The sequence below is a fragment of the Mycobacterium colombiense genome (genome assembly GCF_003284975.1).
In the GTDB taxonomy this organism is placed as follows: Bacteria; Actinomycetota; Actinomycetes; order Mycobacteriales; family Mycobacteriaceae; genus Mycobacterium; species Mycobacterium europaeum_A.
In genome coordinates this window covers 1-57671 of the sequence record NZ_QMEU01000020.1, presented here as the reverse complement: position 1 = coordinate 57671, position 57671 = coordinate 1, and the positions used below count along the sequence as shown (strand labels likewise).

General features: G+C 66.8%; 37 protein-coding genes and 1 tRNA gene (1 of these 38 running past the window's edge). 23 read left to right on the top strand and 15 right to left on the bottom strand.

Features of this window, described 5'->3' with window-relative positions; genetic code table 11:
• The 4 genes from DQP58_RS09855 to DQP58_RS09840 all read left to right on the top strand — a co-directional run.
• Positions 1-94, top strand: partial view of a pseudouridine synthase gene (locus DQP58_RS09855; RefSeq protein ID WP_066872262.1) — the final stretch only. Its footprint begins 650 nt before the window's first position; the window shows 94 of its 744 coding nt (coding positions 651-744); its start codon lies off the left edge, out of view; the stop codon is at positions 92-94.
• A gap of 5 nt (positions 95-99) precedes the next feature.
• Entirely contained in the window at positions 100-762 is a 663-nt protein-coding gene (gene cmk, locus DQP58_RS09850) for a (d)CMP kinase (protein ID WP_112708220.1), read from the top strand.
• Complete coding sequence (gene der / locus DQP58_RS09845) at positions 759-2159, top strand: ribosome biogenesis GTPase Der (protein ID WP_112708219.1); 1401 nt, start codon at positions 759-761, stop codon at positions 2157-2159. The genes cmk and der overlap by 4 nt, the downstream gene beginning before the upstream one ends.
• 174 nt (positions 2160-2333) lie before the next feature.
• Positions 2334-2407, top strand: a tRNA-Pro gene (locus tag DQP58_RS09840).
• On the opposite strand, the gene DQP58_RS09835 is transcribed toward DQP58_RS09840, so the two are convergent.
• A complete protein-coding gene (locus DQP58_RS09835; protein WP_240629703.1) occupies positions 2399-3448 on the bottom strand; it encodes a fatty acid desaturase in 1050 nt (349 codons plus the stop codon). The genes DQP58_RS09840 and DQP58_RS09835 overlap by 9 nt on opposite strands.
• 733 nt (positions 3449-4181) lie before the next feature.
• On the opposite strand from DQP58_RS09835, the gene DQP58_RS09830 reads away from it, so the two are divergent.
• The 5 genes from DQP58_RS09830 (at position 4182) to DQP58_RS09810 (ending at position 9518) form a co-directional block, all read left to right on the top strand.
• On the top strand, positions 4182-5510 hold the full coding sequence (locus tag DQP58_RS09830; protein ID WP_346427270.1) for a glycosyltransferase: 1329 nt from the start codon (positions 4182-4184) through the stop codon (positions 5508-5510).
• Between the two features lie 41 nt (positions 5511-5551).
• Positions 5552-5704 carry a hypothetical protein gene (locus DQP58_RS09825; protein ID WP_430915812.1) on the top strand — a complete coding sequence of 51 codons (153 nt, stop codon included), beginning with the start codon at positions 5552-5554 and terminating at the stop codon, positions 5702-5704.
• A 96-nt stretch (positions 5705-5800) separates the two neighbouring features.
• Positions 5801-6601 (top strand): alpha/beta fold hydrolase, encoded by an 801-nt coding sequence (locus DQP58_RS09820; RefSeq protein ID WP_112708217.1) that lies wholly within the window; start codon positions 5801-5803, stop codon positions 6599-6601.
• Positions 6592-7770 (top strand): PP2C family protein-serine/threonine phosphatase, encoded by a 1179-nt coding sequence (locus tag DQP58_RS09815; protein WP_112708216.1) that lies wholly within the window; start codon positions 6592-6594, stop codon positions 7768-7770. The genes DQP58_RS09820 and DQP58_RS09815 overlap by 10 nt, the downstream gene beginning before the upstream one ends.
• 491 nt (positions 7771-8261) lie before the next feature.
• Entirely contained in the window at positions 8262-9518 is a 1257-nt protein-coding gene (locus DQP58_RS09810; RefSeq protein WP_112708215.1) for a fatty acid desaturase family protein, read from the top strand.
• Positions 9519-9575: 57 nt separating this feature from the next.
• Here the strand turns inward: DQP58_RS09810 and DQP58_RS09805 are convergent, their stop codons facing one another.
• Entirely contained in the window at positions 9576-9788 is a 213-nt protein-coding gene (locus DQP58_RS09805; protein ID WP_133259354.1) for a hypothetical protein, read from the bottom strand.
• A gap of 250 nt (positions 9789-10038) precedes the next feature.
• Between DQP58_RS09805 and DQP58_RS09800 the strand changes: the two genes are divergently transcribed.
• Both DQP58_RS09800 and DQP58_RS09795 read left to right on the top strand, forming a co-directional pair.
• Positions 10039-10746 (top strand): GAF and ANTAR domain-containing protein, encoded by a 708-nt coding sequence (locus DQP58_RS09800; protein WP_112708213.1) that lies wholly within the window; start codon positions 10039-10041, stop codon positions 10744-10746.
• Between the two features lie 40 nt (positions 10747-10786).
• A complete protein-coding gene (locus DQP58_RS09795; protein WP_112708212.1) occupies positions 10787-11545 on the top strand; it encodes a GAF and ANTAR domain-containing protein in 759 nt (252 codons plus the stop codon).
• Between the two features lie 5 nt (positions 11546-11550).
• Here the strand turns inward: DQP58_RS09795 and DQP58_RS09790 are convergent, their stop codons facing one another.
• From DQP58_RS09790 to DQP58_RS09770, 5 genes are all read right to left on the bottom strand, one after another.
• Positions 11551-12354, bottom strand: coding sequence for a GAF and ANTAR domain-containing protein (locus tag DQP58_RS09790; protein WP_112708211.1), 804 nt, complete (start codon positions 12352-12354; stop codon positions 11551-11553).
• A 58-nt stretch (positions 12355-12412) separates the two neighbouring features.
• Positions 12413-14047: a fatty acyl-AMP ligase gene (locus DQP58_RS09785; protein ID WP_112708210.1), complete on the bottom strand. Its 1635-nt coding sequence runs from the start codon at positions 14045-14047 to the stop codon at positions 12413-12415.
• Between the two features lie 619 nt (positions 14048-14666).
• Positions 14667-14840: a CsbD family protein gene (locus tag DQP58_RS09780; RefSeq protein ID WP_112708209.1), complete on the bottom strand. Its 174-nt coding sequence runs from the start codon at positions 14838-14840 to the stop codon at positions 14667-14669.
• 81 nt (positions 14841-14921) lie between these two features.
• Entirely contained in the window at positions 14922-15368 is a 447-nt protein-coding gene (locus DQP58_RS09775; RefSeq protein WP_240629701.1) for a hypothetical protein, read from the bottom strand.
• Positions 15369-15589: 221 nt separating this feature from the next.
• Entirely contained in the window at positions 15590-16477 is an 888-nt protein-coding gene (locus DQP58_RS09770; RefSeq protein WP_205869387.1) for a slipin family protein, read from the bottom strand.
• A gap of 570 nt (positions 16478-17047) precedes the next feature.
• Here DQP58_RS09770 and DQP58_RS09765 point away from each other — a divergent pair.
• From DQP58_RS09765 to DQP58_RS27605, 6 genes are all read left to right on the top strand, one after another.
• Entirely contained in the window at positions 17048-17857 is an 810-nt protein-coding gene (locus DQP58_RS09765) for a GAF and ANTAR domain-containing protein (RefSeq protein WP_112708208.1), read from the top strand.
• A gap of 191 nt (positions 17858-18048) precedes the next feature.
• Positions 18049-18831, top strand: coding sequence for a hypothetical protein (locus DQP58_RS09760; RefSeq protein WP_133259353.1), 783 nt, complete (start codon positions 18049-18051; stop codon positions 18829-18831).
• Between the two features lie 641 nt (positions 18832-19472).
• Complete coding sequence (locus DQP58_RS09755; RefSeq protein ID WP_112708206.1) at positions 19473-19652, top strand: DUF6131 family protein; 180 nt, start codon at positions 19473-19475, stop codon at positions 19650-19652.
• Positions 19653-19921: 269 nt separating this feature from the next.
• Complete coding sequence (locus DQP58_RS09750) at positions 19922-21217, top strand: fatty acid desaturase family protein (RefSeq protein WP_112708205.1); 1296 nt, start codon at positions 19922-19924, stop codon at positions 21215-21217.
• 133 nt (positions 21218-21350) lie between these two features.
• Positions 21351-22211 carry an alpha/beta fold hydrolase gene (locus DQP58_RS09745; RefSeq protein ID WP_112708234.1) on the top strand — a complete coding sequence of 287 codons (861 nt, stop codon included), beginning with the start codon at positions 21351-21353 and terminating at the stop codon, positions 22209-22211.
• Positions 22212-22461: 250 nt separating this feature from the next.
• On the top strand, positions 22462-23055 hold the full coding sequence (locus DQP58_RS27605; RefSeq protein ID WP_430915807.1) for an STAS domain-containing protein: 594 nt from the start codon (positions 22462-22464) through the stop codon (positions 23053-23055).
• 203 nt (positions 23056-23258) lie between these two features.
• Here the strand turns inward: DQP58_RS27605 and DQP58_RS09735 are convergent, their stop codons facing one another.
• A complete protein-coding gene (locus DQP58_RS09735; protein ID WP_112708203.1) occupies positions 23259-23462 on the bottom strand; it encodes a cold-shock protein in 204 nt (67 codons plus the stop codon).
• Between the two features lie 859 nt (positions 23463-24321).
• On the opposite strand from DQP58_RS09735, the gene DQP58_RS09730 reads away from it, so the two are divergent.
• A complete protein-coding gene (locus tag DQP58_RS09730; protein ID WP_112708233.1) occupies positions 24322-24786 on the top strand; it encodes a DUF5994 family protein in 465 nt (154 codons plus the stop codon).
• 112 nt (positions 24787-24898) lie between these two features.
• Here DQP58_RS09730 and DQP58_RS09725 read toward each other — a convergent pair whose 3' ends face one another.
• A complete protein-coding gene (locus tag DQP58_RS09725; protein WP_112708202.1) occupies positions 24899-25369 on the bottom strand; it encodes a DUF5994 family protein in 471 nt (156 codons plus the stop codon).
• Between the two features lie 709 nt (positions 25370-26078).
• On the opposite strand from DQP58_RS09725, the gene DQP58_RS09720 reads away from it, so the two are divergent.
• Together DQP58_RS09720 and DQP58_RS09715 are read left to right on the top strand one after the other, a co-directional pair.
• Positions 26079-26753 (top strand): DUF5994 family protein, encoded by a 675-nt coding sequence (locus DQP58_RS09720; RefSeq protein WP_240629699.1) that lies wholly within the window; start codon positions 26079-26081, stop codon positions 26751-26753.
• Positions 26753-28273, top strand: coding sequence for a wax ester/triacylglycerol synthase domain-containing protein (locus DQP58_RS09715; protein WP_112708201.1), 1521 nt, complete (start codon positions 26753-26755; stop codon positions 28271-28273). Before DQP58_RS09720 ends, DQP58_RS09715 begins: the two co-directional genes overlap by 1 nt.
• Before the next feature lie 303 nt (positions 28274-28576).
• Here the strand turns inward: DQP58_RS09715 and DQP58_RS09705 are convergent, their stop codons facing one another.
• From DQP58_RS09705 to DQP58_RS09690, 4 genes are all read right to left on the bottom strand, one after another.
• Positions 28577-29245 (bottom strand): DUF2510 domain-containing protein, encoded by a 669-nt coding sequence (locus DQP58_RS09705; protein ID WP_112708200.1) that lies wholly within the window; start codon positions 29243-29245, stop codon positions 28577-28579.
• A 97-nt stretch (positions 29246-29342) separates the two neighbouring features.
• Positions 29343-29477: a hypothetical protein gene (locus DQP58_RS27390; RefSeq protein WP_276310502.1), complete on the bottom strand. Its 135-nt coding sequence runs from the start codon at positions 29475-29477 to the stop codon at positions 29343-29345.
• Positions 29478-29776: 299 nt separating this feature from the next.
• The gene (locus DQP58_RS09695) at positions 29777-30211 is read right to left on the bottom strand and encodes a DUF4383 domain-containing protein (RefSeq protein ID WP_112708199.1); all 435 of its coding nucleotides are present in this window, start codon (positions 30209-30211) and stop codon (positions 29777-29779) included.
• An 88-nt stretch (positions 30212-30299) separates the two neighbouring features.
• Complete coding sequence (locus tag DQP58_RS09690) at positions 30300-31856, bottom strand: succinic semialdehyde dehydrogenase (protein WP_112708198.1); 1557 nt, start codon at positions 31854-31856, stop codon at positions 30300-30302.
• Between the two features lie 178 nt (positions 31857-32034).
• Between DQP58_RS09690 and DQP58_RS09685 the strand changes: the two genes are divergently transcribed.
• A complete protein-coding gene (locus DQP58_RS09685; protein WP_112708197.1) occupies positions 32035-32415 on the top strand; it encodes a hypothetical protein in 381 nt (126 codons plus the stop codon).
• A gap of 120 nt (positions 32416-32535) precedes the next feature.
• Here the strand turns inward: DQP58_RS09685 and DQP58_RS09680 are convergent, their stop codons facing one another.
• Entirely contained in the window at positions 32536-33339 is an 804-nt protein-coding gene (locus DQP58_RS09680; RefSeq protein ID WP_205869385.1) for a transglutaminase-like domain-containing protein, read from the bottom strand.
• Positions 33340-33427: 88 nt separating this feature from the next.
• Positions 33428-34222 carry a GAP family protein gene (locus DQP58_RS09675; protein WP_112708195.1) on the bottom strand — a complete coding sequence of 265 codons (795 nt, stop codon included), beginning with the start codon at positions 34220-34222 and terminating at the stop codon, positions 33428-33430.
• A gap of 1202 nt (positions 34223-35424) precedes the next feature.
• Between DQP58_RS09675 and DQP58_RS09670 the strand changes: the two genes are divergently transcribed.
• Together DQP58_RS09670 and DQP58_RS09665 are read left to right on the top strand one after the other, a co-directional pair.
• Positions 35425-35652 carry an MbtH family protein gene (locus DQP58_RS09670; protein WP_112708194.1) on the top strand — a complete coding sequence of 76 codons (228 nt, stop codon included), beginning with the start codon at positions 35425-35427 and terminating at the stop codon, positions 35650-35652.
• Positions 35653-35705: 53 nt separating this feature from the next.
• Positions 35706-57671, top strand: a 21966-nt coding sequence (locus DQP58_RS09665) for a non-ribosomal peptide synthase/polyketide synthase (RefSeq protein WP_112708232.1), incomplete at its 3' end; no start/stop codon positions are given.

The following is a 57671-nucleotide window of genomic DNA, read 5'->3' as shown; positions in this document are numbered from 1 at the left end:
CGGGCCGGTCTCGCTGGGAAAGCAGCGACCGGGCACCTTCCGGGCGTTGGCTCATCACGAGATCGGCCAGCTGTACAAGGCGGTGGGCCTGTGAGTGGAATGGTCGTTGCCATCGACGGCCCGGCGGGCACCGGAAAGTCATCGGTGTCAAGGGGATTGGCGCAAGCGCTCGGCGCGCGCTACCTCGACACCGGGGCGATGTACCGGATGGTGACGCTGGCCGTGCTGCGCGCGGGCATCGACCCGGGCGACGCCGACGCGGTCGGCGGGATCGGGTCGACGGCGCAGCTGTCGGTGGACGGCGATCGGTGTTTGCTTGCCGGAGAGGACGTTTCCACCGAGATTCGCGGCGATGCCGTCACCGGCGCCGTGTCGGCGGTGTCGGCGGTGCCCGCGGTGCGCGCCAGGCTCGTCGAGCTGCAGCGCGAGATGGCCGCTCGGCCGGGCGATGTCGTGGTCGAAGGGCGCGACATCGGCACCGTCGTCCTGCCCGACGCGCCCGTCAAGATCTTCCTGACCGCGTCGGCCGAGACCCGGGCGCGGCGGCGCAACGACCAGAACGTGGCGGCTGGGCTGGCCGACGACTACGAGGCGGTGCTCGCCGATGTCCGCCGCCGCGACCATCTGGATTCGACCCGGGCGGTGTCGCCGCTGCGCGCGGCGCCCGACGCACTCGTCGTCGACACCAGCGAGATGACCGAGGCCCAGGTGATCTCGCACCTGCGGGACCTGGTCAAGCAGCGAAGCGGAGCGGTGCGGTGACCCAAGACGGCACGTGGAGCGACGAAAGCGACTGGGAATCCGTCGATTTCGGCCTGGACGAACAGGAGGAGGCCGGCCCGGCGCCCGTGGTGGCGGTGGTCGGCCGACCCAACGTCGGCAAGTCGACACTGGTCAACCGGATCCTGGGCCGACGCGAAGCGGTGGTGCAGGACGTCCCGGGCGTCACCCGCGACCGGGTGTCCTACGACGCGCTGTGGACCGGGCGCCGGTTCATCGTGCAGGACACCGGGGGATGGGAGCCCGACGCCAAGGGGCTGCAGCAGCTGGTGGCCGACCAGGCCTCGGTGGCGATGCGCACCGCCGACGCGGTGATCCTGGTGGTCGACGCCGTCGTCGGCGCCACCACGGCCGACGAGGCCGCCGCCCGGATCCTGCTGCGGTCGGGCAAGCCGGTCTTTTTGGCAGCCAACAAGGTTGACAGCGATAAGGTCGAGGCGGACGCCGCGATGCTGTGGTCGCTGGGGCTCGGTGAGCCGCACGCAATCAGCGCTATACACGGCCGCGGCGTGGCGGATCTGCTCGACGCGGTGCTGGCCGCGCTGCCCGAGGTGTCCGAGGTGGCGCCCACCTCCGGCGGTCCGCGGCGGGTGGCGCTGGTCGGCAAGCCCAACGTGGGCAAGAGCTCGCTGCTGAACAAGCTGGCCGGGGACCAGCGCTCGGTCGTGCACGACGTCGCCGGAACGACGGTGGACCCGGTGGACTCGCTGATCGAGCTGGGCGAGCGGGTGTGGCGGTTCGTCGACACCGCGGGCTTGCGGCGCAAGGTCGGCCAGGCCAGCGGGCACGAGTTCTATGCCTCGGTGCGCACCCACTCGGCCATCGACGCGGCCGAGGTGGTGATCGTGCTGATCGACGGGTCGGATCCGCTGACCGAGCAGGACCAGCGGGTGCTGTCGATGGTCATCGAGGCCGGCCGCGCCCTGGTGCTGGCCTTCAACAAGTGGGACCTGGTCGACGAGGACCGCCGCGAGATGCTGGAGCGCGAGATCGACCGTGAACTGGTGCAGCTGCGGTGGGCGCCGCGGGTCAACATCTCCGCCAAGACCGGCCGGGCCCTGCAGAAGCTGGTGCCCGCGATGGAGACCGCGCTCGCTTCGTGGGATGCGCGGATTCCGACCGGCCCGCTCAATTCCTGGCTCAAAGAGGTGGTGGCGGCCACCCCGCCGCCGGTGCGTGGCGGCAAGCAGCCGCGCATCCTGTTCGCCACCCAGGCCACCGCCCGGCCGCCGACGTTCGTGCTGTTCACCACCGGGTTTCTAGAGGCCGGATACCGGCGCTTTCTGGAGCGCCGGCTGCGCGAGGCCTTCGGGTTCGAGGGGTCGCCGATCCGGATCAACGTGCGGGTGCGCGAGAAGCGGGGAGCGCGGCGGCGCTGAGCCGACAGCCCTGACGTGGTGGAGCCCGCCCAGGTCATCAGACGACTTCACGCAACTCGCCCGGGCGCCCGCAAGTGAACAATGCCGGTCCACGGCGCATCGGAGGTCACCTGGCGGACCCGTCGACCGGTTACGGTAGGCTTTCGACCTGCTGCCGGTGCAAGCACCGGAGCGCGGGCTGTGGCGCAGTTTGGTAGCGCACTTGACTGGGGGTCAAGTGGTCGCAGGTTCAAATCCTGTCAGCCCGACTCAGAAACCAGCAGTTCAGCGGTGGCCTCGCCGCCTGACGACGGGAATGTCGACGCACACCGGCCGCTCTTGACGCGCGGGGCGTGATGCCGTTGGCGGATGGCGTCGATTGCTGTCTTGAGACCGCGGCGGCCGGTGGCCGGATCCGTGCCTAGGAAGCCGGGCTCGAGTCGGCGAAACATCCGCTCGCTGCGGGGTCTCCGGTGCGTTGTCGGCGTCGTCGCGCAGATACGTGTCCGGCAGCAAAAGCTTGGCGATGGTGCGCCTCGTTTTCGCGTACTGCGATAGGAATGAACCTGTGGCGTAGGGCAAGTCGTACTTGTCGCAGACTTCGCGCACTCGCACTGAAACCTCCTGCAGCCGGTTACTGGGCAGATCGGGTTATAGATGGTGTTGATCTGGTGGCGGAGGTTGCTGCTCAGGAAGTGCAGCGCGGGGCCGGCCTCGAAGTTGGCGCTGCCCAGCATCTGGCGCAGGTACCACTGTCCCCTGGTTTCGCCGATCATGTCGGTCTTGGTGAATTTCTCTGCGCCATCGGGGAAATGGCCGCCGAAGATCACCGCGTTGGCGCAGATGTTGCGAATCACGTTGGCCACGGCGTTGGCCTTCAGCGTGGACGTGTAGGTCGCGGCCGGCGACAGCAAGGTCAGCGCCGGGAACGCGACGTAGTCCTTGAGCACCCGCCTGCCGGCCTTGCTGGAGAACTTGCGTGTCGGCTTGAGGGTGATGTCGCGGTCCGGTCCCGGCTTCAAGACTTTTTTCGAAATCGACGGTCTGCAAACCGATTCCCCACTCGAACCCGATCGCCAGGACGGCTGGTCGCGCGTGACTCGCAGGATGAAGTAACCCACGTCGTCGTCCATGCTGAGGATGTTGGTGTACTCGCGGTGCGCGATGTTGTGGGCGGAAATCCAGTGCTTCGACGCCGCGCTCATGTCCCGCTCCCACGTCGAGGAGTGGATCTCGGGATCGTTCATCCAGTTCCACTGCCCATGCATGACGTTGTGGCCGATCTCCATGTTCTCGATGATCTTGGTCATGGCAAGGGTCACGGTTCCGGCCCACCCGCCCGGCGTTTCGAGCTGCCGGCCAGCATGATCCGGCCGGTCACATCGAAAACACGTTGCGCACTAATGGTTCGGCGGATGTAGCGGGCGTCACGCTCGCCAAGGGAATCTTCGATGTCCAGCGGGACACCGTCCGACTCTGCGGCCAGATTTCCGAGGTCTGTCTCGATCAGTGGGCGAAGGTTGGGACGTCAATGATCGCCATAACTCCCTCTCATTCGTACGGTGTAGCGGATCGCCGTACCCGCGACCGAGATTTCGGTGGTCGTCTGGGCGGCAACGTGAAATTCAGTGGCTCGGGGCAAGCGGTGCGGGGCAGGGCAAGCGGTGCGGGGCAGGGCAAGCGTGCGGGGCACGGTTCATTCGGCCGGCGGAAAGCTGTTGTATGGGACTCATTCTCGAACAACCCTTACCCGAAGCCGGCGTTCGCCCAGGCTCGATTATTGCCGGCAGTTCTCAGCGTTTCGGCGGCCGAGTGACGGGTAGCCCGTGTGTTAGGCAGAAGGTGGGCCCCGGGGTAGCCGTGCTGCTTAGCCCCCGGGAGTCATGAAGCGGCTTCCGGGGGCGTTTCAGCCCCAGGGTTTTCACCGGCGTCATCAAGCGTTGAGAGGTGTATCGTCAAACTCATCAGCAAACCCAGCTAGTCCGGGATGAGTTAGCAATTTGAGCTGACCGCGCCGAGCAACCGCTCACGCCGGACACGCCGGTGTCAACCGCAGTTGGGATCGCTTTGAGCGCCTTGGCTCCCCTTCATAGACAAACGGGTCCCGTTGTGGATCAAGCAATTTCCGATGCCCCGAGTTTCGGCATTCTGGGAGCGTATCCACCGACACGATCCGGGTCGGCGCGGTTCGGCGCCGCGCTGGCCTCTGCGTTGACCGCTTATGGCGCCGACGTCGGCGTCGTGCGAGTGTCCGACGGGACGCCGTCCGCGAGCACCCGCGTCGTGGCTGAGCTGCTCGCTGACTCACCGCTGTCCGTCGCGGCCTGCGCTGACGTGTTGAACCAGAGCGACGTTGCGGTCATCCAACATCAGCACGGAGTCTACGGAGTCGTCGACGAAGACGCCGTGCTCGACATCGTCGAGAGACTGCGCGTGCCGTCGATCGTGATCGCTCATACGATCCGCAAAAGCCCGACACGACAACAGCGTTGTGCCTTCGAGGCCATTGTCGCGCGGGCCGACCGGCTGGTCGTGATGTCCGAGGTGGCCGGCGAGAGGTTGCGCTGCGGCTTCGATATCGATCGCCGCAAAGTCGCCGTCATCCCGCACGGAGCGAGCGTGCCGACGACCGCGTCCATCCGGGGCGGTCGACCGACCCTGTTGACGTGGGGCCTGCTGCGCCCCGGCATGGGTATCGAGCGGGTGATCGACGCGATGGGCTCGCTGAGTGGTCTGCCCGGCCGGCCGCGGTACCTGATTGCTGGCCCGACGCATCCGAGCGTGCTCGCCACCGCTGGTGAGGCGTACCGCGATGCCCTGATCGCACAGGCGCTGCGATGCGGCGTCGCTGATTCGGTGTTCTTCGATGCGGGCTACCGCAACGGCCCGATGTTGACCGCCCTCGTCCAGGCCGCGGCCGTCGTCGTCTTGCCGTACGACTCGGCCGATGAGGTCACGTCGGGGGCCCTGGTCGATGCTGTCGCGAGCGGCCGGCCCGTTGTGGCCACCGCGTTCCCACACGCCGTCGAATTGCTCGGAAGTGGCGCTGGAATAGTCGTCGCGCATGACGGGCCGGATGCGCTGGTGGCCGCCCTGCGTCGTGTGCTGACCGAGCCGCGTTTCGCCGGTGCGATGGCGGCTGAGGCCCGCCGATTGGCACCGGGATGGCCTGGCCGCTGGTCGCCGGCGCGTATCTGGCGCTGGCCCGTCGAGTGGTTGCGCAGCGACGGGTATGGGCATGACCACAACGCGCCAGCCCCGATATTCGACCGTCTGCTGTGGCTAAGGAATAGCCTGACGCGGCAGTGCCTTTCGTTGTCAGCAATGACGACCGCCGGCGTTTGGCCGGCGATTTTGGAGGTTCAACCATGACAGTTACCGTGACTCTGCGAGACGGAGCAATCGTGCGGTATATGCGGTTCGGCGACGCCTACCGCAAGCACAGCGATGGCACGCTCGACATCGTTCGCAATGGCGTTAAGCGACCGCACACGTATGCGCGCGACGAGTGGTCCGACGTTGCCGGCGACGAAAAAAGTTGGAAGAAGATCCGTTTCTGGGATTGATCCCACCGGGAGTGGTCTTGCGGGTCCTCGCCAGCAGCGGGGAGCACCATCTAGCGCCCGGCGGGTCGCACGACGGGGGCGGCTTACAGTGGAAGCGTGGACGTCTACGCCAGGAACAACATCAAGATCGTTGGCGCCCCAGACGGGCCACTTATCCTGCTCGCGCATGGATTCGGCTGCGATCAGCAGCTGTGGCGTCGGGTCGTCGACCGGCTGCAGCGGGACTTTCGCCTGCTGCTCATTGACCACGTCGGCTGCGGGGCGTCGGATCCGGCGTGCTGGGACGCGCAGAAGTACTCGTCGCTGACCGGGTACGCTGAGGATATCGTCGACATCGTTCGTGGGCTTGATCTGCGCGATGTCGTGTTCGTTGGGCATTCCGTGGCGGCGATGATCGGCACGCTGGCGGTCATCGTCGAGCCCGATCGGTTCGCCAAGCTGGTGATGCTGACGCCGTCGCCGTGCTACATCGATGACGACGGCTATCGCGGCGGTTTCTCGCGTTCCGATATCGACGAACTCCTTGATTCCTTGGAGCTCAATTACCTGGGCTGGTCCCACATGATGGCACCCGTCATCATGGGGACCCCGGATCGCCCCGAGCTGCAGGACGAACTGGTCGAGACCTTCTGCCGCAATGATCCCGAGCATGCTCGCGTATTCGCCCGCGCCACATTCCTTTCCGACAACCGCGACGACCTTGCACGGATCCCGGTTCCCACGTTGGTGGTTGAGTGTGTCACGGATGCGATCGCACCGCGCGAGGTCGGCGCCTATGTCCATGAACATGTCCCGGACAGTCGACTGGTCACTCTCGAGGCCTCTGGCCATTGCCCCCAGGTGAGTGCCCCGGACGCCACCGCATCCGCCATTTCGGCTTTCGTCCGATGGGCGTGAGCGACCCCAGCCTGGGGGACTTCTGGGAGAACAGTCCTTGTGGCCACCTCATCGCCCGGCCCGATGGTCGAATCGTCCGGATCAACGACACCATGATCCGCTGGTTGGGCTATCAGCGGAATGCTTTAGAAGGCAGACTATTCAGTGATCTGTTCACCGCCGGGGGTCGGATCCACTACGAGACCCATTTCGAGCCGCTGCTCCACATGAGCGGTGAGCTCAACGGTGTCACGGTTGACCTCGTGGCGGCCGACGGGGCACGTCTGCCCATGTTTCTCACGGCCAACGTCAAGACGGGTCCGCACGGGCGGCCGGAATTGCTGCGAATCAGCGCGGTTGACGCGGCAGACCGCCGGTCCTACGAACGCGAGCTTTTGGAACAGCGGCGGCGGGCCGAGGCCGAGCACGACCGGGTACGGGTGTTTGCCGACACGCTACGGCGCTCGCTCCTGCCGCCAGTGCTGTCCCCGCCGGACGGGTTGGACGCGGCGGACTACTACCACACCGCGTCCGATGACGACGTGGGCGGCGACTTCTACGATCTCTTTCCACTGTCCCGCACCAGGTGGGGTTTCTTCCTCGGTGACGTCGTGGGCAAAGGGGTCGAGGCGGCGGTGGTCACCGGACTGACCAGGTATGTGCTGCGCTCCGCAGCTGTATCCGACGACGACCCGGTTCACGTGCTGCACAATCTCCACGCCGTGCTCGGCCAGAAGCTCGGCACCCGGAACGAGAGCTTCTGCACCGTGATCTATGGCAACCTGACCAGGCGGGGCAATGGCTTTGACGTTTATCTCGGCAGTGGCGGCCATCTACCTCCGGTGCAGCTGCGCGCCGACGGCGCTGCCCACTACGTAGATAGCATCGGCGGTCACGCCGTCGGCCTCGTCACAGAACCGCGCTTCGTGGCTACCAGGTTCCATCTCGGGCCCGGCGACACGCTGATGCTCTACACCGACGGACTGACCGAGGCCAGTACCGGTGTCGGTCGCGAACGATTCGACGATCGAGGCGCCCTGCTGCGCTTCGCAACATCCCACGCGCCCGCGACGGCGCCCGCCATCGTCGATGCTGTCCACGCGTTGCTCGACGACCTCGGTTCCGGCGTCGAGGACGACGTGGCTGTGCTGGCGGTTGGCGTGCCCCCCTCCGCCGGCGAGGCCGAGTAACTCACTGCCGCCCGGCCATCTCAATTCGTACACCGCAGCCATGCGTGGCGCGGGGGATCTGCCGGCTGAGTTAGCCTTGGCGTCGCCGACGCGCCAGCGTGTTGCGTGAGTGTGCCCCGAACGCCTACGGTCAGGGCCACGGCGTCGAGCCCCTAAGGCAGGTGTATTCAAGCAGAAGGCTCAACGCCCTCCGGATCGCTAGGGTCCGAGCAGGCTGCCGTATGTTCCGACTCCGGACGAGGGCAACGACGGTAACTGCGCAGTAGTGCAGCCGTATTCGCGGCCGACGAGAAGTGACTTGTCGCCCGATGCCGCAGCCCTGCTGATCGAGAATTATCCGGCTTACCTGACTTTGCGCCTAACGTCGTGCCTCCCGTGCGACTGACACACACAGATCGGACATACTTCTCATGCTGCGGTTCGCAAACTCCCCCTGGCTGCGTGTGGTCGTACATACGCCGCTCAGCGCCCCCGGATCTCACTGATTTTCAATGGCTATCACCGATGTACCTGAATACGCCCACCTGAGCGAGGACGACCTCGAGGCGTTCGCGGCCGACCTGGACGCGATCCGCTGCGATATTGAGGGTTCGCGCGGCGCCAAGGATCGGGCATACATCGTGCGCGCGATCGCTTTTCAGCGTGGTCTCGAGATTGCAGCGCGGTTGGTCATTGCCACGAGCAGAGGCAAGCGCGGGTGGGCCGTCGGGACGGCGGTGCTGGCCGCGGCCAAGTGCATCGAGAATATGGAGCTCGGCCACAACATCAGCCACGGTCAATGGGATTGGATGAACGACCCCGAAATCCACTCCAGCACGTGGGAGTGGGACATGGCCGGTCTTTCGTCGCAGTGGCAGCACTCCCACAACTACCGGCACCACGTCTTCGCGAACGTCGTCGGCGTCGACGACGACCTCGGGTTCGGCATCATGCGCGTCACTCGGGATGAAAAATGGCAGCGGGGCGCCTTGGTGCAACCATTGCGTGCGGTGCTGCTGGCCCTCTTGTTCGAGTGGGGCGTGGCACTGCACTGCCTGTACTCGGTGCAGGAACTCGAGAAGACGGCTGCGGGTAAATCGGGCCACGCCAAAGCCCTGGGCCGCAAGATTGCTCGCCAGGCCGGCAAAGACTATGTCGTGTTCCCTGCGCTGAGTCGCCGGCGGTGGCGCCGCACCCTGGGGGCCAACGTGGCGGCCAACGGGCTGCGCAACGTATGGGCGTATCTGGTCATCGTCTGCGGTCACTTCACCGATGGCGCGGAGAAGTTCACCGAGGCCGTGCTGCAGGACGAGACGAAGGCCGAATGGTATCTGCGGCAGATGCTGGGTGCCGCAAACTTCCACGCCGGGCCGGTCATGGCGTTCATGAGTGGGAATCTTTGCTACCAGATCGAACATCATCTGTTCCCCGATCTGCCGAGCAACCGGTATCCCGAAGTCGCCGCGCGGGTGCGCGCATTGTGCGTCACCTACGACCTGCCTTATACGACCGGTCCGTTGGCCCGTCAGTACCTGCTCACCATGCGCACCATCTGCAAATTAGCGTTGCCGGACCGGTTTCTGTCCGCCTCCTCTGATGACGCGCCAGAAACGGCCTCGGAGAACAGGTTTCGGGTCGCGGGGGAACCGGTGACGCGATCGTCAGCGAGTGGCGATGTCAAGCGGCGGGGATTGTCAACAGCGATACTCGCCCGCGGCAACGCACAGGGGCGCCGCAGTCGCGGGCCGTTCACCGCGCAGGCCTCCTAATCAGAGTGCAACGAGATGGATTTCGTCCGTCCACGCGGACGATTCGCCATCGCCCCGTTACTCCCGTACCTGGCGATTGACCAGACCGACGACGTACCGCGAATCGATCTCTTCGCCGCCGTCGCCGTAGTAGACGCGGTGGGGCCCGCTGGCGGTGTCGTCGGCGGTGTGCGTGACTTTGATCCACCTGCCCGACGTCGGATCCTGGAGCATGTCGCCCTCCCGGATCTCCGACAGCGGCACCTTCTCTATGGCATGTTCAGAACTCATGGCTCTTCCGGACTGTCGTGGTAAAGAGCGTGTGTCCACCCTCCGGGGATCGTCCCGACGATCACCTTGAGGATTACCCCAGTCAACCGCACGGGTCGATGAGGGATTCAACCCGGCCACCCCGACCCGTTGGCCACCACGGCTGCGTCGCGCTCGTAAAAACCCCCAACTAGTGAAAGGCTGGGGGGATGATCTCCCCGACGAGCCACGCGGTCACCACCGCGGCCGCCCGGCCCCTGTTCGGCTAAGTGTGGCAATCCACGAGCAACTCCGCGCGGCTGTCGACGGCCGGCGCGGGACAGAGGCCGCCGACCGTTTGTGCGAGGCTTGCGTGGTTCTGCTCGACGTGGATGCGGCCGCAATCTCGATAATCTTCGACGGCGCGAGCACCGGAACACTGGGAGCCAGCGGCGAGCCAGCCCGCAGGTACGACGAACTTCAGTTCATCCTCGGAGAGGGCCCCTGCCTGGATTCGGTCGCCTTGCGGATCCCAGTCCTGGTCGTCGACCTCGCCGACCCCGAGGAGGCGCGCTGGCCCGTCTATGGCCCCGCCATGCTCTCCCACCAGATCAGGGGCGTTTACGCCATACCCGTCGTGGTCGCCGGGGAATTTGTCGGCGCGCTCGACCTCTTTAGCGCGCGGCCGGGTCCGTTGCCGGGGGACGAACTGACCGGTGCTGTCGCCGCCGCGGAGCTCGCGGGGATTCCGCTGCTGGATCTCTTGGACGCCGACCTGCAGGCTGCCGTTGCAGACCCGAACAGCGATGCCTGGGCCGAACTGCACGCATTGGGTCGTGCCGAGGTCAGCCAGGCCACCGGAATGCTTGTCGCTCAACTCGAGGTGGAGCCGGCCGAGGCGCTGATCCGGTTGCGGGGCCATGCCTACGCCACCGGCCGCAGCGCGACCGACGTCGCCCGCGACATCCTTGATGGCCGTCTGCGACTCGAGGCGGACTGAGGCGTCTTGACGGAAGCCAAGAGTCAGGAAGGAGGACAGCGTGACCGAGACCCCTCGCGAAACCCGCGTGCTGGACGCCGTTGTGTCGATCGTCGACAGTCTGCTTGACGACTTCGACGTGGTTGACCTGTTGACCGGGCTGACTGAGCGATGTACGGATCTGCTCGACATCGAAGCCGCGGGATTCCTGCTCGCCGACCCGTTGAACAAGCTTCGCCTGTTGGCCGCCACCTCGGAGGAGGCCCGCGAGCTGGAGCTGTTCCAGCTACAAGCCGACGAAGGCCCATGCGTGGACTGCTACAGCAGCGGCCAACCGGTCTCCGTCGCCGACATCCACGGGGCGCTCGAGCGGTGGCCACGGTTCGTTCCGGCCGCGGTCGACGCCGGCTTCGCATCGGTCCACGCGGTTCCGATGCGCGCCGCCGGCATTGTGTTGGGCGCGCTCGGCTTGTTCGGCACCCGCCGCGGCAAGCTCAACAACGCCGATCTACTCGTCGGTCAAACCCTCACGCACATAGCGTGCGTGGCGATCCTCCAAGAGCACCCGCCGACACCGTCGACCGTCATGCCGCAACTGCGATCGGCGCTGACCGGCCGCGTGGTCATCGAGCAGGCCAAGGGTTTGGTCCGTCAACTGCTGGATGTGTCGGTGGAGGATGCCTTCAGGCTGTTGCGGATTTATGCGCGAGCCAACGGCGAACATCTGACCGACGTTGCACGCAAATTGATGAGCGACCGTTACTCGCGGGTGCTTATCGTGGCGGAGTTGGACGAACTGCGCGCCGGCCACGATAAGTAACGCGTTCAGCGACGCCGTGCTCGGGCGCGCCGTGTGGCCTCCTCGACCAACCGCTCGGCGACGGTGTGCAGTTTGACGTTTTCGGTTTGGCTGAGCTGGGCCAGGCGTTCAAACGCCTCCTTCGCGCCCGCACCCGATCGGCTACGTATGATGCCGATCGCCTGATCGATCACCGATCGGCTGTCCAAGGCCCGCTGCAATCGCAGTGTCCGTTCGTGCGCAATGGCCAGCAACTGGGCGTTGTACACCGAGACGGCGGCGGGCTGGGCGAACTGCGACCCTAGCTGCACCGCGTGCTCGGTGAACGCGTCGCGGGCTGCCGCGTAGGCGTTGATCGAACCGATTACCTGGTCGCCCACGATCAGCGGCAGCGCCAACGCGGAGTGCATGCGCATGCGGGCCACCCGGCCACCGAAGTGCGGCCAACGGATGTCGCTGCCCAGTGATCCGCTCACGGTAGGGCGCTGAGATTCCATGCAGGTGATGCAGGGGCCTTCGTGCAGTTCGGTGTATTGCACGGTGTCGATGTCGTGAACGAGCACCGCTGTCGCCGCCCAGGTGTGGACGCTGGAGATGCCGTGCGCCGGATCGATCAATGAGACGCCGACGCCGTCGGCGCCCGGAATCGCTTGCGCGGCGAATTCCGCCACATCCCGGAGTAGGTCGATCACCCCGCGGCCACCGGCCACAATCCCGGCCACTCCGCGTAGCCCCGCGTACAGCTCGGCCTCGTCCGCCTCCAGCTGGCTGGGGGAGAGTTCTGGCACTGCGGGCGTCCCGCGGTTGGGTTGGGGGTCGAAGTCCGCCAACGTCCCTCCTCGCGTCCACCCTCGACCACCAACGTACTCTCTGCCGGGCTCCCGAAATTCAGCCGACGAGTGCCAATGTGTGGGCGCGCCGCAGCTTGCCGGACGGCGTCTTGGGAATCGTTCCGGGCTCGAGCACCAGCACATTGCGCGGCCGGACGTCGACCTCGGCAACCACCTCGTGTGCCACCTGTTGTTCGATGCGGCGCACTTCGGCCGTGTTCTGCCAGTCGTTGGACTCCACGGCGATCGCGAACGTCTCGCGCGAATGTCCCGCTTCCAGGCGCACCGCCACGGCCCCACCTGGCCGTACGCCGGAAACTCGCGCGGCGGCGCGTTCGATATCGGTCGGGTAGATGTTTCGCCCGGCCATGATGATCACGTCCTTGACTCGCCCGCAGACGACGACGTGACCGGTCTCGGTGAGGTAACCCAGATCGCCTGTGTCATACCAACCCTGCTCGTCCTGTGCCGAGACGAAACCGGCCATCGTCTCGTAACCCAGGGTCACCGGCGCGCCGCGCACCTCGATGACGCCGACTGCGCGGGCGGGCAGAATGTTGCCGTCTTCGTCGATGATGCGCGCCTCCAGTCCCTGAAGTACGCGCCCGAGCGTGGCCAGTCGCCGGGTTTTACCCTTGGTCGCCGGAACGGCCCGGTGCAGTACGGCAAGCAGGTCGGCGTCGACCTCATCGATCACCAGGCCCGCGCCGCACTCAGAGAACGACACCGCCACGGTCGTCTCGGCCATGCCGTATGCCGGCAGAATCGCCTCGGGATGCAACCCGAACGGCTTGCCCGCGTCACAGAAGTCTTCGACGTCGGCGGGTTCGACCTGCTCGGCGCCCGACAGCGCCCATCGCAGGGTGGACAGGTCGAATTGGCCGGGCTCGGCCAGCTTGCGTAGGCGTTTGGCGAGCAGCGTGTAGGCGAAGTTGGGCGCCGCGGTCATGGTGCCCTTGTACTTGTCGATGAGCCGGGCCCACAGCAGCGTGTCGCGCAAAAAGTCCATCGGTGTGACCTTGACGAGTTCTGCCCCGAAATACATTGGCACGGTTAAGAACCCAGTCATGCCCATGTCATGGAAGAGGGGCAGCCAGCTCACGATCACGTCGGTCTCGATGTCGACCTGCGCGCCGGTGAACATCGCCTCGGCGTTCGAAACTATATTGCCGTGGGTGATTCGCACCGCCTTCGGTGCCCCGGTAGAACCCGACGTCAGCTGAAGAAGCGCGACGTCGTCGTCGTCGGTCTCGACGGGGTCGATCGGGCGGCTGCCGAGCAGTTGTTCGATGGTGAGCACCTGCATGCCCAACTCGGACAGCACCGAGGCCGCGGCCATGAACGGGTCCGAGATGACGACCGTCTTGGCGCCGATCATCTTGATGACGGCGGTGGTCTCCTCGGCCCAGCGCGCGAGATCGGTGCGCGGTGTGGGCTGGTGGAGCATCGTGAGGCTGGCGCCGCGCATCCAGATACCCTGGCTGGTCGGCGCGATTTCGGCGGGAGCACCGGCCAGCACCGGCACGGCATCGCCGCGGCCGACGCCTCCGCTGGCCAAGCCACCCGCAATGCGACGGGCCCGCTCGTGCACCTCGCCCCAGGTGTGCCGGACGGGGCAGTTCGGCTCCCCGGTGACCAGACCCTGCGAACTGGACTGGGCGGCGAAAAACATGGTTTCGGTGAACTTGCTCAAAATCCCCCCTTTGGTGCCGGCACTGCGGTTGAGCCCCAGTGCCAGTGGCGGAGTTCAACGGCGAACACCAGGACGCGTCGGTCGCCGAAGGCGTGGGCAGAAGCCGCGAAGCTCGCATCGAAGTTGCGGGGGCGGGCACCATTGGTGTCGTTGCGCTACGGCCGCCCGCCCGGGACCGAGGCTGACGATGACTATGGCGGGGTGGTTGCCCCTTTTCACGCACAAAACGGATCAACCGTCACTCGGCCGAAGTGGCGGTTCGAGCGTTTCAGACGCCTCGACCTTACGTTTTGAATGGCAATCAGGCAGTCAGGCGCGCCGACATTGCCGAGAGGTGCGGTCACCCTTGCAGCGCTGAGCACGCGACTCCGTCAACTGTCAGTCCAACAGCACAACCCGATAACTGTCGGCGATGCAGGGATTGCAGACACGTCACAGGCGGGGACCAGATAGATCGCCACCGGTCGTTCCGGGAGGCTGGGGAGTCAACCGCATTACACCATATACCGGAAGGTCGGACTTGATCGCTGAACTCGGGATGAGCCGTGGGGTTTATCGATGCGCCTGGGGGGCCGTCGTAGCGTTCGGCGGGCGATCTGGCCGGGAGCGGTTTGCCCGATCAGTGTTTGAAAGCGTCTTTGACCTTGGCCCCTGCTTGTTTCATATTGCCCTTCATCTGATCGGCGCGCCCCTCGGTACGCAGGCGGGTGTTCCCGGTCGCGCGGCCGAAAATCTTTTTGGTGGCGCCCTTTGCCCCTTCGAGCTTATGGGCGATCTTGTTACCGATGCTCATGCTTCTCACCTATTTCGTTGCGATTCTTAGTTCAGGAGCCCAGAGTTGGCTAGGTTCGTCCGCGTTGCCTGGACTTGGCGCCTACCAGCGTCCGCTACCAGCGCGCGGGTAGGTCGGTAGGCGACCGTACGGCCGGCGACCCAGGAGACCCCACTTATTCCTCGGTCGGATCCCGGCCGCTTCCGAATTCACGGTGGCGCCACCTGTCACACCGGGCTGGTGGTCGAAGTCAAGGTCTCTGTGCAAAAAGTCCGCTTCGCGCTGGGACCTTTGCAGTTCACGTCGGGCGTCACGTCCACGTGCCGCGGTACGTCGCGCACCGGCCAGCAACACGCTCATGCCCAACATCGCCAGCGCACCAATCGCGATCCCGAAGAGGAACAGGGTGCCGGTCGAACCCGTGACGTGATAGCCCATTACTGAGAAGCTCTCGCTCAGCGCATGCGTGGCTCCGGCATTGTTGAGAACGCCGGCGAACCCCACGATGACGGCGAAGAGTAAAACAACTAATCCGACAATGACAATCATCTCGAGGTCTCCAATTTTGCGGTGCTAGAAGTTCATTACACGCCAGAATCCAGGCTGTGTCAACACTGTTGACGTCAGACGTGGGCCTACAATCTGTCCGGATCTTCATGTGTGGTGGCCCTGTGGTCGCCTCGGACGTACCCCGCCCATGATGGCGAATATTGCGCAGCCTGCTCGTCCTGTGTGAGGTGACGGTGGTTCCGGTCGGAAAGGGCGCCCGGTCATGGGGTTTCGGCGGGCCCGGGCTCGGGAACTGCGCCGTTCGTCGGCCGAGGTCCGGTTCGCGTTGACGTGTCGGCCCCAATTGTGGTGCTGACCGGATGGGGTGGGGACGCGGAGGCCGCATTTTCTCTGGCAAGGAAGGCGCCCAGTTCACCGATCGCACTCATCAGAGGTGCCGGGAAAACAATGGTCGTGTTCTTCTCCACCCCGAGCTCGACGAGCGTCTGCAGGTTGCGCAGTTGCAACGCCAGCGGGTGCGCCATCATCGTGTCCGACGCCTCGCCCAACGCGGCTGCGGCCATCGATTCGCCCTCTGCCGCAATAATTTTGGCCCGCTTCTCGCGCTCGGCCTCGGCTTGCCGAGCCATCGCGCGTTTCATGCTGTCGGGCAGCTGGATGTCTTTGAGCTCAACCAGGGTCACTTCGACACCCCATTCAAGTGTTGCGATGTCGAGGATCTTTCGGATATCGGCGTTGATCGTGTCGGTCTCCGACAGCGCCTGGTCGAGGGTGTGTTGGCCGACGACCTTACGCAGGGTGGTCTGCGCGATCTGGTTGATTGCGGCGTGGACGTTTTCGATGGCGATCACCGATTTCACGGCATCGAGAACCCGGAAGTAAGCGACCGCCGAAATGTCGACGCTGACATTGTCGCGGGTGATGATGCCCTGGGACTGGATCGGCATCGTCACTATTCGCAGCGACACCTTCATCAGTCGGTCGATGACCGGGATGATGACGGCCAGCCCGGGGTCTTTGACAGCCACCACCTTGCCGAGGCGGAACAACACTCCCTTCTCGTATTGGGTCACCACTCTCACCGACAATGACAACAGGATCACAGCGACAACGAGCAGTACCACCACCAGGATGATCAGAGCTTTCATGGCATGTCCTTCATAGATATTGAGGAATTTGGCATTCGGGCCTCGTCGCAAACGAAGCCGGTGTCAGGCGTGAGTTAGCTCGCGAAGCGGCCGGCTGGATCGGGGACGCCCGCAAGTGGGCACGCTGAGGGGGATCGAGTGATGGGGTCACGGGGGACCTGAGGCGCATTGATCATCGGTGTGTGGGGGTTCGGAGCCGATGCTCCTTGGGTTAGGCGGCGGACAGCCGAACTCATCCCGGACCAGCTGAAATTCTCAGCACCCTTGACGCTACACCTGTTTGACCGCTCCTATTGACCAGCAGATTGACTCAAACGTCGCGCAGCGAGGGTTTTCTGACGCGGACACGGCATGCAGCAACGCCGTCGAGCCCATCGTCTGGCCGCCGACACCGGAATCCAGTGACGGTGTCTGATTTTCGAATGCGCACCGGCCCGGCGCTCTCACAGTCCGTCTCACCGGTACGGCGCTACTATTAGTCTGACAACCGTCTCTCAACGGTTGGTCCGCGGCCGGGGTGCAAAACTTCGGTGTGGATGTGCAGTTCCGGCAAGATAATTGGGCGCAGCTATGACGGAGTTCACGGGGGGCGTCAGCGGTTTGCCGTTGGCGTCGTTGAGCGTGCAGCAGGCTAGCGCTGATGCTGCCGATTTGCGGGCCGGGATCGACGACCTGGCGGGCTTGGTGGCGGGCAGTCTGGGTTTGCCTGAGTTGCTCGCTGAGGTGTCGACGTTCGCGGTGCACGCGATACCGGGTGCCGACGGTGCCGGGGTGACCTTATTGGAGGTCGACCGGGTGGACAACATGGTGGAAGCGTTGGCGGCCAGCGCTCCGTTTGTCGCCAAGATCGACGAGATTCAATACGTGACCCTCAAGGAGGGGCCCTGCATCACGGCAGCTTTGGAGCGGCGCACGGTGCGGTCTGGGTCATTGGGTGGGGAGAAGATGTGGCCGCGCTTCGGTCCCCGGGTGGGGCGTTTGGGGGTGCACAGTGCGCTGTCGCTGCCACTGCTGGTCTCGGATCAAGTGATTGGAGCTATCAACGTCTATGCCCACGACAAAGATGTCTTCGATGAGCATGCCGCAGAGCTGGGCGAGCTGTTCGCCAAGCCCGCGGCGGTGGCGGTGCACAACGCACAGACCCTCGCGCACGCGCTGACGCTGACCACCCAGTTGCGGATGGCGCTGTCGACGCGCCCGGTGATTGATCAGGCGATCGGCCTGATTCGGGGACGCACCGGGCGCAGTGCTGAGGAGGCGTTCACTCAGTTGCGCACGATCAGCCAAGTCGAACACCGCAAACTGGGCGAAGTGGCCCAACATATCGTCGATGAAGCCGTTCGCCGCGCTCGCGCCCGCGCCCGGCGCGATCCAACCTGACGCTGAACCGGGATCGGTCTACGCCCGACCCATTGCAGCACGAAGTGGCGCGCGTAGGTTGGAGGGCGGGGAAGCAGTGGAGGCGACGGGTCCCGGCTCGCGTCCGAGGCTCCCCACCCTGCAGGCGACTTGCCTGTTCGGCCCGGCAGGTTCGATCCGCGCTCCGGAGCGCTCAGCGGAACCATCCCGTGATGAAAATCGATGCGGCCCTGGCCGCTGATTTGGACATCCTCACCGCCGGCTTAGATCAACCCGGCGCCAATGTGCTGCACACCCTGCATCAATCGGGTGTCGACGCCCGAGCGGCGGTGCCCACCTATCTGGGCCTGCGCGTTACCGTTGATGACAGCGATCCGCCGTTCACGTTCACCATCCTCGAGGACGGCGCCGTGACCGACGATGTTCGCTCATCCCTTCGGCTGAGGCTGCCCGGCGCCGGTGGCGGCCGGTCATCGCTGTCCGTTTCCGTCATCCTCTACGCTGCGACGCCGGGAGCATGTGTCGACCTCACCGCGGACGTGGCGTGGTTAACCGGCCGCCCGCCCAGCGACTTCGTTCTCGATCAGCACCTGCCCGGCCCAGACAGGCCGGACGACGCCGGGACGTATCTGCGGACAGTGTCGGTCATCAATCAGGCCATCGGCGTCCTCATCGGACGCGGCTATACCCCGGAGCAAGCTGATCGAGAACTGGACACTCGGGGCGAACGATCGAGTGCCGAGCGACACGTCATCGCGCAGTCCATCCTCGACACGCTCGCCGCGGGGGGCCCGGCGAACGCGGCAACCGCCGACGATGATCTGGTTTCCTTGTCCCGCAGTGTAATTGCGAGCTGGAGGCCGATACCGCTGGCGGCCGGGATCGGTTCGTCGATGCCGTCGTGGCGCCAGCTGTGGAAGGGGACCGGTGTGTGTCCAGGTGCGAGAGTGCGTGCGAGACGGACGTCGTCGGGTAGACCTGCCCTGCCGGGATAGGTGCCCCGTTCGGTGACCACACGGTCTAATCGCGATGAGGTGCTCACCAGTGGTACTGCGCTTGATACACCCACCGCCCACACTCGATTGGGCGCTTCGGCACCACCCCGAGCTATCGGGAATCGGTATGAGTCAAACGTGCAGTGGTGGGCGTGGTCTGGCCCGCACCGGGGCTCGCGCAAAACGCCGCCGACTCCTGACCATCTGGTTGCACCCCTGATAACCACGGCGCTGGCGTCGGCGCTCGACGGTCAACTAGCCGCGGATCGCCGAGGGGGGTAACGTTGTTGTTGCTGAGTCCTTCAGCCAGTCCGGAGAGAGTTTAGCTGTACGCCGCCGAACTCGATGAGCTTCAGCTCGCGCCGTACATTCCCGATATCTGACTGAGCAGTCGAGACGACATGCATTACAGTCATCTCCTCGTTAGCCGGGACTCGGATGACCACTAACTCCACTTTGCGTTCACCCTGTTTCGTGCCCGCCGGCTTGTCGAGCGCATTACCGGGGACTGCACGACACCACTGTGTCCCCCCGGTTTGCAGGGTGCTTCAAATCAGCTGGGGGCCAAGCTAAATGACCGCCTTCACGCACTGACTCGGGAATTCTCCCCAAAACATCTCTCCAGAAATTAGGTAAACATCATGATCACTCTCGGAATCGTTCTCATCGTCCTGGGGCTGCTCCTGCCCGCCCTCGTCCCCACGTTCGCCTACGCCCATATTTGCTTGGTTGTCGGGGTCATCCTCCTTGTCGTCGGACTGTTACTCGCAGTGGTGGGACGGATGGGACACGCCGTCGGCGGCCGCCGCCACTACTACTGACCCGCCAGGTACATCCCGTGGCTACCGGCTTGGCCGGCCGAAGCTGCGGTCCGGCCCAAGCGACCGCTCATCGCCGCCAGCCGGCGGCCTCACGCGCTGAGTCCGCCACCCCAGAAGGAACCGCATAACCGTGGACGGTCTGCGACTGAACTTCGTAGCCCAGCATCGGCCCAATCAAGCCATCGAGAGTAGTGGCCTCGGTAGCGCGATCACGCGTTTGCTGGTGGCTTTTAACGCTTGGAACCCAATAAGCCCCGAAGGGAAAAGCATTGGCAATTACCGACATTCCGGCCTTCGCGCACCTGACCGACGTCGACATCGAAAATCTGACCGTCGAGCTTGACTCGATCCGACTGGAAATCGAGGATTCCCTGGGCGAGCGCGACGCTCGGTACATCCGCCGTACTATCGCGGCACAACGCGCCCTCGATGTCTTCGGCCGGCTCATGCTGACCGGTAGCTCGAAACGCTGGGCCTGGTGGGGAGGAACCGTGACACTCGGCCTGGCCAAGATCATCGAGAACATGGAAATCGGCCATAATGTCATGCACGGTCAGTGGAATTGGATGAACGATCCCGAGATCCATTCCTCGACATGGGAATGGGACATGAGTGCGGTTTCCAAACACTGGCGCTTCACCCATAACTTCCAGCACCACAAGTACACCAACATCGTCGGGATGGATGACGACGTCGGCTACACCGTGCTTCGAGTTACCCGTGACCAGCCCTGGGAACCTTTCAACATCGGCAACCTGCTGTTCAACGCCATCCTCGCGCTCGGATTCGAATGGGGAATTGGCTTGCAGCCCATCGAGTTCGGCAAGGCCTTCAAGGACGGCCCAGACCGTGCAATCGCCGCCCAGCGGTTGCGCGAGTTTGCAGCCAAGGCAGGCAGGCAGTTGGTCAAGGACTATGTCGCGTGGCCGGCGCTCACCTCGCTATCGCCGAAGGCGAGATTCCAGTCAACGCTGAAGGCCAACGTGGTGGCCAACCTGATCCGCAACATCTGGGCCAACGCGGTCATTTTCTGTGGGCATTTCCCTGATGGTGCAGAGAAATTCACCAAGAACGACATGTTGGACGAAACGCAGGGACTGTGGTACCTACGCCAGATGCTGGGCAGTGCCAACTTCGAAGCCGGACCGGCCCTGCGGTTTATGAGCGGCAACCTGTGTCACCAAATCGAGCACCACCTTTACCCCGATCTGCCCAGCAACCGTCTGCACAAGATCGCGGTGCGAGTGCACGAAGTCTGCGATAAGTACGACTTGCCTTACACCACGGGCTCATTCGTGATGCAGTACGGCAAGACTTGGCGCACCATTGCAAAGCTGTCGCTGCCGGACCGCTACTTGCGTGACACCGCGGATGACGCGCCGGAGACTCACAGCGAACGGATGTTTAGCCAACTGGGACCTGGTTTTGCCGGGACTGCGGTTGCGACGGGACGCCGCCGCGGTCTCAGGACGGCCACCGCAGCGGTCCGGAAGTCGCGTTTGCGACTCGCGCGTCGGCAAAAGGCGCGGACCGGGACGACATCGTCAGGCACGGTCGACGGCTGACGTAATTTACTGGCCAGTAACTTACGCAACCGTAGGTTGCGCTATAGTGGCTGAGGGCTCGGGAGAGCAATGATTCTGCCGTTGTGCCAGCCTCCGAATACAGTTGGATGAGAGACGAGTTCGCGTGACCGAGATGAACTATGTCGATTTGCACGGTGAACGCGTCGCCTATCGAGACGCCGGGGCCGGCGAGGCGCTGCTGTTGATTCATGGGATGGCGGGAAGTTCGGCGACCTGGCGGGCGGTCATTCCCGAGTTGTCGAAAAGGTATCGGGTGGTGGCACCGGACCTGTTGGGACACGGCGAATCAACCAAGCCCCGCGGTGATTATTCGCTGGGCGCGTTCGCGGCGTTGCTGCGTGATCTGCTCGATGAACTCGGCATCAGCCGGGCGACAGTGGTCGGTCAATCACTCGGTGGCGGTGTGGCCATGCAGTTCACCTACCAACATCGCGACTACTGCCAGCGCCTGGTTCTGATCAGCAGCGGCGGCCTCGGCCCCGACCTGAACTGGATATTGCGCATCCTCTCGGCACCCGGAACCGAGCTGGTGCTGCCGGTGGTCGCGCCGCAGCCGGTTTTGAACATCGGCAACAAGGTGGGGTCGTGGCTCACGTCGGCCGGAATCCAGTCGCCGCGCACCGGCGAGATGTGGAACGCCTACTCCTCGTTGTCAGATCGGGAGAGGCGGAAGGCGTTCCTGCGGACGTTGCGCTCGGTAGTGGATTACCGCGGCCAGGCGGTCAGTGCGCTCAACAAGATTCATCTCAGTCATGGATTACCCACCTTGCTGATTTGGGGTGAGCAAGACCGGATCATTCCTGTCGCCCACGGTTACGCCGCTCATGACGCCGTGCCGGATAGTCGACTCGAGGTTCTTGCCGGTGTCGGGCACTTCCCACATGTCGAGTCCCCAACAGCGGTGGTGGAGATCCTTGACGACTTCATCGCGACCACGGGGCGCGATGCCGGCCTGGCGAATCGACAAATCTGATCAGAACTGAGATGCGGCCAAGGTCCGCACGACCGGTGGTTTGGTGTCGGAGTCAATGCCCCGCCGATCAGGTGCGACCATGCAGGCGCGAACCAGCGGTCTGCATGGTCGCCTGCTTCGATGACTGGCCGCTAAATTCAAAGAGGCGCAGCGTAATAGGCCGCGACAACCTTTGCGGATAACGGGCCGTAGTTTGAAGCAGAAGATTATCGAAGGCGCTACCACTTCTTTAACCCTTAGTCCTTGACAAATGCGCGCGAGGGGTGCAACGTCAACCAAGTTGAGACTCTCAGCCAGTTCGGAGTGGGGTCTGCCGTCCGCCGCTCTCCTCGCAGAGCAATGGCTCGCGCCGAACAAGCCGGTGACAACCGCACTGTCGGGAATCACCATGAACACGCGACCCTCGTACATGCCGCCGTTGGGCGGCATCATTTCCCAACCATTGCACAGTAACACCCTGCACCTAGCCAGTCGTCGGCTGAGATCCTCGGTTGGCGTCATCAGCGCCTGCGGACAGATCGACGCATCCAACGCGGAGATTGTGATCGAGTACACGCTAGGGCATCTGATGCGCGTCCGCGGAATCGTCCTGGACCTGCGCAGCCTGGATTTCTTTGGAACTGAGGGCTTTTTGGCGCTGCACAGGGTTTCCGTTTGCTGCGCACGCGCCGGTGTAAGCTGGGTGATCGTGTCCGGTGAGGCAGTCTCCCGGGTGCTGCGGATCGGCGACCCACAGGCCTCGCTACCCGCGACGAGAACAGTCGAGGCAGCGATAGTAACCATCCAAGGCCGCCCCCCCGTCGAACACAGGCCGGCCTCCGCCCTCAACGGGTCAACGCGATAGCTGCGACTGACACGCCGATGCGCGCCGCCCGGACGCCGTCAATTGGTTTGGGGGAACTTGAATTGTTGACCAAGCGTCGGGCTTCGCCAATCAGTCGCCAATTGAACCCCATGGCATATCCGGAGACTCCTTGCGAAGGATGGAGTAATGTCAGGGGTTCGTCGAGGCGGTATCTGCCGCAGCTGGGGGGTCTGTGCTGACCGCTAGATGGCGGTCACTCCCACCGCCTGAGGGCCTTTGGGTCCCTGGCTGATCTCGAACTGGACCCGCTGATTTTCCTCAAGGGAGCGGAAGCCGTCCCCTTGGATTTCGGAATGGTGGACGAATACATCTTTTGCGCCCCCGTCAGGGGCGATGAAACCGAAACCTTTGTCGTTGTTGAACCATTTGACGGTCCCCTGCGTCATACCGACTTCTCTCTATTTTTTGAGAGTGGACGCAAATTTCGATATCGTCCACGGCAAAAGCCTAACACGAGCCGGTCACGAAAATCGTTCCGACGGAAGACGCGAAAAGGCAGACCGTATGCCGATTTCCCCGGGTGCTACGCCCGGATGATGCCTCGATCTTCCAGATGCGTTGAGCCTCAGCGATTCTTGGAGTGCAGCAACGCCGCTCCCGGTAGGGCCTCGGCGGCTTTTGTACGCTTCGCGGCACGCTTCTGTTTCAGAGACTTAGCCGATTTTTTGGTCATGCTTTGTCTTGGCGACTTGTCAGACATCGCGGCCCTTTGATTTTGGGGGCCTGTGTTGGTCCCTGTTCCATGAGTGTACGCCCCCGCGGACGGCGTGCTGCCCAATTGTTTTGCCAGTGGCGATTGAACCCAGGGTTGCGGTGGATCGCACCAAAAACAGCTGTGCATCAGCGCGTTACGACGCGCATACCTGCGGATCCCGCGACGGGCCAACGTCATTACGTGAGTGACGGCATGAACCTCAAAGCCACGCTCGACGACGGCTTCGCGCTCCGCGAGGCCCCACGAGAGCAAATTGTGGCGTAACGTCGTTAGCGAGCTGTTTCGTTGTCAGCGGTAGCCTCGGTGCCTTCAACGGCATTCCCATCGGGATCGCCCGCAATGTGATTTCTCCGTCGGCTCGTTTTCGGGTTGATCGATCGAACTGCGAAGGGCGCTTGATGAAACGAGCAGCATCACCGGGCGGAGCCATTGCTTCCGAACCGATTTCGGTAACGGGTGTGATCACAGACTCGCTGGGGCAACCCGACGAGTGGACGGCTGCCCCGTTGACGGATCCCTCGACATACACGATCGGTACGGCAGGGCCCCGCCGCCCCGCTAGCCCGGTTCGGCTCACTCTCGCATCCCGGCTCGGGAACAAGATCGATGGCGCGTGGTGGCCCCGCACCGGGATGATCTCGCGAGAGCTGACCGAATTGGTAGCGGTGTTGGATGCCCGGCTGGGTCTGATCAGGGAAATCGACGTCAACTGGTCATCGTTGCAACGCCAGCACGACCTGAATTGGGACTGGTGGCAGGGGATACGCCCACACGTTATGACAGTTGGCGGCCGCGATGGGCGGGCGACACTGCTGATCGTGCCCCACCGGACCGGTACCGCACTTGCGGTGATGGTGTTGCGCCAGGCCGCCGGGCTGCCCGTATTCGAGGCGCATCGCGCTTCTCGCGCCTTTCAGGTCGCCGAATCGATCGTCCGCGTGGCCCGGGGGGAGCAAATGTTCGCAGCGCGGGGCGCGCGCCGGACTCCGCGGTAGATGCCTCAAGACCGTCGGAAATGAGACGAGCCCGGTTTCGCCCGACACACACGGCACGCCCCTTGTCGGCGTTATACGGGATTCGTTGGTGTCTAACGCTTTACGGACGGGCTTAGGTGGAAGTTTCCACTTCAGCAGCGCTTGTCGTGAGAAGGTTCTCGACCGTCGAGGCGTTGCTCGGGCCGGCTGCGGTCATCATGATGGCATGGGCCTGGGCCGGGTCGGTGTGCGGGGAGACAACCAATAACACGATCTTAGCGGAATTAAGGCCAAGTACTTCGACGGTGCCGGCCGGCTGGCGGCGATATCCGTCGATGCGTACCGTTCGACCGCCGGTCGCGATTTTAGTTGGCGGCGTTGCCCATTCGTTCGCATTGTAGATCACGCGGCCGATCGGTCCGAGTCGAACCGAGAGGACCGATAGCAGGTCCGGCAGCTCTGCACTGAGGTCGTCACTGTGTGGCCACCACGCACCGTCGACGTACCCGCTGCGGGGCGCCTTGGATTTCAGCCTCAAGCGCGGCGTGTGTGCGGGCGGCGCATGCCGGTGCGCGGCATCCATGTGGTCCTTTTTCGGCGTCATAGCGACGCTCCCGTCTTGACCGCGAGACCGGTCAATTCCTTCGAATCGGCGACGACATGGCATTGATTGGTCACGTACGGAATATCGCCGATGATTCCTACGCTACACGCGCTTTCCAGAGGCATGCGGGCAGCGCTGCTGCCAAGCCCCACGCGTGCTTCGCGCACGCCTCGCTGCCCCCGCCGACAGGTCGCCACCCGAACGGGCGTCAGCGCGGCAGACCGCGTGCGCCCCAGCCACACGAGTACCGAATTCGGTTGCGGCGAAACGGTGAGCGCTGCCCATAGCGGTGGCTGTGGTTAACATTCGAGTCTTCTATTTCCGCCGTATTTCATCTACGGTGGGAGCCAGCAATTGATCGAGCAGGTTGCGTTTGTGGTCCGTTGCTAGATGGCCGTTGGTGTGCAACTGTGGTGTTAAGCAGTCAGCACCAGGCTGGCCGCCGTCGACCCTTCACTGTGTGCACCAACGCAGTACGCATTGATAGAGCCGAGAAATCGGGCGCGGACCTCCGGCTTGACACCCCTTGCGACAGCTGAGCTGGGTGTTCGCCGCAACCGTGTCGGCGGCGCGGGCTGCCGCTTCCTTGGTTAGACCAGACCGGAGTAGTGTGAAAAGCCTCGGCGGTCTTCCGCTCGTGACCGTCTCGGTTGCGTGGTCGCCGATTCGAATGATTGGCCGGTCTCGCGGTCCAGACGGGAGCGTCGCTGTGACGCGAGAAAACGTCGGCAACAAGGTGAGATTGGGTGACACGCGGGACGTCCGCATGCCGCGGTTGCGATTGAAACCCACGGCGCATGGCCGCGGGCATGTGGATGGCGCATGGTGGCCACGCAGCGATGACCTGATGACGGAGCTGCCAGATCTGATCGCGGTGCTGTCCGGGCGCCTGGGTGCTGTCGGTCAGGTGATGTACCACCCTGGCGAATGGACAACAACGCCCACCGAACTCGTCGCCAGCGAGCGTGCGGTCCACCTTGACAAAGCCCGTGACCAGGCCCCCAACACGGTCGAATTCCTTGGCGCTGCAGGCAACAAACTTGTCTTGCTGGTTGTCCCGGCTTACATCGATCCAGACCAAGCGCACGCGATTGTGGTGGCAGCCGCCGCGTCGGGCGACGTGTCAAGCGTGGACGCCCTGCTCATGATCAGCCTGCAGGACCGGGAAAGCCGCACGGAGCGAGACGCCGCTCGTGAGCGCTGGGATTCGCAACGCAACGCCCGCCAGGCGAGGCGCGATCGATCCTCGGCCCTGCGGCAGTTTGTCCCGGCGCCTTCCCCATGTCGCAGCGCCCCACCGGACTATAACCAGGTCCTCCATCGCCACAGCCGTTTGTTTTGCCCCGTCGCCGAGGAATTCGTTGAACAGGGGGTGGTGCGCTGATGGTTGTGCGCTTGTCGGGGGTCGATGCGTTGTCGCTGCACACCCAGAGCGCGAAGATGCCCGCCCACACGGTCGCGCTGGTCGTCATCGATGCGTCCGATCAGCTCAGCCACGAGCGCCTACACAAACTAGTGACGGCGTCGCTGCCGCCGATGGCGCGCTTTCGCAGCCGACTGGTGGCCAAGCCCCTGGGTTGCGGGCAGCCGATGTGGGCCGAGATCGAGGACTATGACCCCTCTCCACAGATTCATCGCGCAACGGTTCGCGCGCCCGGCGGCCGGCGCGAGTTCGCCGACCTCATCGCGAACGTGAGTACCCGGCGGCAGAATTGCCGTAACCGGCTGTGGGAAGCGTGGAGCATCAACGGTCTGGCGGGCGGCCGCTGGGCATTGGCGGTGAAGATGTCGCCGCTGCTCAACGACGGAGCGGGCGGGCTGGCGTCGTTGTGGCCGCGGCTGCTGACTGCTCTGCCGCGCGCCGACGCGACCACCAACCTGCCGGCCGAGCCGAGCCTCGGCCCGGCCCCGTCCGTCGGCGAGGTCGTCACCGATGTGGTGGCCGAGATCGCCGAGAACCATCTCACCGGCGCATGGCTGATTGCTGACGCCATGTCTAATGTGCTGCGGGCCGTAAGTGGCCGGCTATCCGGCACCGCCGCACGTGACTCCATGACCCCAACGGCACCGGCGATGAGCGGGCCGGTGCCACGCACAGTGTTCGACGCTCCGCTGACCAGGCGGCGTGCGGTGGCCTTCGCCTCGATCCGGTTGGCAGACGTGAAAACGGTCAGCGAGGCGTTCGGAGGCAGTATCCCCAACGTCGTGCTCGCCGCCTGTACGCTTTCGCTGCGCGCATGGCTGCAACGGCACGACAAGGTACCCACCGATCCGCTGCTCATGCGGATGCCGTTCGAGTTGCCGGCCACGGACCCTCCCAACATCGGTAAGTCGTTGACTGTCGGGCGGCTTCGCATCCCGGTACACCTCGACGACCCGGTGCAGGTCCTCGCCAACCTCCACACCGCCACCGAAAGACTGAACGCCATCCGCAGCGCAAGAGCCGGAAAATGTTCTCCCGCAGCCGATTTAGCGGAAATAGCTTCGCTTATGCCGCCGAGCGTAGCGCGGGCCGGTATGCAGCTTTACGCCCGGTCGGGTGTGCGACGCCAGTTCGAGCCCATCTGTCACGGCAGTGTCTCTTATATCGCCGGTGAGGCGGCGCCGGCGTATTGCGCCGGGGCCAGGGTCGTCGGCATGCACACCGTCGCGCCTTTGGCGGAGGGGAGTGGACTGAACATCGCGCTGACCTCCCGCGGTGGGGAGCTAGATGTGAGTGTGTGCGCATGCCCCGACAACGTGCCTGCGGTCGACGATATCGCGGCCGGGATCGCACGCTCTGTCGATACTCTCCTGGCGGCAGCGCAGGAATCTCCTCGCGGGCAAGGTCGTTCGGTCGTCAGTGAGATGACGTCACATCCCGCGAATCGTTCACGAGGCAGAAGCTATGACAGGTTGAAATGAGTCCCGGAAAGGTCGAAGGCCGCGGTGCCGGCTGTTCGAGCCCACGGCGTGGCAACCTTTCGCGCCACCGGCGGTTTCGCTGTGAAGTGCTATCTTCTCGCCCATTGACGCATTGCCGTAAATCCCTGTGAGAACCACGTGGCTTCCAGCCGCACCAGTCTATTGTTCACACGAATGCACGCGGTGACCGGTCCCATTGCGATTTGGGGCATTGCTGCCCGACTCACATAAGACAAGGCAAAACGCGAAGCCGCCAAAGCGGCGCGGTGATCTGCGCCATCGGCGCAACCGGAGCTGGTGGGCCTAGGGCTGGAAGGCCGGAAGAATGGTGCCCGAATCGCGAATCTCCCAGATACTGGCTTTGGTCACGCCATCGAAGTTGATCTTGTCCAACGTCGCTCGCGAATACGTAAGGTCGATGGCGACCTGAGTCGAGGTATTGCCGTACGGGTCGGTCATCGGAAAAGTGCCCTGTACGTTCACCGCGGACGCGTCGGGGTAGGTCGCCCGCGCGTACTTGAGGATGCCGATGGTGTCCAACCGGGCGCCGTCCTTGATCATCTGCTCGGTGTAGTTGTCCCGAATGGCGAACTTGGCGTCGACCACGTCGCCTTCTGGGCCCGACGCGATGGTGAAGCTGACGCCGTCCGGCTTTTTGGGACCGGCCGTTGTGGACGGCGCCTCGGTCGGTCCCGCCGTCGCCGAACTGCTCGATTCGGCCGATCGGCCGTCCTTCTTCGGATCGAAAACCCAGCTCTTGCCGACGATGATGAGCAGCACCAGGACGCACAGCGTGGCCAGCGCCAGGACCGCTTTGCCGGGCAGGCCCTTCTTCGGCGGGTCCGCGGTGAAGGCCCACTCGCTGGTCCAGCTGGTGCCGTCGAAGTAGCGCTGCAGCCCGTGGCCTACTGCGGGATCGGGGTACCAGCCCGGCGCCGATTTCGGCGGCGGCGGCGCCTGTTCAGACGGCATCCATTTATTTTCGTCGTGACGACGACATCGCGGCCACCCGCCCCCGCTGACCGCGCGAAACGCGATCCATTTCGGCCGGCGTCATGCCGTAACCCCGTCAGTCCTCGCGGTCCGGCTCGGTGAGTTCCGGCGCGTTCTCCCGGGTCGCCATTCCACCTTCGCGCCCGTGATCTGCGGGACCGGGGCGGCCACCCTTGGGCTCGTCGTCGTCCCTGTCCGATCGCTTGCCCATCACAACCTCCTTCGTCGTCGGAAGGACTACCCGCATCGGCACAATCCAACGATCCCGAGCATATAAACAGGACTGGGTCAATGGACGAACCCCAACTTGCGGAGTTCGAACGCAACGTGCAAGCGACGTATAAGCAGATGGTGCGCATCTCGATCGAGCCGCAGTGGGCGCGGTTTTATGACTTTGGCGCCGGCCGGTTGCCGCTTTCCTCGCGAACCTCATCGCCGACGACTAGCCGAGTCCAGCTGACTCTTTCGCTACCGCCGACGCGGACCGGCGTCAGCCGCAGACCGCTTGCCTCACGGCGTTTTTCGGATATCGGCGAGTGAGTTTCGCAGCCCTCCGTCAATCCGGATTTGCACACCGGCCACCGCCACCATCACGGCGGCGGTCACCAAGTGCACGATCGCGTCGGTGGTGTTGTTGGGGAACGTGAAGACGAACGCGACCTGATGGGAGAAGAAGGCCCAAATGCCCGGCAGCGCACCGGCTATCGCGGCGAGCAGTAGATAAAGCACGGACCACGACTTGCGCAGCGCGAAAACCAGGCCCGGAGCAAACAATGCCAGGCCGGCGACAGCGTGCCAGCCGTTGTAGTCCATTCCGAGCAGCTGCACGGTCGGCGCGGGGGGGCCGGTGGCGAAGCTCGGGTTGACGATGAGGCCGACAACAGCCTGGACGACGTGAAAAGCGCAGATGATCAGCAACCCGGCCTGAGCGAAGCTCCACCTCACATGGCACCTCCTTGTGCATGACGGGCTAGCCAGGATACTACGCGCGGTAGTAGATCGGGGTCAACGGATGAATCGGCCCGCCGCGAACTCAGTTCCGGCCGGGGATCTTCATCACCGTACGCACGATCGGCAGCAACGATTTCTGCCACAGATTCCCCGGAATGCCAAGGGGCGGATCGAGATTGAACACGCGCGCGGTCGCGATCGTCTGCGATTCGGTGTACTTCAGCAGGCCCTCGGGGCCGTGCCGGCGACCGACGCCGGACTGGCCCATCCCGCCCATCGGCGCGCTGAGGCTGCCCCAGGCGAACGCGTAACCCTCGTTGACGTTCACCGTCCCCGACCGCAACCGGGCGGCGATCTGCTGGCCCTCGGCCGACGAGCCCGCCCACACGCTGGCGTTGAGCCCGTACTCGGTGTCGTTCGCCTTCTCGACGGCCTCGTCCACATCGGCGACGGGGTAGATCGAGACGACCGGGCCGAACGTCTCGTTGGCGGCGCACTCCATCTCGGGCGTGACATCAGTCAGCACCGTCGGTTCGTAGAACAGGGGGCCGATGTCGGGCCTCGCCTTGGCGCCCGCAATCACCCTGGCGCCCTTGGCTTTCGCGTCGTCCACATGGTCCGTCACGGTGTCCAGTTGACCCGCGGAGATCAGGCTGCCCATGTCGACTGAGAAGTCATATGCGGTACCCAACTTCATGTTTCGCACCGCGGTACCGAACTTGCCGATGAAATCGTCGGCGATGTCCTTCTCGACGTAGATGCGCTCGATCGAGATGCACAGCTGGCCGGCGTTCGAGAAGCATGCGCGGGTGGCCGCCTTGGCGGCCTTGTCGAGGTTGGCGCCCCGCGTGACGATCATCGCGTTCTTGCCCCCGAGTTCGGCCGAGAACCCGATCAGCCGACGGCCGGCGTGTTCGGCGAGCTGCCTGCCGGTGGCGGTCGAGCCGGTGAACATCAGGTAGTCGCAGTTGTCGATGATCGCGGTGCCCACCACCGAGCCTGGCCCGGGCACGATCGCATAGAGCGGGCGCGGCAGGCCGGCCTGGTACAGGAGCTCGGCACATGCGAGCGCGCAATACGGGGTCTGGCTGTCTGGTTTGAGCACCACCGCATTGCCCGCCAGCAGTGCCGGCACCGAGTCGGACACGGTCAGTGTCATGGGGTAGTTCCACGGCGAAATCACGCCGACCACGCCCTTGGGCTGGTAGCCGACGGTGGTCTTGCCGATCCCGGGGAGCAGCGATTGCACCGTGCGAGGCTTCAGCAGGTCGGCCGCGACGCTCACGTAATAGTTCGCGTTGGCCATCAGGTCGATGATTTCCTCCTGAGCCGCCCAACGGGCCTTGCCGGCCTCCGCCTGCAGGAGATCCATCAGGAACTCGCGGTTCTCGACGACCAGGTCGCGATAGCGGGCGATGATCTCGACGCGCTCGGCGACCGGGCGGTTTGCCCAGGCGACCTGGGCCGCCCGCGCCTCGGCGAATGCGGCTTCGACGTCTTCGGCGGTGCCGATCGGGATCGTGGTCAGCGGCTTTCCGGTGAATACCTCGTCGATCGTCTTGGTCTGACGTGCGGTGGCGTCTTTGATCGCGGCCAGCTGACGCAGGCGATCGAAGACCTCGGCAGACGGTGCAGGCATGTCGTTACCTCTCGCAGAACCTTGGGCGTCCGAACACCAGCCTATTGGGTTCGTAGCGCCCGGGCGTTGGCAGACGAGATCGGCGCTACGGTCGTCGGCTACGGCAAAAGTGGGTAAGCAACGTACACGCGCGGGACCGCGCCGGGTTTGCAAGTCACTAGTCGAAAGGCGGCATCGGATGGTTCGTGACGAAGGAGGCCGTTGGGATGTCGGGGCCGAAGGCAACGCGGTATACGTCGAGCGCATTTCTGAAAGCGACGAGCGGTTGTTCGACGACCTGTTATCGCCTCAGGAGGCCCGAGAGCTTGCCGGGCTCTTGACGAAGTACGCGGACAAGGCCGACCAGGCGGAGGATTCGGACGACTCCGACGACGAGTCGAAGGATTCCGACGACTCCGGGGACTCGTCGAAGGATTCCGACGACTCCGGGGACTCGTCGAAGGATTCCGACGACTCCGGGGACTCGTCGAAGGATTCCGACGACTCCCGGGACTCGGACGAGCATAAAAACTCTGACAAGTCCGACGACGAGTCGAAGGACGCCGACAGCAAGTCCTAGGACTCCGACGGCGAGTCTTGCGACCCGGACAAGTCCGACTGATCAGTCATGCCCTGACCACGCTGAGGTGCAACCGATCTCAGCTGCGGACGACTGTCAGTTGTTGAGCGCGGTTGATACTCAGCGGATCGAAACCAGTTGGTCAATCGAGTCCCTGGGCAATTCGCCGTCCACGACGGCGCTCACTACCAGGCGATTCAAGGTGATCGAACCCTTGTGATTGTCCAGGAAAGCCGTGTCCGAGGCGTCGCGACCGGTGGCTATCCGCACCAACGTCTGCCGCGGTGCTAGCAACGTCGCATCGACCACCCGCCAGTGCCCGGCGACGAAAGCCTCGGCGACGGCGTGGAAGTCCATCGGATATACCCCCGGTGCGTAGACGGACGCCACACGGGCTGGGACGCTGACCGCCCGCAGGAGTGCCACCACCAGATGCGCGTAATCCCGGCACACACCTTCGCCGGCGAGCATCGTGTCCACCGCCCCGTCGATTGGATCGCTTGAGCCGGGGACATAATCCAGTCTGGTGCCCACCCAGGAACTCACGTGCTCCAGCAGTTCCGCCGGATCGCGATCGTTGCCGAATTCCGTTGCGGCGAAACCGAAGAACTTATCGGATTCGGCGTAACGGCTGGGTCGCAAGTACATCGACTGGTCGTACTCGGTCACCGGCGCTCGACCAGTCTGACCCAGGATGGTCGCCTCGTAGTTGACGAGTAGTGTGCCCACCGCCGAGTCAAACTTGTGGATGCGGTTACCGTGCAGCCCGCTGACTTCCAACGGTGTGATCGGCCGCCCGTTCAAGACGAAGCGCAGCGACTCGAAGACCTCGGTTCCTGGGTGCGGTGCAACAGCGATCTGAAACTCCAACGTCGTGGCCGCGGTGATTTCGACCTCCATCTCGGCGCCCACTTCTCGTCTCATAGCGCGATAGTGCGCCAGTTGCGCAGGATGCGCCACCTGGCGACGACCCGAATGGAGCACCGTCAGGCAAGGACACGGCTCGGGGCGCTCAGAGGATGTGCAGGCCCTGGGCTAACTCCGAGACCCCGACCAGGGCGAATAGGCCCACCAGGATTTGCCGGTGATACGTCCGCACCCAGTCGTGCAGCACCAATAGCAAGGATTGTGTTCGTGCCGGTCTGAGGACATAGCCGACGAGGATGATCTCGACGACGGCGTACATCAGGATGATGAATGCCACGGAGGCGCCGGCCTGCGCGGTGACCGAGGCACCCGACGCCGCGATGATGGCCACGATGAACAGGACGCCGTCGATCGGCACCGAGATGATGCCGATCACCCACGCCACCCACGACGCCCCGCCATCCCAGGCGTGGTGGATGCGGCCGAGCAGGCGCCGGAATCGGGAGGGGTCGTCGGCCGGCACGTTCTGGACCCGGGTCAGCAGTCGTGGCATGGCGATCGGCGCGCCCGAGACCACCGACAGTTCCGGGGAGCGGTCGGCGTCGGGCGCGGGTCGGCGTGTTCGTCGGCGGGTGAGGAAGCGGACCGTCATCAGTGCGGCGACCGACAGGACGACCACACCGAGGCCGATTTGAACCCTGCCGAGGGCCGAACTCGTCGACGGGGACGCCGAACCGTGCGCGAGGTGTGAGAACATCGGCGTGAAGTTGAGCAGCACCAGCGGGACGAGCAGCTCGGGTATGCATACCGTCAATCCGCCGAGCCAGTAGGCGAGCAGGCTCGCCCCGGGACGCGGTCGGGAGATCATCAATAAGGCGAGGCCGAGACGGACCGGATTGAGCGCGGCCAGGATCCCCAAGCCCAGCACCGACCCCCACATGGTTCGGGGCTCTACCCGTCGACGGCGGCGTCTAAACGCCGCCATTACCCGAGTAAGCACGCGAGTATTTTCGTGCCGCAAAGTCGGCTATGAGTCCGCTGTGTGCGCCAAACCCGGTTGTGTGCAACGGATTCGGGCCCGGGCGCTTGACGACAGCGCGGCAGGTGAGAGAGGGGACCGCGTGCCGAACCGTCGCCCGGCTCGCATCGCCGAAGCCGCGCGTCGGAGGTAGCGGACCGGGCCGACGCTCGAGCACTGGCGAACATCTTCCGTGCCGGATGGCCGTGACATCAATCACAACGTGCCTGTTTACGGCCCCGTGTGGATGGCGCTGAGCGGCCCGTGGCAAATCATGCGAGGCTGGCTTGAGGCGCGGATGCGAATCGGCGACATCCGAATGATGAGGACAGGCGATGGGGCAGCCAAGGTGGGCCGGTTCGGTTCTGTGTAGCTATGGCGCGGCCGGGGTCGCCATCAGTGGTTCGCCACACCGCCGGCCGCGTTTTAGCAAGCGTCCGTACGTTTTTGCATGGTGGCAGCGGCATTCGACGTCGTGTCCTGCAGGCCGGGATCCCCAGTGAAGAGTCACAAACGCGCAGCTAAAAGCGCTCGCCTACCCGAACTCAATCGGTGGTTCACCTGTTACGCGGGCCGGCACTGGACGCATGCCGCCCGCGAAGGCAAATATTTTGCGAATGCGTAAGCGAGTTTTTGGCGCGCGGACGGCGGCAAAGATCGCTGGTCAGCGTCGACAGGGAAATCGCACCCGGAGTCGCGTTCGGGAAGCGGAGGTGAACCTGGCGCGCGCACGACACGTTACTTTTGCTAAGCAGCAAAATTCGGTGCGACAGTAGTATGACTGCGGATCGGTTATGCAAGAACGGAATTCATATGTTTCGCACAGTATTGGCTGGGTATTGTCGATTCCGTGGATCGCGACGCCGACGGTCGCAGTGGTAGCTCACGCGGAGTGCACTGCCGATGAACGCTATCTGTCGGCGAGGTGCCGGAATGGTCACCGCGACCATGGTGTCGTCGCGCCGCCCCCGCCGACCGAGCTCACGGGCGTTGGCGCCGGACGCCTGGGCCGGTCGACATACGGGCCGGGCTTGACGGCTTAATCCTCACACGCCGCAACGATACTCGGGGTTGTCCGCGGCACGGCTTGGTAAATCTACGTCTCGGTGTTAGGGGGTCCATCGGTGTCGCTCAATCCGTTCGATGACGACAACGGCCAATTTTTCGTCTTGGTCAATAACGAAGAACAGCACAGCCTTTGGCCAACCTTCGCTGTCGTTCCCGCCGGTTGGAGGGTAGTTTTTGGGGAAGCCGACCGCGCCACATGCCTGCACTACATCGACGAAGCCTGGCCCGATATACGGGCGAAAAGTCTGCGCGACACGCTGACCGCGCCGGTTTGTGATCCGTAGACCGGTATCGGTATGAAGGGTTTCGGGGTCGAACTCTTGGTGGGGGTTGTGTAGTGGAGCGTGTTGACCGGGCTGTTCCGGTGACGCGGGGTCAGCTCGACATCTGGCTGGCGCTGCAAACGGGCTACTTCGATGTGGCTTGGCAGCTGGGTGTCCTCGTCCATATCCAGGGCGTCATCGACACCGGTTTGTTGCACGACGCTATGCGACATGTGGTCAATGAGGCTGAGAGCCTACGGGCTTCGTTTTTCGAGGTGGACGGCCAGGTCTTCCAGAAGGCCGTCGAATACGACGATGTCGATCTGGTCTTCTATGACCTGACCGATGCGCGCGATCCGGAGCGGGAAGTCCGCGAGACGGCCGCATCGATTCAGCGGACGCCGATGCCGCTCACCGGCCCGATGATCAAGTTCGCGCTGTTCCGCACCGGGCCCGACGAACACTACTGGTTCACCACCTGCCATCACATCGCCATCGACGGGATGGGCATCGCCCTGGTGGGCCGGCGGATCGCGGCGGTGTACTCCGCGCTTGCCGCCGGGAAACCGATTCCGCCCGCCTTCTTCGGGTCGCTGCAAGACCTCGCCAGTGGCGAGCTGGAGTATGAGTCGTCCACCAAATTCCTTGAGGATCACGAATATTGGGCCGCGCACCGGCCGTCGGGCGCCGAGGCGGACTATCCGTCGACGGTCGCCGACGATGGGCGCGACCCGTATTCGCCTTCTCCGCCAGTCCAATTGGACGAGGCCGTCATCGGCAAGGTCAAGGAGCTGTCCAAGGCGCTGCGCATCCGCCGGTCCTCGGTGCTCACGGCGGCGTGCGCACTGCTGGTCCGCGGCTGGTCGGCCGACGGCTCGGACGAGGTCGTGCTCGACTTCCCGGTGAGCAGGCGAGTCGATCCGGAGTCCAAGACGCATCCCGGCATGCTCGCCGGGGTGGTGCCGCTGGTGCTCAACGCCGCGCCGGACGCGACGTTCGCCGACTTCTGCCGCCAGGTCGACGCGCGATCACGAGAAGCATTGCGGCATCAGCAATTTCCGACCCGCACGCTGGATGGCGAAAGTCACTTCAGCGGCCCCAGGCAGGCGCCCAACCGCGTCGTCGTCAACTTCGTCCCGGCGCGGCTCACGCTCAGCCTGGGTGACATCCCGGCGACCGCGAAGTACACCAGCTTCGGCCCGGTGGGCCATTTCGGGCTGTTCTTCCTCGGATTCGGCGATCAGCAGTTCCTGAGCACGGTCGGCACCGGGCAACCCTTCGCCAACTTTGACGTCACGGATCTGGGGGAGCGGCTGCAGCGGATTCTGGCGACCATCGCCGCGGGTCCGGACCGGCAGTTGTCGTCGCTGGACGTGCTGCATGCCGACGAGCGTGCCCGGTTGAACGAGCTTGGCAACACAGCGGTTTTGACCGATCCGGCTACCGCGCCGATGTCGGTGCCGGAGTTGTTCGCCGCACAGGTCAGCCGGGCGCCGCAGGCGGTGGCGCTGGTATGCGAGGGCGCGTCGGTGACGTACCGCGAACTCGACGCGGCGGCGAACCGGTTGGCGCATCACCTGACGGCCCACGGCGCCGGCCCGGGACAGACTGTGGCGCTGATGTTTTCGCGGTCCGCCGAGGCGGTCGCGACTATCCTCGCGGTGCTCAAGACCGGGGCGGCCTACCTGCCGATCGACCCGTCGTCGCCGGGGACGCGGATCGAATTCATGCTTGCCGACGCGCAGCCGATCGCCGCGGTGACGACCGCCGACCTGGCGCAGCGGTTCGGCGGCCTCGGCGTGACCGTCGTCGATGTCAACGATCCGCGCATCGACGCCCGGCCCGCCACGGCGCTGTCGGTGCCCGACCCGGCCGATATCGCCTACCTGATCTACACCTCGGGCACCACGGGCGTCCCCAAAGGCGTTGCGGTGACTCATCGCAACGTCACGCAGCTGATCGGTTCGCTGGACGCGGGGCTTCCGGCCGCCGGCGTGTGGTCGCAGTGCCACTCGTATGCCTTCGACGTGTCGGTCTGGGAGATCTTCGGCGCCCTGCTGCGCGGCGGACGCGTGGTGGTGGTGTCCGAAGACGTAACCCGTTCCCCCGACGAGTTCCACGACGTGTTGGTGGCCGAGGAAGTCAGCGTGTTGACGCAGACGCCGTCGGCGGTGGCGATGCTGTCGCCGCAGGGGCTGGAGTCGGTGGCGCTGGCGGTGGTCGGCGAGGCCTGCCCGGCCGAGGTGGTGGACCAGTGGGCGCCCGGCCGGGTGATGGTGAACGCGTACGGACCGACCGAGACCACCATGTGTGTGGCGATCAGCGCCCCGCTGACGCGGGGATCCGGGACGCCGCCGATCGGTCTGCCGGTGGACGGCGCGGCCCTGTTCGTGCTCGACGGTTGGATGCGTCCGCTCCCGTCGGGCGTGGTGGGTGAGCTGTATGTGGCCGGTGCCGGGGTGGCCGCCGGGTATGTGGGGCGGGCCGGGCTGACGGCGTCGCGGTTCGTGGCGTGCCCCTTCGGGGCGCCCGGGGCGCGCATGTATCGCACCGGCGACCTCGCGTGCTGGGATGCCGACGGTCAGCTGCGCTACCTGGGCCGCGCCGACGAGCAGGTCAAGATCCGCGGCTACCGCATCGAGCTCGGCGAGGTCCAGGCCGCGCTGGCCGCACTCGACGGTGTCGAGCAGGCCGTGGTGATCGCGCGCGAGGACCGGCCCGGCGACAAACGCCTGGTCGGCTACGTCACCGGGACCGCCGACCCGGCCGAGGCGCGCACCGCGCTGGCCGACCAGCTCCCGACCCACATGGTGCCGGCCGCGGTGGTCGCCCTGGACGCGCTGCCGCTCACGTCCAACGGCAAGCTGGACACCCGCGCTTTGCCGGTGCCTGAATACGGCACGGGCGAGTATCGCGCGCCGAGCAACGCCGTCGAGGAAATCCTGGCGGGCATCTACGCCGAGGTGCTCGGCGTGCAGCGGGTCGGCGTGGACGAGTCGTTCTTCGAACTGGGCGGCGACAGCATCCTGTCGCTGCAAGTCGTGGCGCGAGCGCGCGCCGCCGGCCTGACGTGCCGGCCACGAGACGTCTTCGTCGAACAGACCGTGGCCCGGCTGGCCCGGGTGGCCGGCGTCAGCGACGGGGCCGCCGAGGTGGTCGACGAGGGCGTCGGCCCGGTGCAGGCCACCCCGATCATGCGGTGGCTGCGCGACATCGATAGCGCCGGCAGCCCGATTGATCAGTTCAACCAGACCATGATGGTCCAGGCCCCGGCCGGGGTGACCGAGGCGGACGTCGCAATCGTGTTGCAGGCCTTGGTGGATCGGCACGCCATGCTGCGGCTGCGCGTCGACGACGACGAGGCCGGCGGTTGGTCGCTGCGGGTGCCCGAGCCAGGGTCGGTGCGGGCACAGGACTGCCTGCGATCGGTGGACGAGCTGTCCGACGAGGCGCTGCGCAACGCGCGGGCGCGGCTGGACCCGGCCGCCGGGGTGATGCTGAGCGCGCTGTGGCTCGAGGCCACCGGCCAGTTGGCCGTGATCATTCACCACCTGGCCGTCGACGCCGTGTCGTGGTGGATCCTGTTGGAAGACCTCAACATCGCCTGGGCGCTACACAGCGCGGGGCAGCCGGTGGAGCTGGCGCCGGCGGGAACGTCGTTCGCCCGGTGGTCGGCGGTGCTGGCCGAGCACGCGCATCGCCCCGAGGTCGTGAGCAAGCTGGGTGCCTGGAAAAAGGTGACCGCCACGCCCCCCGCGCTGCCGGCGGCCACCCCCGAAGTGGACACCTACGCCTCGGCCGGGCGGTTGTCGGTGGAGCTGGATGCCGAGACGACCGGCGCGCTGATCGGCGACGTGCCGACCGCGTTCCATGCCGGCATTCAGGACATCCTGCTGATCGCGTTCGGTCTGGCCTGGGCGGAATTCCTGGGTGGCGCCGACGCGATCGGCATCGACGTCGAGGGCCACGGACGGCGCGAGGAACTCGCCGCGGACATCGACTTGTCTCGCACCGTCGGGTGGTTCACCACCAAATATCCGGTGTCACTGGGCGTGGCCGGGCTCGAGTGGGCCCAGGTGGTGGCCGGCGACGCGGCGCTGGGCGCGGTGATCAAACACGCCAAGGAGCAGCTGCGCGCCCTGCCGGATCCGCTGAGCTACGGGTTGCTGCGCTACCTCAACGCCGAGGTCGAGCTGGCCGGCCCCGACCCGTCGATCGCCTTCAACTACCTGGGACGCCAAGGCGCGGTGTCGGATTCGGCGGGCGAGGGCTGGCGCATCAGCCAGGAAGGCCTGACCCTGATCGGGGCCGCCGCGGCGGTGCCGATGCCGCTGATGCACACCGTCGAACTCAACGCCGGCACCATCGACACCGGCACCGGACCACACCTGCACGCCGAATGGACTTGGGCGCCATCGGTTCTCGACGCGGCACAGATCACCCGCTTGAGCCGGCTGTGGTTCGAGGCTCTGGCCGGCGTGTGCGCGCACGTGCGCGCCGGCGGCGGCGGCCTGACCCCGTCCGACATCGCGCCGGCCCGGCTGAGCCAGCACGAGATCGACGAGCTGGCGACCCAGCATCACATCGCCGACATCCTGCCGCTGACCCCGCTGCAACAGGGACTGCTCTTTCACTCGAGCACCGCGCAGGGCAGCGACGACATGTACGCGGTGCAGCTCGACTTCACCCTCACCGGACCGCTTGACCCCGACCGCCTGCGCGACGCCGTGCACACCGTCGTCAACCGACATCCACACCTGGCGGCGCTGTTCTGCGACCGCTACGACGAGCCGGTCCAGATCATCCCCGCCGACCCGGTGGTGCAGTGGCAGTACCTCGATCTGGACGGCACCGACGCCGACCGGCGGATCGAGCAGCTGTGCGCCGCCGAGCGCGCGGCGGTGCGCGACCTGTCGGGCGAGGCCGCGTTCCGCGTGGCGCTGATCCGCACCGCGGCCGGCCGGCACCGGTTCGTGCTGACCAACCACCACATCCTGCTCGACGGCTGGTCGCTGCCGATCCTGCTGCGGGAGATCTTCACCAGCTACTACGGCCAACGGCTACCCGCCGCCGGCTCCTACCGGGCGTTCCTCACCTGGCTGGCCGATCGAGACCTCGACGCCGCCAGGGACGCCTGGGGCCAGCTGCTGTCCGGCTTCGAAACGCCCACCCTGGTCGGACCGCAGGACCGGCTGGGCCAAGGCGACCGCGGCTTCGAAAAGTCTTGTGTGCCTGAGCAAATCACCGGGGCCCTGACCGATCTGGCGCGCTCCTGCCACACCACCGTCAGCACCGTCCTGCAGGCGGCCTGGGCCGTGGTGCTGACCTCTGTGACCGGCCAGCACGACGTCGTCTTCGGCACCCCGCGATCGCGTGTCGGCCAATTGGAGGTCGACGACGCCGAACAGATGGTGGGGCTGCTGATCAACACGGTGCCGGTGCGCGCCGACATCCGCGCGAGCACCACCACCGCAGACCTGTTGGCCCAGTTGCAGAGCAGCCACAACGACGCGCTCGAGCACCAACACCTGGCGCTCAGCGAAATTCACCGCGTCACGGGCCACGATCAGCTCTTCGACACGCTGTTCGTCTACGAGAACTACCCCGTCGAGAGCGGCATGACGCTGGGCCCCGACGGGCTGGCCATCGCCGAGTTCACCAACCGGGAGTACAACCACTACCCGCTGACCGTCGAGGCCCTGCCCGGCAGCGAACTGGGACTGCACGTCGAATACGACGCCGACGTGTTCGACCCCGCCGGCATCGCCTCGCTGCTGGACCGATTCCAGCGTGTGCTGGTGGCGATGACCAGCGATCCGACCCGGCGGCTCTCGGAGGTCGAACTGCTGGACCGCGACGAGCGCGAGCTGGTGCTGGCGCGGCTGTCGGGTGCCGGTGTCACCGGGCCGGTCGGGGTGGCACCGCAGCTGCTGGCCGCGGCCCTGGCGATCGCCCCGGACGCGCCGGCGGTGGTCGACGGTGCGCGGGAACTGTCCTATCGTGAACTCGACGAGTGGTCGACGAGGTTGGCGCGCAAGCTGATTGACGCGGGTGTGGGCCCGGAGCGCGCCGTGGGCGTCGCGGTGGGCCGGTCCGCGGAACTGGTGGTCGCCTGGTGGGCCGTGGTCAAGGCGGGCGGCATCCACGCGCCGGTGGACCTGGATCATCCGGTCGAACGGGTCGCCGCGGTGCTGGACGCCATCGGCGCGGTGTGCGTGTTGGCGCGTGGCGCCGACGAGGTCGCCGGCGCCGGGTCGCGCCGCGTGCTGCGAATCGACGGCCTGGACCTGTCCGGCTACGGCGCCGCGGCGATCACCGACGCCGACCGTCTGGCGCCGCTGACCGCTCGCGGCAGCGCCTACGCGATCTTCACGTCGGGCTCGACCGGCACCCCCAAAGGCGTGCTGGTCAGCCACGCCGGCCTGCTGGGATGGGCTGCGGCGCAATGCGAAGCGTCCGAGTTGGACACCGACACCCGGGTGCTGATGGTGGCCTCGCCGACCTTCGACGCGTCGGTCGGCGAGATGGTGCTGGCGGCCGCGGCCGGCGCCGCGCTGGTGGTGGCGCCACCGCAGGTTTACGCCGGCGAGCCGCTGACCGCCCTGCTGCAGAGCCAGCGCGTCAACGCGGCGTTCCTGACCCCGACGGTGCTGTCGTCGCTGGATCGCGCCCGGCTGCCCGGCTTCGACAAGCTGATGGTCGGCGGCGAGGCGTGCCCGAAGGAATTGGTCGCCGCCTGGGCGCCCGGTCGGCGGATGTTCAACGTCTACGGCCCGAGCGAGGCCACCATCTGGGTCACCTCCAGCGCGCCGCTGTCGGCCGAGGCACCGGTTCGCATCGGCACCCCGCTGCCGGGAGTGTGCGCGGTGGTGCTCGACGCCTGGCTGAAGCCGGTTCCCGTCGGCGTGGTGGGCGAGCTGTACGTGAGCGGGCCGGCGCTGGCGCACGGCTACATGGGCCGGGTGGACCTGACAGCGGAACGCTTCGTGGCCAACCCATTTGGCGGCCCCGGGGACCGCATGTACCGCACCGGCGACCTGGTGCGCTGGACGCGCGACGGGGACCTGGAGTTCGTCGGGCGCGCCGACAGCCAGATCAAACTGCGCGGCCAGCGCATCGAGCTGGGCGAAATCGAGAACACCCTGCTGGCCTGCCCGCAGGTCACCCAGGCCGCCGTCACCGTGCTCGACAGCGCCACCGGCGCGCATCTGGTCGCCTACGTCACGCTCGACCACACCATCGGCGCCGACCACGACGAGGGCAACGTCGAAGAGTGGCAACACCTTTACGACGATCTCTACGGCGCCGACCTCGAGTCGCGGTTCGGGATGGACTTCCGCGGCTGGAACAGCAGCTACACCGGGGACCCGATCCCGCTCGCGGAGATGATCGAGTGGCGGGCGGCCACGGTGGACCGGATCACGGACCTGCAACCGCGACGCGTGCTCGAGATCGGCGCCGGCTCGGGGCTGCTGCTGTCGCAGCTCGCCCCGCACTGCGAAGAATATCTGGCCACCGATTTCTCGCCGGTGGCCATCGAGAACCTGGCCCGCTCAATGGAGCAGCTGCAGCTGCCCTGGAGTGACCGGGTCCGGCTGCGGACCCAGCCGGCCCACGTCACCGACGGGCTGCCCCGCGGCCACTTCGACACCGTCATCCTCAACTCGGTCGTTCAGTATTTCCCGAACGCGGGCTATCTGGCCGAGGTCATCGACAACGCCATGGAGCTGCTGGCCCCCGGTGGCGCCGTGTTCATCGGTGACGTGCGAAACCACAGCCTGCAGGGCGCATTCCAGACCGCGATCGCGCTGTCGCGCGGCGGCGCCGCCGCCACCGAGGCCGCCGATATCCGTCAGCGCGTCCGCCACGCCATGCTCGGCGAGACCGAATTGCTCTTGGCGCCGGAGTTTTTCACCACCTGGGCGGTCAGCTGCCCGTCGGCTGGCGGCGTCGACATCCAGGTCAAACGCGGCTTCGCCGACAACGAACTCAACCGCTACCGCTACGACGTCGTCATCCGCAAAGCGCCCGCGGCCGTACGCTCGGTCGGCGACGCGCCCACCTGGTCGTGGGCCGAATGCGCGGGTTCCGACGGGCTGGGCGACGTGCTGGCGTCCCAGCGTCCCGCCGTTGTGCGCGTCACCGACATCCCGCACGCCGGGGTCATCGCGGACGTTCGCGTGGAAACGGCGCTCGCCGAGGGCCAACCCGTGGCCGACGCGCTCGCCGCCGCCGACGCCGTGGCCGGCGCCGCCGTCGCCGAAGAGGTGCACCGCATCGGCGAGGCCGCCGGGTATCGCGTCGCGGTGACCTGGGGTGCGGTACCCGGCACTCTCAGCGCGGTTTTCGTCGACACCGGCGACGTCGACTACGCCGCGCCCCTGACCGACGTCTACCTGCCCCCCACCGGTTCCCGGCGGCGCACCAGCCACGCCAATGACCCCCGCACCAACACCAAGATCGGCGAGGTGCGCGAGCGGCTCAGCGCGTGGCTGCCGGAATACATGGTGCCGGCACACATTGTGGCGCTTGAGGAATTTCCGATGACCTCGTCGGGCAAGCTCGACCGAAAGGCCCTTCCGGAGCCGGAATACCAGGACGTGGACCGCTACCGCGCCCCGGCCACCGCGGCCGAGGAGATCCTGGTCGGCATCTACGCCCAGGTGCTCGGCCTGGAGCGGGTGGGCGTCGACGACTCGTTCTTCGATCTGGGCGGGGATTCGCTGTCGGCGATGCGCCTGATCGCCGCGGTGAACACCAGCCTGAACTCCGATCTCGGTGTGCGGGCCGTCTTCGAGGCGCCGACGGCCGCCGAGCTGGCCCTGCTGGCCGGCGGCGACGGCGACCGGCCGGAGCCGCTGGTGGCGGGGGAGCGCCCGGCGGTGATTCCCCTGTCGTTCGCCCAGACCCGGTTGTGGTTCATCGACCAATTCCAGGGCCCGTCACCGATTTACAACGTCACCGTGGCGCTGCGGCTGCGCGGGCAGCTGGACACCGGTGCGTTGGCCGCGGCGCTGGCCGACGTCGTGGACCGCCACGAGAGCCTGCGCACGGTGTTCGCCGCGGCCGACGGGATCCCGCAGCAGGTGGTGATTCCCCCCGACCAGATCGGCTTCGCCTGCGAGGTCGTCGATGCCCGCGGCTGGCCCGAGGACCGGCTGCGCGAGCGCATGGCCGCCGCAGCCCAGTACGCGTTCGACCTGTCGAGCGAAAGCCCGCTGCACACAAAGCTTTTCACCGTCACCGACACCGAACACCAGCTGGTGGTCGCGGTGCACCACATCGCCGCCGACGGCTGGTCGATCACCCCGTTCGCACGCGACCTGGGGGTGGCATACGCCAGCCGGTGCGCGGGACGCGCACCCGACTGGGCCCCGCTGGCGGTGCAGTACGTGGATTACACGCTTTGGCAGCGCACGTATCTCGGCGACGTGGACGACAGCGGTAGCCGCATCGCCGCGCAGCTGGACTACTGGACCGACGCGTTGGCCGGGCTGCCCGAGCGCCTGCAGCTACCCACCGACCGGCCCTACCCGCAGGTGGCCGACCACCGGGGCGCCCGATTGGCGGCGGACTGGCCGGCGGAGCTGCAGCAACAGGTGCAGCGGGTGGCCCGCGAACACAATGCCACCCCCTTCATGGTGATTCAGGCGGCGTTCGCCGCGCTGCTGTCCAAGATCAGCGCCAGTACCGATGTGGCGGTGGGCTTCCCGATCGCCGGGCGCTCCGAACGCGCGCTCGACGAGCTGATCGGGTTCTTCGTCAACACCCTGGTGCTGCGCGTCGACGTGGCGGGCGACCCGACGTTCGCCGAGCTGCTGGCCCAGGTGCGGCGGCGCAGCCTGGCCGCCTTCGAGCACCAGGACGTCCCCTTCGAACTGCTGGTGGAACGGCTCAACCCCACCAGGAGCATGGCCCACCACCCGCTGATCCAGGTGCTGCTGGGTTGGGAGAACTTCCCCGGCGAGGTCACTGCGCCCGCGGGCGGGTTGGCCCTGGGCGACCTGCAGGTCACACCGATGCCGTTGCACACCAACACCGCTCGCATGGATCTGACGTTCTCGCTGGCCGAACGGTTCACCGAGTCCGGTTCGCGCGCCGGCATCGCGGTGACGGCGGAGTACCGCACCGACGTATACGACGCGGACACCGTCGAGGCGATGATCGAACGGCTGCAGCGGCTGCTGACGGCCGTCACCGCCGAGCCGGAGCGCCGGTTGTCATCGGTGGACCTGCTGGACACCGCCGAGCACGCCCGGCTGGCCGCGTGGGGCAACGAGGCCGTGCTGGCCGACCCGATGGAGCCGGTGACCGTTGCCGGACTGTTCGCCGCGCAGGCGGCGCGCACCCCGGACGCGGTGGCGCTGACGTTTGAGGACCGGTCCATGACCTACCGGGAGCTCGACGAGGCGGCCAATCGGTTGGCACATCTGCTGGTCGAGTCCGGTGCGGGCCCGGGTGAGTTTGTCGCGCTGCTGTTTTCGCGCTCGGCCGAGGCGATCGTGGCGATCCTGGCGGTGCTCAAGTCCGGGGCGGCGTATCTGCCGATCGACCCGGCGTTGCCGGCCGCGCGGGTGGAGTTCATGCTGACCGATGCCGCCCCGAAGGTCGCGGTCACCACCGCGGAGCTGGCCGACACGTTCGATGGCTTCGACCTGACCGTGATCGACGTGGCCGACCCGGCGGTCGCGGCCCAGCCGGGCACCCCGCCGCCGGCGCCGGCGCCCACCGATCTGGCGCACGTCATCTACACGTCCGGCACCACGGGCGTGCCCAAAGGTGTTGCGGTGACCCAACACAACGTCGCGCAGCTATTCGATGACCTGCGGCTCGGGTTCGCCTTGTCGGCCGAGCAGGTGTGGACCCAGTTCCACTCGTATGCCTTTGATTTCTCGGTGTGGGAGATCTGGGGGGCGCTGCTGCACGGCGGGCGCCTGGTCGTGGTCCCCGGCGCGGTGGCCCGCTCGCCCGAGGAGTTCCACGCCCTGCTGGTGCGCGAGGGCGTCACGGTGCTGACCCAGACGCCGTCGGCGGTGGGGCTGCTGCCCACCGACGGCCTGGACTCCACGGCGTTGGTGATTGGCGCCGAGCCCTGTCCGCCGGAGCTGGTGGACCGCTGGGCGCCGGGCCGGGTGATGGTCAACGTGTACGGCCCCACCGAGACGACCATGTGGGCCTGCAAGAGCGCCCCGCTCCAGGCGGGCTCGGGATTCCCGCCGATCGGCTCACCGGTCACCCGTGCGGCGTTCTTCGTGCTCGACGAATGGCTGCGCCCGGTGCCCGCCGGCGTGGTGGGTGAGCTGTATCTGGCCGGCGAGGGCGTCGGCGTCGGGTACTGGCGCCGCCCCGGGCTGACCGCATCGCGCTTTGCGGCCTGCCCGTTCGGCGAACCCGGCACCCGCATGTACCGCACCGGCGACCTGGTGTGCTGGGGCCCCGACGGGCAGCTGCGCTACCTGGGCCGCGCCGACGAGCAGGTCAAGATTCGCGGCTACCGCATCGAACTCGGCGAAATCCAGGCGGCCCTGTCCGCGCTCGACGGGGTGGAGCAGGCGGTCGTCGTCGCCCGCGAGGACCGCCCCGCGGCCTTGCGCCTGGTCGGTTATGTCACCGGCTCGACCGACCCGGGCAAGGCGCGCGCCGCGCTGGGCGAGCGACTGCCGGGGTACATGGTCCCGGCGGCGGTGGTGGTGCTCGACGCGCTGCCGGTGACGCTCAACGGCAAGCTCGACACCCGCGCCCTGCCCGCGCCGGACTACCGGACCGCTGGCAATTACCGCAACTATCGCGCCCCGAGCACCGCGGTCGAGGAGATCGTGGCCGGCATTTACGCCCAGATCCTGGGGGTGGAACGCGTCGGGGTCGACGACTCGTTCTTCGACCTGGGCGGCGATTCGCTGTCCACCATGCGGCTGGTCACCGCGATCAATGCCGCGCTGGATAGCGACCTTCCGGTGCGCGTCGTCTTCGAGGCGCCCACCGTTGCGCAGCTGGCGCCGCGCATCGCGGAGAGCGCGGCCGGCCTGGAGCCGCTGGTGGCCGCCGCGCGGCCCGCGGTGGTGCCATTGTCGTTCGCGCAGAACCGGTTGTGGTTCATCGACCAATTCCAGGGCCCGTCACCGCTGTACAACATGGCGGCGGCGCTGCGGCTGCGCGGGCGGCTCGACGCCCGGGCCCTGTCCGTCGCGCTGACCGACGTGGTGAGCCGCCACGAAAGCCTGCGCACCCTGTTCCCGGCGCACGAGGGAACGCCCCAACAGCTGGTGGTGCCCGTCGAGCGCGCCGACATCGGCTGGGACGTCATCGACGCCACCGCCTACTCGGCGGACCAGCTGGACGACGCCATCAAGGCGGCGACGCGCCATACGTTCGACCTGGCGACCGAAATCCCCATCCGCGCAATCCTTTTCGCGGTTGCCGAGGACGAGCACATCCTGGTGATCGTGGTCCATCACATCGCCGCGGACGGTTTGTCGCTCACGCCGTTGAGCGCCGACCTCAGTGTGGCCTACACCAGCCGGCGTGCCGGGCACGCCCCGGGCTGGGCCGAATTGTCGGTGCAGTACATCGATTACACGCTCTGGCAGCGCGCCCAGTTCGGCGACCTCGACGACGCCTCCAGCCGCATCGGCGGCCAGCTGGCCTACTGGGAACAAGCCCTGGCGGGCATGCCCGAGCGGTTGGCGCTGCCCACCGACCGGCCCTACCCGCCGGTGGCCGATCAGCGCGGCGACAGCGTGGTGGTGGACTGGCCCGCGGAATTGCAGGAGCAGGTTCGCCGGCTCGCCCGCGAGCACAACGCGACCAGCTTCATGGTGGTGCAGGCCGCGCTGGCCGTGCTGCTGTCCAAGATCGGCGCGAGTTCCGATGTGGCCGTTGGCTTTCCGATCGCCGGGCGGCGCGACCCCGCCCTCGACCAGCTGGTCGGTTTCTTCGTCAACACCCTGGTGCTTCGGGTCGACCTGGCCGGTGACCCCACCTTCGCCGAACTGCTGGAGCGCGTCCAGGCGCGCAGCCTGGCGGCGTTCGAGCATCAGGACGTGCCGTTCGAGGTGCTGGTGGAGCGGGTCAATCCGACCCGGAGCCTGACGCACCACCCGCTGGTGCAGGTGATGCTGGCCTGGCAGAACTTCGCCGGGCATGACGACCCCGCCGCCGGCCTGACGCTGGGCGACCTCGAGGTCACCTCCGTACCGGTGGCCGACCAGTCGGCCCGCATGGACCTGGTGTTCTCCCTGGCCGAACGCTGGACCGCGGCCGGCGAGGCCGCCGGGATCGGCGGACGGGTGGAATTCCGCACCGATGTGTTCGACGCGGCCACCGTCGAGACTTTGATCGCGCGGCTGCAGCGGGTGCTGACCGCGATGACCGCCGATCCCACCCACCCGGTGTCGTCGGTGGATGTGCTCGACGATGCCGAGCACGCCCGCCTCAAAGAGCTTGGAAACAATGCCGTTTTGACCGGGCCGGCCGGCCCTCCGGTGTCGGTGCCCGAACTGTTCGCCGCGCACGTCGCCGCCGCACCTGAGGCCGTGGCGCTGGTCTGCGAGGGCCTGTCGGTGACGTACCGCGAGCTGGACGAGGCGTCCAACCGGTTGGCGCACCGCCTGGCGGCGCAGGGCGCCGGTCCGGGACAGACTGTGGCACTGCTGTTTTCGCGGTCGGCCGAGGCGATCGCCGCCATCCTCGCGGTGCTCAAGACGGGGGCCGCCTACCTACCGATCGATCCCTCGTCGCCCGACGCCCGGATCGAGTTCATGCTCGGCGACGCCAAGCCCGTCGTCGCGATCACCACCGCCGACCTGGCCGCGCGGTTCGACGGACGCGGCGTGACCGTCATCGACGTCAACGATCGACGCATCGACACCCTGCCCGAAACGGGCCTGCCGCTGCCCGGGCCCGACGGCGTCGCCTACCTGATCTACACCTCGGGCACCACCGGTGTCCCCAAAGGCGTTGCCATCACCCACCGCAACGTGACCCAACTGCTGGGCTCACTGGACGCCGGGCTGCCGGCCGCGGGGGTGTGGTCGCACTGTCACTCGCTGGCGTTCGACGTCTCGGTCTGGGAGATCTTCGGCGCGCTGCTGCGCGGCGGCCGGCTGGTCGTGGTGCCCGAATCGGTGGCGCGTTCCCCGCAAGACCTGCACGACGTCCTGGTCGCTCGGCAAGTCAGCGTGTTGACCCAGACGCCGTCGGCGGTGGCGATGCTCTCGCCCGAGGGCCTGGAATCGGTGTCCCTGGTGATGGCCGGCGAGGCCTGCACGGCCGAGGTGGTGGACCAATGGGCGCCCGGCCGGGTGATGGTCAACGCCTACGGCCCGACCGAAACCACCATGTGTGTGACCATCAGCGCGCCCCTGGCGCCCGGGTCGGCGGCCCACGGACCGGTGCCGATCGGGTCCCCGGTGCCAGGGGCGGCGCTGTTCGTGCTCGACGCATCGTTGCGGCCGGTACCGCCCGGCGTCGTCGGGGAGCTCTACGTCGCCGGATCCGGTGTGGCCGCGGGATATGTCGGCCGGCCCGGGCTGACCGCGTCGCGGTTCGTCGCCTGCCCCTTCGGCGGAGCCGGGACGCGCATGTACCGCACCGGTGACCTGGTGCGCTGGAACGCCGACGGGCAACTGCAGTACTTCGGCCGCGCCGACGAGCAGGTCAAGGTCCGCGGCTACCGCATCGAGCTCGGCGAAATCCAGTCCGCGCTGACCGGAATCGACGGTGTCGAGCAGGCCGTGGTCGTCGCCCGCGAGGACCACCCGGGCGCCCTGCGGCTGGTCGGTTACATCACCGGCAGCGCCGACGCCGCCGCGGTCCGAAGCGCACTGGCCGAACGGCTGCCCGCGTACATGGTCCCCGCGGCGGTGCTGGGGCTCGAGGCGTTTCCGTTGACCGCCAACGGCAAACTGGACACCCGCGCCCTGCCGGCGCCCGAATACACCGCGGGTGAATACCGCGCGCCGCAAACCCCCACCGAAGAGATCCTGGCCGGCATCTACGCCGACATCCTGAACGCCGAACGCGTCGGCGTCGACGACTCCTTCTTCGACCTCGGCGGCGACAGCATCTCCGCCATGCGCCTGATCGCCGCGATCAACGCGAGCCTGGACGCCGACCTCGCCGTGCGGGTCGTGTTCGAGGCGCCCACGATCGCCCAGCTGGCACCCCGGCTCGGCGAGGGCGGCAACGGGCTGCAGCCCTTGACCGCCGGTACGCGGCCGGCGATCGTCCCGTTGTCGTTCGCGCAGAACCGGCTGTGGTTCCTCGACCAATTGCAAGGGCCCTCACCGGTGTACAACATGGCGGCCGCGCTGCGCCTGGACGGTGCGCTCGACGCCGATGCCCTCGGCGCGGCGCTGGGCGACGTGGTGGCCCGCCACGAGAGCCTGCGCACCCTGTTCGCCGCCCCCGAGGGGACGCCGCAGCAGGTGGTCATCCCCGCCGACAAGGCCGACTTCGGCTGGGAGGTTGTCGACGCCAGCGCCTGGTCGGCGAGCCAGCTAGACGAGGCGATCGGCGCCACCGCGCGCTACACCTTCGACCTGTCCTCCCAAATCCCTTTGCGCGCGGCGCTGTTCCGGCTCGACGAGGACCGGCATGTGCTGGTCGCCGTGGTGCACCACATCGCCGCCGACGGCATGTCCATCACCCCGCTGGTGCGCGACCTCGGGGTGGCGTACGCCGGCCGGGCCGCCGGCCGCGGCCCCGACTGGGCACCGCTGCCGGTGCAGTACGTCGACTACACGCTGTGGCAGCGCGCCCAATTCGGCGATCTCGACGACGGCAACAGCCGCATCGCCGCCCAGCTGTCCTACTGGGAGGGCGCCCTGGCCGGGATGCCGGACCGGGTGCAGTTGCCCACCGACCGGCCCTACCCGCTGGTGGCCGACCAGCGCGGCGCCACCGTCGAAATCGACTGGCCCACCGGACTGCAACAGCGCGTCGGGGAAGTGGCTCGCCACCACAACGCCACCAGCTTCATGGTGATCCAGACCGCGCTGACCGTGCTGCTGGCCAAGATCGGCGCCAATCCCGATGTGGCGGTGGGCTTCCCGATCGCCGGGCGGCGCGATCCCGCGCTCGACGAGCTGGTGGGCTTCTTCGTCAACACCCTGGTGCTCCGCGTCGAGGTGGCCGGCGACTCCAGCTTCGCCGACGTGCTGTCCCAGGTGCGCCAGCGCAGCCTGGCCGCCTACGAGCACCAGGACGTGCCGTTCGAGGTGCTGGTCGAGCGGCTGAACCCGACGCGAAGCCTGACCCATCACCCGCTCATCCAGGTGATGTTGGCCTGGCAGAACTTCGCCGGGCACGACGCCGGCCCCGCGGCCGGATTCACTTTGGGCGACGTCGATGTCACGCCGATTCCGGTGGACACCCAGACCGCCCGGATGGACCTGACCTTCTCGCTGGGCGAACGCTGGGACGAGCGCGGCCAACCCGCCGGAATCGGCGGAACCGTTGAATTCCGCACCGACGTCTTCGACGAGGACAGCATCCGGGCGGTCGTCGACCGGCTGCAGCGGGTGCTGCTCGCGATGACCGCCGATCCCGCCCAGGCGTTGTCCGCGATCGATCTGCTCGACGACACCGAGCACGCCCGGCTGGACGCGTTCGGCAACCGCGCCGCGCTGAGCGCATCCGCGCCCCAAACCGATTCCATCCCAGCCCTTTTCGCCGCGCAAGCAGCCCGCACCCCGGACGTCGTCGCGCTGGTCTGTGCCGGCCGCTCGCTGACCTACCGCGAGCTGGACGAGGCGTCGAACCGGTTGGCCCACCTGCTGGCCGGCCACGGTGCCCGCCCCGGACAGACTGTGGCGCTGCTGTTTTCGCGTTCGGCCGAGGCGATCGTGTCGATCCTGGCGGTGCTGAAGTCCGGGGCGGCCTACCTGCCGATCGACCCGGCGCTGCCCGAGGCGCGGATCGGATTCGTGCTCAACGACGCCGCCCCGATCGCCGCGATCACCACCGCCGACCTGAGCGACCGGCTCGACGGCCACGACGTCTCGGTCATCGACGTCAACGATCCCGCCGTCGACACCCGGCCCGCCACCGCGTTGCCCGCGCCGGCACCCGAACACCTCGCCTACCTGATCTACACCTCGGGTACCACCGGAGTCCCCAAAGGCGTTGCCGTCACCCATCGCAACGTCACCCAGCTGCTCGCGGCCGGGGACTCGGGACTGCCGCGTTCGGGCGTGTGGTCGCAATGGCATTCGCTGGCGTTCGACGTCTCGGTGTGGGAGATCTTCGGCGCCTTGCTGCACGGCGGCCGCCTCGTCGTCGTGCCCGAATCGGTGGCGCGCTCGCCGGAAGACCTGCATGCCCTGCTGGTTTCCGAACAGGTCAGCGTGCTCAGCCAAACCCCGTCCGCGGCGGGCGCGCTCGCGCCCGAGGGACTGGAGTCGGTCACGCTGGTGGTGGCCGGCGAGGCCTGCCCGTCCGAACTGGTCGACCGCTGGGCGCCGGGACGGGCGATGATCAACGCCTACGGCCCCACCGAGGCCACGGTGTACGCGGCCATCAGCGCACCGCTTCAGGCCGACGCACCGGGCGTGGTGCCGATCGGCTCCCCCGTGCCGGGCGCGGCGTCGTTCGTGCTCGACGAGTGGCTGCGGCCGGTGCCGCCGGGCGTGATCGGCGAGCTGTACGTGGCCGGCGCCGGCGTGGCCTGCGGCTACTGGCGGCGGTCGGCATTGACCGCGTCGCGGTTCGTGGCCTGCCCGTTCGGCGGCCCGGGATCGCGCATGTACCGCACTGGCGACCTGGTGCGCTGGCGCGCGGACGGGCAGCTGGACTACCTGGGCCGCGCCGACGAGCAGGTCAAGATCCGCGGCTACCGCATCGAACTCGGCGAGGTGCGCGCGGCACTGGCCTGGGTGGACGGCGTCGAGCAGGCGGTCGTGGTGGCGCGCGAGGACCGCCCCGCGGCCTTGCGCCTGGTCGGCTATGTCACCGGCACCGCCGACCCGGCCGCGGTGCGCGCCGCGCTGGCCGAGCGGCTGCCGGGCTACATGATTCCGACCGCCGTGGTGGTGATGCAGGCCCTGCCGCTCACCCCCAACGGCAAGCTCGACACCCGCGCGCTGCCGGCGCCGGAATACTCCGACGCCGACCGGTATCGGGCCCCCGACAACGCCATCGAAGAAATCCTGGCCGGAATCTACGCGCAGGTGCTCGGCCTCGAGCGCGTCGGCGTCGACGACTCGTTCTTCGACCTGGGCGGCGACAGCATCTCGTCGATGCAGGTGGTGACGCGGGCGCGCGCCGCCGGCCTGGTGTGCAAGACGCGCGACATCTTCGTCGAGCAGACGGTGGCCCGGCTGGCGCGGGTGGCCGAAGTGGTCGACGCCGCGACCGCCGTGGCTGATGAGGGCCTCGGGCCGGTGCAGGCCACCCCGATCATCCGCTGGCTGCGCGACGTCGCGAACGCCGGCGGTGACGTTGCCCAGTTCAACCAGGCCATGCTCGTGCAGGCCCCCGCCGCGGTCACCGAGGCCGACGTCGTCACGGTGCTGCAGGCCCTGCTGGATCGCCACGCCATGCTGCGGCTGCACGTCGACGACGACGCCGCCACCGGTTGGTCGCTGACGGTGCCCGAGCCCGGCTCGGTGGACGCCCGCGCCTGCCTGCACGTGGTGGACGAACTGTCCGACATCGCGGTCATCGAGGCGCGGTCGCGGCTGAACCCCGCCACCGGCGTGCTGCTGCGTGCGGTGTGGGCCAGCGCCACCCGTCAACTGGTCGTGATCGTTCATCACCTGGCCGTCGACGGCGTATCGTGGCGAATCCTGTTGCAGGACTTGAACCTCGCCTGGGCACAGCATCACGGCGGACAGCCGGTGGCGCTGCCGAGCGTGGGCACCTCGTTCGCCCGCTGGTCGGCACGACTGGCCGAGCATGCGCACCATCCGGATGTGACGGGACAGGCCGACACCTGGCAGCGGATGGCGGCCACGGCGGCCACACCCGCGGCGCTGCCCGCGGTGCGCCCCGAGGTCGACACCTTCGCCACGGCCGGACACCTCTCGATGGAGCTGGACGCCGAGACCACCGGCATGCTGCTCGGTGACGTGCCCGCGGCGTTTCACGCCGGCGTGCAAGACATCCTGCTGATCGCGTTCGGGCTGGCCTGCGCGGAATTCTCGGGTGGCGGCGCGCCGGTAGGCATCGAGGTCGAAGGCCACGGGCGCCACGAGGAGCTGGGCCGCGACGTCGACCTGTCCCACACCGTGGGCTGGTTCACCACCAAGTACCCGGTAGCGCTTGCGCTGCAAGACATTTCCTGGGCGCAGGTCGCCGCCGGCGCCGACGCGCTGGGCGCGGTGCTCAAGGACGCGAAGGAACAGCTGCGCGCCCTGCCCGACCCGCTGAGCTACGGGCTGCTGCGCTACCTGAACCCCGACGTCGACCTGGACGCGCCGGAGCCGTCGATCGGCTTCAACTACCTGGGACGCCAGGGCGGCGCGGCCGAGCTCACCGACGACATGTGGCGGCCCGACCCCCACGGCTGGACCGTCACCCGCGCGGCGACCGCGATACCGATGCCGCTGATGCACACGCTCGAGCTGAACGCGGTCACCGTCGACTCCGCGGCCGGACCGCAGCTGCACGCCAACTGGACCTGGGCGCCCTCGGCGTGCAGCGACGAGCAGGTCACCAGGCTGGGCCGGCTGTGGTTCGAGGCCCTGGCCGGCATCTGCGCGCACGTGCGTTCCGGTGGCGGCGGCCTGACGCCGTCCGACATCGCGCCCGCCCGCCTCACCCAGCCGCAGATCGATCAGCTTGCGCGCCAATACAATATCGCCGACGTGCTGGCGCTGACCCCGGTCCAGCAGGGGCTGCTCTTCCACGCCAACACCGCCCGGGCGAGCGACGATCTGTATGCCGGACAGTTGGACATCAGCATCGCCGGCCCGCTCGACCCCGACCGGCTGCGCGGCGCCGTGCAGACGATGATCGGCCGCCATCCCAACCTGGTCGCCCGGTTCTGGGACGACTACGACGAGCCCGTCCAGATCATCCCGGCCGACCCGGCGGCGGCCTGGCGGTACGTCGAGCTGGACGGCGACCCCGACGCCGACGCGCAGATCCGGCGGCTGTGCGCGGCCGAGCGCGCCGCGGTCTGCGGCGACCTCGCCGACCAACCCGCCTTCCGGGTGGCGCTGCTGCGCATCGCCCCCGAGCGCTACCGGCTGGTGCTGACCAACCACCACATCGTGCTCGACGGCTGGTCGATGCCGATCCTGCTGGGGGAGATCTTCGCCGGCTACTACGGCCAGCGGCTGCCGGCGGCGGCGCCCTACCGCGCCTTCGTCGACTGGCTGGCCGCGCGCGACGTGGACGCCGCCCGAGCCGCCTGGGCCGAGGTGTTCGCCGGCTTCGACAGCCCGACCCTGGTCGGCCCGCAGGACCGCACCGAGCCCGGGCGGCAACGCGTCGAATCGTTCGCGCTGCCCGCCGAGCTCAGCCAGTCCATCACCGACCTGGCCCGCTCCTGCCACACCACCGTCAACACGGTGCTGCAGGCCGCGTTCGCGCAGCTGCTGTGCGCCCTGACCGGCCAGGGCGATGTCGTGTTCGGCACCACCGTGTCGGGCCGGCCCGCCGAGGTCGCCGGCGCGGAGAACATGGTCGGCCTGCTGATCAACACGGTGCCGGTGCGGGCGAACATCACCGCCACGACCACGACCGCCGAGCTGCTCGACCAGCTGCAAGGCGCCTACAACCACACGCTGGACCACCAGCACCTGGCGCTCAACGAGATCCACCGCATCACCGGCCAGGACCAGCTGTTCGACACGCTGTTCGCTTACGAGAACTATCCGATCGACGCCAGCGCGTTGTCCGCCGACCACGAGCTGGCCGTCACCGACATCACCACCCGTGAATCCACCCACTACCCGCTGACCATGCAGGCCCAGCCCGGAAAGGAGCTGCGCTTGCAGGTCGAATACGACACCGACGTCTTCGACGCGGCACGCATCGCGACGCTGATCGAACGGCTGCAGCGGGTGCTGGTCGTGATGACCGCCGACCCGGCGCGGCGGTTGTCGTCGATCGACCTGCTCGACGCCGCCGAACACGACCGGCTGGACGGCTGGGCCGACCGGGCGGTGCTCACCCGGCCCGCCACGCCGACGTCGATCCCGGCGCGCTTCGCCGCGCAGGTGGCGCGCAGCCCCCGGGCCGCGGCGGTGACCTTCGAGGGCCGGTCCATCAGCTACCGGGAACTCGACGAGAAGTCGAACCGGTTGGCGCACCTGCTGATCGGCCGCGGGGTGGGCCCGGGCGAGTCCGTGGCCCTGCTGTTCGGCCGCTCGGCCGACGCGATCGTGGCCATCCTGGCGGTGCTCAAGACCGGCGCGGCCTACCTGCCGATCGACCCGGCACTGCCCGCGGCCCGCATCGACTTCATGCTCACCGACACCGCGCCGACGGCCGCGATCACCGTCGCCGCGCTGGCGGACAAGCTGCACGCGCACGACCTGATCGTCATCGACATCAACGACCGCGCCGTGGCACGCCAGCCGCGCACCGCCCCGCCGGCGCCGGCGCCCGAACACGTCGCCCACATCATCTACACCTCCGGCACCACCGGTCTGCCCAAGGGCGTAGCCGTCAGCCACCACAACGTGACCCGCATGTTCGACGCGCCGGCCGTCGGCGTCGAGTTGTCGGCCGGGCAGGTGTGGACCCAGTTCCACTCGTACGCCTTCGACTACTCGGTGTGGGAGATCTGGGGTGCGCTGCTGCACGGCGGGCGGCTGGTCGTGGTGCCCGATTCGGTGGCCCGCTCACCCATGGAGTTGCACGCCCTGCTGGTCGCGGAGAAGGTCACCGTGCTGAGCCAGACCCCGTCGGCCGTGCGGATGCTCTCGCCGCAGGGCCTTCAGGCCGCGGCCCTGGTGATCGGGGCCGAGCCCTGCCCGCCCGAGCTGGTGGACCGCTGGGCGCCGGGCCGGACGATGGTCAACGTCTACGGCCCGACCGAGGCCACGATCTTCTCGTCGATGAGCACGCCGTTGGCGCCCGGCTCGGGGGCG

What these genes read in the sequence shown, in the direction of transcription:
- cmk (WP_112708220.1), top strand. Translation starts at nt 100, where the DNA reads ATGGTCGTTGCCATCGACGGCCCGGCGGGCACCGGAAAGTCATCGGTG.
- DQP58_RS09835 (WP_240629703.1), bottom strand. Translation starts at nt 3,448, where the DNA reads ATGACCAAGATCATCGAGAACATGGAGATCGGCCACAACGTCATGCAT.
- DQP58_RS09825 (WP_430915812.1), top strand. Translation starts at nt 5,552, where the DNA reads ATGCGGTTCGGCGACGCCTACCGCAAGCACAGCGATGGCACGCTCGAC.
- DQP58_RS09815 (WP_112708216.1), top strand. Translation starts at nt 6,592, where the DNA reads ATGGGCGTGAGCGACCCCAGCCTGGGGGACTTCTGGGAGAACAGTCCT.
- DQP58_RS09810 (WP_112708215.1), top strand. Translation starts at nt 8,262, where the DNA reads ATGGCTATCACCGATGTACCTGAATACGCCCACCTGAGCGAGGACGAC.
- DQP58_RS09805 (WP_133259354.1), bottom strand. Translation starts at nt 9,788, where the DNA reads ATGAGTTCTGAACATGCCATAGAGAAGGTGCCGCTGTCGGAGATCCGG.
- DQP58_RS09780 (WP_112708209.1), bottom strand. Translation starts at nt 14,840, where the DNA reads ATGAGCATCGGTAACAAGATCGCCCATAAGCTCGAAGGGGCAAAGGGC.
- DQP58_RS09775 (WP_240629701.1), bottom strand. Translation starts at nt 15,368, where the DNA reads ATGATTGTCATTGTCGGATTAGTTGTTTTACTCTTCGCCGTCATCGTG.
- DQP58_RS09770 (WP_205869387.1), bottom strand. Translation starts at nt 16,477, where the DNA reads ATGAAAGCTCTGATCATCCTGGTGGTGGTACTGCTCGTTGTCGCTGTG.
- DQP58_RS09765 (WP_112708208.1), top strand. Translation starts at nt 17,048, where the DNA reads ATGACGGAGTTCACGGGGGGCGTCAGCGGTTTGCCGTTGGCGTCGTTG.
- DQP58_RS09760 (WP_133259353.1), top strand. Translation starts at nt 18,049, where the DNA reads ATGAAAATCGATGCGGCCCTGGCCGCTGATTTGGACATCCTCACCGCC.
- DQP58_RS09755 (WP_112708206.1), top strand. Translation starts at nt 19,473, where the DNA reads ATGATCACTCTCGGAATCGTTCTCATCGTCCTGGGGCTGCTCCTGCCC.
- DQP58_RS09745 (WP_112708234.1), top strand. Translation starts at nt 21,351, where the DNA reads ATGAACTATGTCGATTTGCACGGTGAACGCGTCGCCTATCGAGACGCC.
- DQP58_RS27605 (WP_430915807.1), top strand. Translation starts at nt 22,462, where the DNA reads ATGCGCGCGAGGGGTGCAACGTCAACCAAGTTGAGACTCTCAGCCAGT.
- DQP58_RS09735 (WP_112708203.1), bottom strand. Translation starts at nt 23,462, where the DNA reads ATGACGCAGGGGACCGTCAAATGGTTCAACAACGACAAAGGTTTCGGT.
- DQP58_RS09725 (WP_112708202.1), bottom strand. Translation starts at nt 25,369, where the DNA reads ATGACGCCGAAAAAGGACCACATGGATGCCGCGCACCGGCATGCGCCG.
- DQP58_RS09715 (WP_112708201.1), top strand. Translation starts at nt 26,753, where the DNA reads ATGGTTGTGCGCTTGTCGGGGGTCGATGCGTTGTCGCTGCACACCCAG.
- DQP58_RS09705 (WP_112708200.1), bottom strand. Translation starts at nt 29,245, where the DNA reads ATGCCGTCTGAACAGGCGCCGCCGCCGCCGAAATCGGCGCCGGGCTGG.
- DQP58_RS27390 (WP_276310502.1), bottom strand. Translation starts at nt 29,477, where the DNA reads ATGGGCAAGCGATCGGACAGGGACGACGACGAGCCCAAGGGTGGCCGC.
- DQP58_RS09690 (WP_112708198.1), bottom strand. Translation starts at nt 31,856, where the DNA reads ATGCCTGCACCGTCTGCCGAGGTCTTCGATCGCCTGCGTCAGCTGGCC.
- DQP58_RS09685 (WP_112708197.1), top strand. Translation starts at nt 32,035, where the DNA reads ATGGTTCGTGACGAAGGAGGCCGTTGGGATGTCGGGGCCGAAGGCAAC.
- DQP58_RS09680 (WP_205869385.1), bottom strand. Translation starts at nt 33,339, where the DNA reads ATGAGACGAGAAGTGGGCGCCGAGATGGAGGTCGAAATCACCGCGGCC.
- DQP58_RS09675 (WP_112708195.1), bottom strand. Translation starts at nt 34,222, where the DNA reads ATGTGGGGGTCGGTGCTGGGCTTGGGGATCCTGGCCGCGCTCAATCCG.